Origin of the sequence: Fluviicola taffensis DSM 16823 (genome assembly GCF_943372375.1) — a bacterium.
Lineage (GTDB): Bacteria > Bacteroidota > Bacteroidia > Flavobacteriales_D > Crocinitomicaceae > Fluviicola > Fluviicola taffensis_A.
On the sequence record NZ_CALRYJ010000005.1, the window covers coordinates 1 to 57,671 of the forward strand.

Annotated in this window: 52 protein-coding genes and 1 pseudogene (1 of these 53 running past the window's edge); 39 read left to right on the forward strand and 14 right to left on the reverse strand. The window is 39.7% G+C overall.

The genetic code is table 11. From position 1 onward, the window contains the following. A pseudogene (locus tag AAG807_RS08815) lies at positions 1–313 on the reverse strand (hypothetical protein); the annotation flags it as partial. A 273-nt stretch (positions 314–586) separates the two neighbouring features. Then, entirely contained in the window at positions 587–1,867 is a 1,281-nt protein-coding gene (gene metK / locus AAG807_RS08820) for a methionine adenosyltransferase (protein ID WP_341902532.1), read from the reverse strand. Positions 1,868–2,192: 325 nt separating this feature from the next. Between metK and AAG807_RS08825 the strand changes: the two genes are divergently transcribed. The 6 genes from AAG807_RS08825 (at position 2,193) to AAG807_RS08850 (ending at position 11,007) form a co-directional block, all read left to right on the forward strand. Beyond that, complete coding sequence (locus tag AAG807_RS08825) at positions 2,193–5,165, forward strand: N-6 DNA methylase (RefSeq protein WP_341902534.1); 2,973 nt, start codon at positions 2,193–2,195, stop codon at positions 5,163–5,165. Beyond that, entirely contained in the window at positions 5,165–5,851 is a 687-nt protein-coding gene (locus AAG807_RS08830; RefSeq protein ID WP_341902535.1) for a hypothetical protein, read from the forward strand. Before AAG807_RS08825 ends, AAG807_RS08830 begins: the two co-directional genes overlap by 1 nt. Before the next feature lie 161 nt (positions 5,852–6,012). Further along, positions 6,013–7,146, forward strand: coding sequence for a lactonase family protein (locus AAG807_RS08835; RefSeq protein WP_341902537.1), 1,134 nt, complete (start codon positions 6,013–6,015; stop codon positions 7,144–7,146). Between the two features lie 40 nt (positions 7,147–7,186). Beyond that, positions 7,187–7,912 (forward strand): histidine kinase, encoded by a 726-nt coding sequence (locus AAG807_RS08840; protein WP_341902540.1) that lies wholly within the window; start codon positions 7,187–7,189, stop codon positions 7,910–7,912. Then, positions 7,905–8,627, forward strand: a complete 723-nt coding sequence (locus AAG807_RS08845) for a response regulator transcription factor (RefSeq protein WP_341902544.1) — start codon at positions 7,905–7,907, stop codon at positions 8,625–8,627. Before AAG807_RS08840 ends, AAG807_RS08845 begins: the two co-directional genes overlap by 8 nt. A 100-nt stretch (positions 8,628–8,727) precedes the next feature. Continuing rightward, on the forward strand, positions 8,728–11,007 hold the full coding sequence (locus AAG807_RS08850) for a cation:proton antiporter (RefSeq protein ID WP_341902547.1): 2,280 nt from the start codon (positions 8,728–8,730) through the stop codon (positions 11,005–11,007). Between the two features lie 231 nt (positions 11,008–11,238). On the opposite strand, the gene AAG807_RS08855 is transcribed toward AAG807_RS08850, so the two are convergent. Further along, complete coding sequence (locus AAG807_RS08855; RefSeq protein ID WP_341902550.1) at positions 11,239–12,210, reverse strand: DUF4476 domain-containing protein; 972 nt, start codon at positions 12,208–12,210, stop codon at positions 11,239–11,241. Positions 12,211–12,447: 237 nt separating this feature from the next. Between AAG807_RS08855 and AAG807_RS08860 the strand changes: the two genes are divergently transcribed. Next, on the forward strand, positions 12,448–14,628 hold the full coding sequence (locus tag AAG807_RS08860) for a cation:proton antiporter (RefSeq protein ID WP_341902552.1): 2,181 nt from the start codon (positions 12,448–12,450) through the stop codon (positions 14,626–14,628). Positions 14,629–14,635: 7 nt separating this feature from the next. Here AAG807_RS08860 and AAG807_RS08865 read toward each other — a convergent pair whose 3' ends face one another. After that, positions 14,636–14,974 (reverse strand): MmcQ/YjbR family DNA-binding protein, encoded by a 339-nt coding sequence (locus AAG807_RS08865; protein ID WP_341902555.1) that lies wholly within the window; start codon positions 14,972–14,974, stop codon positions 14,636–14,638. A gap of 71 nt (positions 14,975–15,045) precedes the next feature. On the opposite strand from AAG807_RS08865, the gene AAG807_RS08870 reads away from it, so the two are divergent. Together AAG807_RS08870 and AAG807_RS08875 are read left to right on the forward strand one after the other, a co-directional pair. After that, positions 15,046–15,414: a hypothetical protein gene (locus AAG807_RS08870; protein ID WP_341902558.1), complete on the forward strand. Its 369-nt coding sequence runs from the start codon at positions 15,046–15,048 to the stop codon at positions 15,412–15,414. 76 nt (positions 15,415–15,490) lie between these two features. Then, a complete protein-coding gene (locus tag AAG807_RS08875) occupies positions 15,491–16,207 on the forward strand; it encodes a hypothetical protein (RefSeq protein ID WP_341902561.1) in 717 nt (238 codons plus the stop codon). Positions 16,208–16,451: 244 nt separating this feature from the next. Here AAG807_RS08875 and AAG807_RS08880 read toward each other — a convergent pair whose 3' ends face one another. Genes AAG807_RS08880 through AAG807_RS08890 form a run of 3 tightly spaced genes read right to left on the reverse strand, consistent with a single transcriptional unit; the run spans position 16,452 to position 19,543 of the window. After that, positions 16,452–16,802, reverse strand: coding sequence for a heavy-metal-associated domain-containing protein (locus tag AAG807_RS08880; protein WP_341902564.1), 351 nt, complete (start codon positions 16,800–16,802; stop codon positions 16,452–16,454). Between the two features lie 32 nt (positions 16,803–16,834). Continuing rightward, positions 16,835–19,051 carry a TonB-dependent receptor gene (locus tag AAG807_RS08885; protein WP_341902566.1) on the reverse strand — a complete coding sequence of 739 codons (2,217 nt, stop codon included), beginning with the start codon at positions 19,049–19,051 and terminating at the stop codon, positions 16,835–16,837. Positions 19,052–19,099: 48 nt separating this feature from the next. After that, on the reverse strand, positions 19,100–19,543 hold the full coding sequence (locus tag AAG807_RS08890) for a hypothetical protein (RefSeq protein ID WP_341902568.1): 444 nt from the start codon (positions 19,541–19,543) through the stop codon (positions 19,100–19,102). A gap of 106 nt (positions 19,544–19,649) precedes the next feature. Between AAG807_RS08890 and AAG807_RS08895 the strand changes: the two genes are divergently transcribed. The 4 genes from AAG807_RS08895 to AAG807_RS08910 all read left to right on the forward strand — a co-directional run bounded on the left by AAG807_RS08895 (position 19,650) and on the right by AAG807_RS08910 (position 22,577). Then, positions 19,650–20,045 carry a transcriptional repressor gene (locus AAG807_RS08895; RefSeq protein WP_341902571.1) on the forward strand — a complete coding sequence of 132 codons (396 nt, stop codon included), beginning with the start codon at positions 19,650–19,652 and terminating at the stop codon, positions 20,043–20,045. Then, on the forward strand, positions 20,042–20,944 hold the full coding sequence (locus tag AAG807_RS08900) for a cation diffusion facilitator family transporter (protein WP_341902576.1): 903 nt from the start codon (positions 20,042–20,044) through the stop codon (positions 20,942–20,944). The genes AAG807_RS08895 and AAG807_RS08900 overlap by 4 nt, the downstream gene beginning before the upstream one ends. Positions 20,945–21,059: 115 nt before the next feature. Further along, complete coding sequence (locus AAG807_RS08905) at positions 21,060–21,665, forward strand: NifU family protein (protein ID WP_341902581.1); 606 nt, start codon at positions 21,060–21,062, stop codon at positions 21,663–21,665. Between the two features lie 204 nt (positions 21,666–21,869). Beyond that, entirely contained in the window at positions 21,870–22,577 is a 708-nt protein-coding gene (locus AAG807_RS08910; protein WP_341902584.1) for a carboxypeptidase-like regulatory domain-containing protein, read from the forward strand. A 68-nt stretch (positions 22,578–22,645) separates the two neighbouring features. On the opposite strand, the gene AAG807_RS08915 is transcribed toward AAG807_RS08910, so the two are convergent. After that, a complete protein-coding gene (locus AAG807_RS08915) occupies positions 22,646–23,734 on the reverse strand; it encodes a mannose-1-phosphate guanylyltransferase (protein WP_341902588.1) in 1,089 nt (362 codons plus the stop codon). Then, positions 23,724–24,371, reverse strand: coding sequence for a sprT domain-containing protein (locus tag AAG807_RS08920; protein ID WP_341902591.1), 648 nt, complete (start codon positions 24,369–24,371; stop codon positions 23,724–23,726). The genes AAG807_RS08915 and AAG807_RS08920 overlap by 11 nt, the downstream gene beginning before the upstream one ends. Positions 24,372–24,566: 195 nt before the next feature. On the opposite strand from AAG807_RS08920, the gene AAG807_RS08925 reads away from it, so the two are divergent. Beyond that, positions 24,567–25,307 (forward strand): ABC transporter permease, encoded by a 741-nt coding sequence (locus AAG807_RS08925; protein WP_341902594.1) that lies wholly within the window; start codon positions 24,567–24,569, stop codon positions 25,305–25,307. Further along, positions 25,307–26,068: an ATP-binding cassette domain-containing protein gene (locus AAG807_RS08930; protein ID WP_341902597.1), complete on the forward strand. Its 762-nt coding sequence runs from the start codon at positions 25,307–25,309 to the stop codon at positions 26,066–26,068. Before AAG807_RS08925 ends, AAG807_RS08930 begins: the two co-directional genes overlap by 1 nt. A gap of 156 nt (positions 26,069–26,224) precedes the next feature. On the opposite strand, the gene AAG807_RS08935 is transcribed toward AAG807_RS08930, so the two are convergent. Continuing rightward, positions 26,225–26,869: a murein L,D-transpeptidase catalytic domain family protein gene (locus tag AAG807_RS08935; protein ID WP_341902600.1), complete on the reverse strand. Its 645-nt coding sequence runs from the start codon at positions 26,867–26,869 to the stop codon at positions 26,225–26,227. A 291-nt stretch (positions 26,870–27,160) separates the two neighbouring features. Between AAG807_RS08935 and AAG807_RS08940 the strand changes: the two genes are divergently transcribed. The 22 genes from AAG807_RS08940 (at position 27,161) to AAG807_RS09045 (ending at position 53,154) form a co-directional block, all read left to right on the forward strand. Beyond that, positions 27,161–27,577, forward strand: a complete 417-nt coding sequence (locus tag AAG807_RS08940; protein WP_341902603.1) for a hypothetical protein — start codon at positions 27,161–27,163, stop codon at positions 27,575–27,577. Then, a complete protein-coding gene (locus AAG807_RS08945) occupies positions 27,564–28,178 on the forward strand; it encodes a YdeI/OmpD-associated family protein (RefSeq protein WP_341902605.1) in 615 nt (204 codons plus the stop codon). The genes AAG807_RS08940 and AAG807_RS08945 overlap by 14 nt, the downstream gene beginning before the upstream one ends. A gap of 83 nt (positions 28,179–28,261) precedes the next feature. Beyond that, positions 28,262–29,071: a LiaF domain-containing protein gene (locus AAG807_RS08950; protein WP_341902607.1), complete on the forward strand. Its 810-nt coding sequence runs from the start codon at positions 28,262–28,264 to the stop codon at positions 29,069–29,071. Between the two features lie 6 nt (positions 29,072–29,077). Continuing rightward, the gene (locus AAG807_RS08955) at positions 29,078–30,103 is read left to right on the forward strand and encodes a histidine kinase (protein ID WP_341902610.1); all 1,026 of its coding nucleotides are present in this window, start codon (positions 29,078–29,080) and stop codon (positions 30,101–30,103) included. Next, the gene (locus AAG807_RS08960; protein WP_341902613.1) at positions 30,100–30,825 is read left to right on the forward strand and encodes a LytTR family transcriptional regulator DNA-binding domain-containing protein; all 726 of its coding nucleotides are present in this window, start codon (positions 30,100–30,102) and stop codon (positions 30,823–30,825) included. Before AAG807_RS08955 ends, AAG807_RS08960 begins: the two co-directional genes overlap by 4 nt. A gap of 336 nt (positions 30,826–31,161) precedes the next feature. Next, on the forward strand, positions 31,162–36,024 hold the full coding sequence (locus AAG807_RS08965; RefSeq protein WP_341902616.1) for an Ig-like domain-containing protein: 4,863 nt from the start codon (positions 31,162–31,164) through the stop codon (positions 36,022–36,024). A 154-nt stretch (positions 36,025–36,178) separates the two neighbouring features. After that, positions 36,179–36,589: a hypothetical protein gene (locus AAG807_RS08970; RefSeq protein ID WP_341902619.1), complete on the forward strand. Its 411-nt coding sequence runs from the start codon at positions 36,179–36,181 to the stop codon at positions 36,587–36,589. Positions 36,590–36,592: 3 nt separating this feature from the next. Then, positions 36,593–41,119 (forward strand): gliding motility-associated C-terminal domain-containing protein, encoded by a 4,527-nt coding sequence (locus AAG807_RS08975; RefSeq protein WP_341902621.1) that lies wholly within the window; start codon positions 36,593–36,595, stop codon positions 41,117–41,119. A gap of 285 nt (positions 41,120–41,404) precedes the next feature. Next, entirely contained in the window at positions 41,405–42,463 is a 1,059-nt protein-coding gene (locus tag AAG807_RS08980; RefSeq protein WP_341902624.1) for a hypothetical protein, read from the forward strand. A 5-nt stretch (positions 42,464–42,468) separates the two neighbouring features. Next, positions 42,469–43,029 (forward strand): hypothetical protein, encoded by a 561-nt coding sequence (locus tag AAG807_RS08985; protein WP_341902627.1) that lies wholly within the window; start codon positions 42,469–42,471, stop codon positions 43,027–43,029. 167 nt (positions 43,030–43,196) lie between these two features. Continuing rightward, on the forward strand, positions 43,197–45,047 hold the full coding sequence (locus tag AAG807_RS08990) for a hypothetical protein (RefSeq protein WP_341902629.1): 1,851 nt from the start codon (positions 43,197–43,199) through the stop codon (positions 45,045–45,047). A 24-nt stretch (positions 45,048–45,071) separates the two neighbouring features. Continuing rightward, positions 45,072–45,536 (forward strand): hypothetical protein, encoded by a 465-nt coding sequence (locus AAG807_RS08995; RefSeq protein ID WP_341902631.1) that lies wholly within the window; start codon positions 45,072–45,074, stop codon positions 45,534–45,536. Positions 45,537–45,565: 29 nt separating this feature from the next. Continuing rightward, on the forward strand, positions 45,566–46,435 hold the full coding sequence (locus AAG807_RS09000) for a hypothetical protein (RefSeq protein ID WP_341902632.1): 870 nt from the start codon (positions 45,566–45,568) through the stop codon (positions 46,433–46,435). A gap of 64 nt (positions 46,436–46,499) precedes the next feature. After that, on the forward strand, positions 46,500–47,036 hold the full coding sequence (locus tag AAG807_RS09005; protein WP_341902635.1) for a hypothetical protein: 537 nt from the start codon (positions 46,500–46,502) through the stop codon (positions 47,034–47,036). A gap of 41 nt (positions 47,037–47,077) precedes the next feature. Beyond that, positions 47,078–48,157: a hypothetical protein gene (locus tag AAG807_RS09010; RefSeq protein ID WP_341902637.1), complete on the forward strand. Its 1,080-nt coding sequence runs from the start codon at positions 47,078–47,080 to the stop codon at positions 48,155–48,157. A gap of 2 nt (positions 48,158–48,159) precedes the next feature. Further along, positions 48,160–48,831, forward strand: coding sequence for a hypothetical protein (locus tag AAG807_RS09015; RefSeq protein WP_341902640.1), 672 nt, complete (start codon positions 48,160–48,162; stop codon positions 48,829–48,831). Continuing rightward, positions 48,828–49,748, forward strand: coding sequence for a PASTA domain-containing protein (locus tag AAG807_RS09020; protein ID WP_341902642.1), 921 nt, complete (start codon positions 48,828–48,830; stop codon positions 49,746–49,748). The genes AAG807_RS09015 and AAG807_RS09020 overlap by 4 nt, the downstream gene beginning before the upstream one ends. Next, positions 49,741–50,628, forward strand: a complete 888-nt coding sequence (locus AAG807_RS09025) for a hypothetical protein (protein WP_341902645.1) — start codon at positions 49,741–49,743, stop codon at positions 50,626–50,628. Before AAG807_RS09020 ends, AAG807_RS09025 begins: the two co-directional genes overlap by 8 nt. A 59-nt stretch (positions 50,629–50,687) precedes the next feature. Continuing rightward, complete coding sequence (locus tag AAG807_RS09030) at positions 50,688–51,704, forward strand: hypothetical protein (protein ID WP_341902648.1); 1,017 nt, start codon at positions 50,688–50,690, stop codon at positions 51,702–51,704. Then, positions 51,688–52,167, forward strand: coding sequence for a hypothetical protein (locus AAG807_RS09035; RefSeq protein WP_341902650.1), 480 nt, complete (start codon positions 51,688–51,690; stop codon positions 52,165–52,167). Before AAG807_RS09030 ends, AAG807_RS09035 begins: the two co-directional genes overlap by 17 nt. 79 nt (positions 52,168–52,246) lie before the next feature. Next, the gene (locus AAG807_RS09040; protein ID WP_341902653.1) at positions 52,247–52,441 is read left to right on the forward strand and encodes a hypothetical protein; all 195 of its coding nucleotides are present in this window, start codon (positions 52,247–52,249) and stop codon (positions 52,439–52,441) included. Between the two features lie 8 nt (positions 52,442–52,449). Then, a complete protein-coding gene (locus tag AAG807_RS09045) occupies positions 52,450–53,154 on the forward strand; it encodes a hypothetical protein (RefSeq protein WP_341902656.1) in 705 nt (234 codons plus the stop codon). A 36-nt stretch (positions 53,155–53,190) separates the two neighbouring features. Here AAG807_RS09045 and AAG807_RS09050 read toward each other — a convergent pair whose 3' ends face one another. The 4 genes from AAG807_RS09050 to panC all read right to left on the reverse strand — a co-directional run bounded on the left by AAG807_RS09050 (position 53,191) and on the right by panC (position 55,948). Beyond that, on the reverse strand, positions 53,191–53,706 hold the full coding sequence (locus AAG807_RS09050; RefSeq protein WP_341902657.1) for an adenylyltransferase/cytidyltransferase family protein: 516 nt from the start codon (positions 53,704–53,706) through the stop codon (positions 53,191–53,193). Next, the gene (locus AAG807_RS09055) at positions 53,678–54,694 is read right to left on the reverse strand and encodes a lysylphosphatidylglycerol synthase transmembrane domain-containing protein (protein ID WP_341902659.1); all 1,017 of its coding nucleotides are present in this window, start codon (positions 54,692–54,694) and stop codon (positions 53,678–53,680) included. Before AAG807_RS09055 ends, AAG807_RS09050 begins: the two co-directional genes overlap by 29 nt. After that, on the reverse strand, positions 54,694–55,044 hold the full coding sequence (gene panD, locus AAG807_RS09060; protein ID WP_341902660.1) for an aspartate 1-decarboxylase: 351 nt from the start codon (positions 55,042–55,044) through the stop codon (positions 54,694–54,696). The genes AAG807_RS09055 and panD overlap by 1 nt, the downstream gene beginning before the upstream one ends. A gap of 64 nt (positions 55,045–55,108) precedes the next feature. Further along, a complete protein-coding gene (gene panC / locus AAG807_RS09065; RefSeq protein ID WP_341902662.1) occupies positions 55,109–55,948 on the reverse strand; it encodes a pantoate--beta-alanine ligase in 840 nt (279 codons plus the stop codon). 115 nt (positions 55,949–56,063) lie between these two features. Between panC and AAG807_RS09070 the strand changes: the two genes are divergently transcribed. Together AAG807_RS09070 and AAG807_RS09075 are read left to right on the forward strand one after the other, a co-directional pair. Further along, entirely contained in the window at positions 56,064–56,894 is an 831-nt protein-coding gene (locus tag AAG807_RS09070) for a glycogen/starch synthase (RefSeq protein ID WP_341902664.1), read from the forward strand. Further along, on the forward strand, positions 56,891–57,671 hold the 5' portion of the coding sequence (locus tag AAG807_RS09075; protein WP_341902667.1) for a DUF4270 family protein. Its footprint extends 557 nt past the window's final position; the window shows 781 of its 1,338 coding nt (coding positions 1–781); the start codon lies at positions 56,891–56,893; its stop codon lies beyond the right edge, outside the window. Before AAG807_RS09070 ends, AAG807_RS09075 begins: the two co-directional genes overlap by 4 nt.

Consider the following 57,671-nt stretch of genomic DNA (forward strand, 5'->3'; position numbering starts at 1 on the left):
TACAAGCATACGCAATCAAATACCCAGCAACTCCTTTATATTTCCCATTGCTTCCCCAATTAGAAGGTGCTACTTCCAAATAATCCATGAACGGGCCAAAAGTTTCATGAATCGAGAAAATCATACATCCTTCAATAATGCTTGGAGAATTTTCTTTTACCAGGATAAATGCTCGTTTCCCTTTTACTAAACTATGTTTACTGAAATTGAACGACCAACCATCAGCTAACGAAGGTATTTCCTTTTTATCTCCTTCTCTAATTTCTCCGCTAACAAGCTGACCCGAATCAACTTCTAAAATCCTTACTTTCATTCATGCTAATAGTTTCAGGTTATCAGTAATTCGAAAGACACAAAAATATCGTCTGATTTGTACGATTATTTTATCAAATCGTCAAAATTGTACGAAAAAAATCACACCCGCAAAAACAGATGTGATTTCACCAAACTACCAAAGCTACTCGTCATTCAACCAACTGAAATGACTTTGTTAACCATAGAACACAATAACTTCAAAAAGTAACAAAAAACCCCGAAGCAAATTACATCGCTTCGGGGTTCCTAATTATTATTCGGTTGCTACTTCTTACAAAGAAAAAGCTGCTTTTACTTGATCTACGAAATCCAATTTTTCCCAAGTGAACAATTCAACTTCTTTCACCACTTGTGTTCCGTCCGGTGCAGTGAATGTTTTCTTAACCACTTCGTTTTTACGTCCCATATGTCCGTAAGCAGCAGTTTCAGAATAAATCGGGTTTCTCAATTTCAAACGTTGTTCGATAGCGTATGGACGCATGTCGAAGATCTCAGCACATTTCTTAGCGATATCTCCATCAGACATTGTCACTTTAGAAGTCCCGTAAGTATTGATGAACAAACCACAAGGTTTAGCAACACCAATCGCATAAGAAACCTGAACCAACACCTCATCACACAATCCAGCTGCAACCAGGTTTTTAGCGATGTGACGTGTAGCGTATGCTGCAGAACGGTCTACTTTTGAAGGATCTTTTCCGGAGAAAGCACCACCACCGTGAGCACCTTTTCCACCATACGTATCCACGATGATCTTACGTCCCGTCAATCCCGTATCTCCGTGAGGTCCTCCGATTACGAATTTCCCTGTTGGGTTGATATGGTAAGTGATCTGGTCGTTGAACAACGCTTGCAATTCCGGTTTCAATTTCGCTTTCACACGAGGAATTACGATGTTCACGATATCGTCGTTGATTTTTTTCAACATCTCCGCTTCAGCAGCGAAATCATCGTGCTGTGTAGAAACTACGATCGTATCAATACGTTGAGGAACATTGTCATCAGAGTACTCGATCGTTACCTGAGATTTTGCATCCGGACGCAAATACCCGATGATATGAGATTCGTTGTTACGGATTTTAGACAATTCCTGTAAGATATTGTGCGCCAAATCCAAAGCCAACGGCATGTAATTCTCCGTTTCTTTCGTTGCGTAACCAAACATCATTCCTTGGTCACCAGCACCTTGAGCTTCTGCTTTCGCTTCGAAATCATCGTTTGAAACTTTACGGTCAACTCCCTGATTGATATCGGAAGACTGATCGTGAATTGCAGAAAGAATCCCACAAGAATTTGCTTCGAACATGTATTCGGACTTCGTGTAACCGATTTTACGGATCACTTCGCGGGCAATTGCCTGAACATCCAAATACGTATTTGTTTTTACCTCACCAGCCAAGACAACTTGCCCTGTTGTTACTAAGGTTTCGCAAGCGACTTTCGATGTTGGGTCGAAAGCCATAAAGTTATCGATTAGCGCATCTGAAATTTGATCCGCTACTTTATCCGGGTGACCTTCAGAAACAGATTCTGAGGTAAACAAGTATGACATAGTCCGTGAGTATAAAATTTATGGTCGCGAAATTAGTGAAAAAAAAGAAATTGATTCGCGAATGTTGAAAAAACAGATATTAATATTCTATTAAATTAATAGATTAATCAAGTGGAATAGTCCTTGATTTTAATCAGTCTTGCTCAAAATGACTCAAAATCAATCTGTTTTTGTTGTATTTGAGCTGTAATTGATATTTTATAGTTGTTATCCCGAAAAACCAGTATTTACCTGAAAATAAAGACGGTAAACGAAAAAGGTATATTTCCTTCTCAAATTCTATTATATTATTTGCATTTTTGTATCTTCAATAAAAAGCATTTAAATGGATGTAAAATCAAAAGAATATATTAGTGGATTATCTCAACTTGAGTTAATGAATGCTAATGGAGATTCTTTTGGATTAATACATATTTCTGAGTTAGAAAATCCTAGCATCGATTTCTACCAAAAACTCTCCCTTGAAAAAGCTAAAAAAGTTGGGGCCAACGCAGTTTATTTTAGGAATTTTCCCGAATCACAAAGACCTTCTAAACCCCAATTATACATTTTTGATTTCACTTCATCTGAAAGAGACATAGTTGAAATTCATAAAAACATATGGAGCAGTACGGAAGTTCGATTATACATTGTCATTAATAAATCTGAAATAAAATTCTTTAATTCATCTAAGCCAGTCGAACATTTCAAAGGAGGCGATTTATATGTATCTCCATTTGAGACTTTAAAAATTGCAGGAGAAGCCATAAAAAAATACAAAGAATATTCTGGAAAAAAATTTGACAACGGCTCTTTTTGGGAGGAAACCAAGTATGATTTTGGTTATAGTGAAACTGCATATGAAAAACTTATTTCTCAGCTTAAAATCACAAGAAATCAATTTCTTGAAGTAATAAAACTCGACAGGGTTATCGCAAGTAAGCTCCTTGTTTTAGGGATTCTAGTTAAATACTTAGAAGAAAGAATTGATATTGATGAAAATGGAAACGAAACCAGAGTTTTTACTTCTGATTTTTTCAATCAAGAAAAATTTGGATGGTCGAATGACTTCACGGAAACCATAAGAAAAGGAAACGAATTCACCCTTAACCTATTTGAATATCTTAGTAATCATTTTAATGGTCGGATTTTTTATTTATCGGAGGAATATAAAGAACAAATAAAAGAAATAGATTTATCTCCATTAGCTGATTTTCTATCAGGAATGTTGGATAATAATCAATTTGTTTTTTGGAGATTATATTCATTTAATTATCTCCCTATTGAATTAATCAGTAGCATTTACGAAATGTTCTTAGAGGCTGACAATACTACAGGAGTTGCATACACACCTTCTTACCTAGTTAGTTTTATGATAGATGAGTGTATGCCTATCAATCAACCAAAAGAGAATTTTAAGATCTTAGATCCAGCCTGTGGCTCCGGAATTTTTTTAGTCTCTGCTTATAAACGAATTATTGATTGGTGGAGAGTTTCAAATTATAAACAAACAGGAGAGTGGATTTTACCTGGAAAAGAAAATCTAGACGAATTAAAAAGTCTACTAAAAGAAAGTATCTATGGCATTGACATTGCCAATGAAGCTGTTGATTTAGCCATTTTTAGTTTGAGTTTGACTTTGTGCGACATTTTATCTCCAAAAGTTATTTGGGAAAACTTGCGATTTGATAATTTGAGTGAAAATGTAGTAGCCTCAGATTTCTTTGATTGGTATCCAGTGAATAAAAATAAAAAGTTTGATTTAGTTATAGGGAATCCGCCTTTTATAGAATATGGATTAAGAGAAACTAAGATTAATAGTTTGGTTTCTGAATTGAATTTGATAGAACAAGTCCCCAATAATCAAAGTGCATTATTATTTACTATTCTAGGGATGAACCTCGTGAAAAAAGAGCAAGGCTTACTTTCATTTATTTTACCCTCTGGTCCTTTATTATATAATAATTCACCTAAACCAATAAATTTTAGAAGGTGGTTATTTAGTGAGTACAATATCCCACAAATAATAGATTTTACATATTTAAGTAATACTCTTTTCAAAAATAAAGGAAATGAAAAAAATGTTGCTGTTTCCGCATTTTTTCTAGAGAATAAAGTCCCAGATAAAAATCCAATTTATCATATTACGGTTAAAAAATTAAAGACGGCTAAAGAACGTCAGTATTTTGAAATTGATCATTATGATTTCCACAAAGTTGGTAAATCTGATGCTATAGATAATCCCTTCGTTTGGAAATCCAATTTACTCGGAGGAGGAAGATTAGTGCCCTTTATTAGTAGATTAACTAGTTTTCAAAGTTTAAAAGATTTTCTTGACAAGAAAAGGAAGAACGGATGGATTTATGGAGACGGGTTTATTAAAGGAAAAAATGATGATGAATTAGTTGCATCAGACTTTGAAAAGAAAAAAGGAGGATATTCAGAAGCTTCTTTTCTTACGAATTTGGATTATGTAGAACCTGAAGATTTTTCTGAAAATGGAATCCAGAACACAAGAAAAAACACTTCGAAATATTTTCAGTGGCCTAGAAATGAAAATATTTTCAAACCTTCTTTATTATTAATAAAGAAAAACATTGGTTCAACCTCAATTCCTGTTTTTTTTAGTGATGCAGCATTAGGATATAAAAATGAAATAATAGGCATTCACTCTCCCGAAATTGAAAAGGAAGAACTCAAAAAAGTGTTTAATCGAATAAAAGGTAATTCCATTTATCGATTTTATATTTTATCAACAAGTGCTAGAAGTGGAGTAAGTCGATCAACCAAAACAACATTGCAGAAAGATATTTTAGGCATCCCCTTTCCAGAAAATGAAAAAGATATTGAATTGACAAAATTCGATGAAATTTTGGTTAGCGACACTTTAAAATATGGTTTGGAATTTTTAGGAAAAGACACTAATGTAAAAGTATTAAAAATAACCTCTGAACAAGAGCTAATTAGTTTCGGAAAAATCTTTTGTGAGGTTTTAAATTCATTATTTGAAATAGAATCAAAAAAATATTCTTTAAAAAACATTTATAAAACAGATTCCTTCATTTGTACTGTATTTGAATATGATAATCGAAACAGTACTTCCATAATGTTGGAAACCGAAATTGATGTTGAAAATCATATTGCAGAACTTGTATATAATAACCTAGGAACGAATTATAGAATAAATAGAGTTGTCAAAATTTATGATGGAGACTTAATTTATTTAATTAAACCTAAAGAATTAAGGTATTGGCTTCAATCTATTGCGTTAAGGGATGCTGATGAAACTATTGTTGATCTTTATAATGCTGGATACTAATGCTAAAAGATAACCATAACTCAGTATCTAACATCCCTAATCCTTCTATAAAGAAGGGTACAATTAAAGAAAATCTAATTACTTTTTTAGAAGAGACTTTATCCAAATTTCAAGAGCATTTTAAAGGTAAAGTAAATGAATCTGAAGAAAATCTAAATGAACAACTAGGCAAAACACTAAGTTATTTTTCAAAAGATCAAACTTTTATTTTTCAAGCAGAAACCAAACAAAAGCAACCAAAGGGGATTGATAGACGAGTAGATATAGGTGTGTTTAGACATTTTTCGGATCCCAATCCTTTCTTCACAATTGAAGCAAAAAGGTTGTCAACTTCAATCCCAAATAACAGAAAGAAGGAATATGTTTTAGGCAACGACCCAACCAAATATACTGGAGGTATTGAAAGATTTAAATATAATATCCATGGTGTAAATTTAGATCATTGTGCCTTAATTGGGTATGTTCAAAATGAAGACTTGAAGTTTTGGCACAAATCTATTAACAATTGGATTCAAGAACTAATTGACAGCAAAATAACATCCTCTTTAAAATGGATTTCAAATGACTTATTGAAGAATACTTGTGGTTTTAAAGACCTGAGATATGCAAAATTCGTTTCAGAAAATGAGAAAATCAACAATACTAAAATCAACTTGAATCATTACTTTGTGAATTTGTGCATATAACATTACGAATGTTACTATTTTTTAGTGCAATATATTATTATCTTAAATGACCAGAATCTTTCAAACAATGATTCCTTTGAGTCAACTGACCCAGATTTTGGACAACCTGTCAGATAAGTTCATAAGTATTCTTTATAAGAAAGCATCTTCAACCCAAAATGATGAACAAAACGCTAGCATTCCTCTTTTTCGCACTCGTGAATTTTGCCTTTTCCCAATCCACCAAAACAGTTCTGTTTGTTGGCACCTTCACAGGCGACAAACCAGACAGCGGAATTTACATTTATGAATTCAATGCTTCAACAGGCAATTTAACTCCTGTAAGCCATGGAAGCAACATCACCAATCCGTCTTTCCTGACTATTTCTCCAAACGGAAACTACATCTATGCGTGTACCGACACCAAAATGCCCGATGCGGGAAGTGTGAGTGCTTTCCGGTTTGATTCCATTTCCGGTTCATTGACTTTTTTGAACAAACAACCAAGTGGCGGCGAAAATCCGGTTTATGTTACAACTAGCAAAAACAACGAGTTTGTCATCAATGCGAATTACACAGCCGGAAGTGTTTCTGTCTTTTCCACCAATACAGATGGAAGTTTAAATCCATTCAGCCAGTTGATTCCGTTTAAAGGAAGCAGCATCAACACCCGCCGACAAGAAAAAGCGCATATTCATGCCACCGTTTTCTCACCCGATTTCAACTACCTCTTCTTTCCCGATTTAGGTTCCGACAAGATTCACGTCTTCGAATTCGATCCGACTAAAAAACAGCCCTTAAAAGCAAGCGAACAATTGGATTTCGTTGCAATTCCCGGAAGTGGGCCTAGGCATTTCACTTTCCACCCAACCAAACCAGTTGCCTATTGCATGGAAGAATTAAGCGGAATGGTTTCGGCTTTCCAGGTTGAAAATGGGAAATTGGACTCAATTCAACGCATCTTTTCCTACTCCAAATTGCAGGAAGATTACAATAGCGCGGACATTCACATTTCCCCTGACGGCCTATTCCTCTATGCTTCCAACAGATGGGACCACGAAAACACACTTTCCATTTTTTCAATCGACCAGAGAAACGGAACGCTGACACTCGTTGGTCATCAATCCACTTTAGGCGACAATCCGAGAAACTTTGTAATCGACCCAACGGGCAATTTTCTCATTGTTGCCAATCAGGTTTCCAATAACCTCATCGTCTTTAAACGCGATTTAAAAACGGGGCTTTTGACCAAAACCCAAACTGAAATAACGGTCAAGAATCCATCTTGCTTACAGATGAGGATATACGGGCAATAAATATTTCAAATTACAAAAATCGTATCTTCGACCCAGATTTATGATTCTGGTTTTATTTTTTGTGGTCTCCGTCATTGCATTAGCACTCTTGGTCTATTGCCGGATTCTTTATTTGAAATTAAAGGAAGCACGGAAAACCAATACCGACCTTTCGACCAGGAACCAGGAACTGAATACCATGGCGCACTCCAGCGAATTGAGTATGATTCGTTACAAACTGAATCCGCACCTGTTTAAGAATGCGCTGAACTCCATTCAATCTCACGCATACCAAACCTATTACTCCATGGACAAGCTTTCCGGAGTATTGGATTACATTTTATATGAAAGTGATCAGCCTTTGGTGAGCTTACAGGAAGAAATGGATTTCGCTGCGAATTTCATTGAGATCAACCGATTGAAGTTGAGTCCGCTCTTTGACTTGCGCATTCGGAATACGATCAATCTGAACGATGAAAAAATCAGTGGTCTGAAGATTCTACCGCTCATAACAGTCGATTTGATTGAGAATGCATTCAAGCATACGGATTTTCAAAAAAGTGAATCGTTCATCTCCATTCATTTGGAGATTGTGAACAACGAATTTTTATTGGAAGTCAGCAACCGCATTTCCGAAAGCGTCCCGATGAAAAAAGAGCGCAGCGGATTAGGAATCAAAAACCTGGAGGAGCGTTTGAAAATTGCTTACCCGAATGCCTATGAACTCACGTTTAAAAATGAGAAACCGCTTTTTCACGCACGTCTCAAACTGAAATTAAATGGCTAAATCTATCCTTAGAGTCGTTTTATTGGATGATGAGCTGCTTGCACTGGGCTATTTGAGAACGTTGTGCGAAGGAATTCCAAACCTGGAAGTTGTCAAGGCATTTGATAATCCGGTTATTTTTCTAGCGGAAGTCCCAAATCTTTCATTCGATTTTTGTATCTCGGATATCGTGATGCCGAATCTCAGCGGATTGGAAGTGGCTGAAAAACTGCATTCCAAACCAATCATTTTCACGACTGCCCATAACGAATATGCAGCTGATGCATTTGATATCGAAGCCATTGATTACCTGAGAAAACCGGTTCAACGTGAGCGTTTGGAACGTGCCATTGAAAAAGTACGAACCCGCATCAACCAAGCCAAAAAACAAGCTACCTGGACAGTCAATACGAATAAAGGGAAATTCACCATCCAATTGTCAACCATTGTCAGTTTCTCAACCGACACTTACGACCGAAGAGACAAATTGATGCTTTTGGAAAATGGCGATGAACTGGTGGTCAAAAACAAATCCTTCGATCAACTCCTACAGGAACTGGATCTGCAATCATTCATCCGTATTTCAAAATCAGAATTGCTTTCCAGGGAATTCATTCAGGGTTATCAAGGCGATGTGGTATGGAGTAAAATCCGGAATAAGGACGGAAAATACGTCGAATTCACCTTGAGTGAAAACTACAAAAAAGCATTTGTTGAAGCATTCAATTTGCGGTGAAAACGCACTTGGTACAATTAAAACATCTTTCAGTACATTCTTAAAAAGGTCGTAATTACTTTACTAGCTACAAGCTTACTTTTGCTCCAAAATTTAAGCTATGCGTAATCTCAGAAATCTCTTGTTTTACATTCTAACGATTGGTGGTTTTGCCGCTATCATTTTTGGTGTGATCCTTTCGGGGAAACCTTTGGAAACAGGAAAAGTAACGACTTTCAAACCGGAGGCTACGGCATCTACCTGGCAACAATTCACTGAAACGTATTACCATAACCTGACGCATCCTTTGGCAATTCTGCTTCTCCAAATCGTAACGATTATTGTCGTTGCGCGCATCTTCGGATTTTTCTGTAAGAAAATCGGTCAGCCTTCCGTCATTGGTGAAATCATTGCTGGTATTTTCCTGGGACCATCTTTTATCGGAATGTATTTCCCTGAATTCTCTCATTTTGTTTTCCCTGAAAAATCGCTAGATAACCTCAAGTTCCTAAGTCAGATCGGATTGATCCTGTTCATGTTTGTCGTAGGGATGGAATTGGAATTGAAAACCTTGAAAAACAAAGCGAATGATGCGGTAGTGATTAGTCACGCGAGCATTATCTTCCCATTCACTCTGGGTGTTAGCTTGGCCTACTTTATCTATACGGAATTCGCTCCTGCAAATGTCAACTTCCTGTCTTTCGCTTTATTTATTGGAATCTCAATGAGTATCACCGCCTTCCCTGTTCTGGCGCGTATTGTTCAGGAACGAGGCTTAAGTAAAACCAAATTGGGATCCATTGTCATTACCTGTGCGGCGGCAGACGATATTACCGCCTGGTGTATCCTAGCTGGAGTGATAGCTATCGTTAAGGCAGGTTCTGTCCTGAGTGCGATCTATATCATTATCATGGCGATTGCTTATGTATTCCTGATGTTGAAGATCGTTCAACCTTTCTTGAAACGATTGGGAGATAAGCATTCGAACAAGGAAAGTTTGAGTAAACCGGTTGTTGCCATTTTCTTCATCACCTTATTGATTTCTGCTTTTGCAACGGAAGTAATCGGAATTCACGCATTATTCGGAGCATTTCTAGCTGGTGTGATCATGCCTTCAAATATTAATTTCAGAAAGATCTTTATTGAAAAAATTGAAGATGTTTCCGTCCTCTTATTGCTTCCATTATTCTTTGTTTTCACAGGACTACGAACTCAAATAGGTTTGCTGAATGATTGGCACTTGTGGTTAATCGCCTTCATCATCATTGCAGTGGCGGTAACCGGAAAATTTCTGGGTTCAGCGCTCGCAGCAAAATTTGTGGGACAATCCTGGAGAGACAGTCTGATCATTGGAGCCTTGATGAATACACGTGGTTTGATGGAATTGATCGTTCTGAATATCGGATATGATCTGGGAGTTCTTTCCGATGAGATTTTCGCCATGTTGGTGATCATGGCATTGATTACCACATTCATGACCGGACCAATGCTAGACCTGATCAACTGGATCATGCCTGAAAAGAAATCTGACGAAGAAATCCAGGACAGTCAAAAACTGTCAACGAAATATTCGATCCTACTTTCGTTCGGGAGTCCGGAAAGAGGAAGAACCCTCTTGAGGCTAGCAAACAGCTTTATCCGGAAATCGCCTGAAAATGCAAACGTAACCGCTTTACACGTTTCTTTGAGTACTGATCTGAACCAGTTCAAGGCAGAAGCATACGAGCGGGAAAGCTTTGCTCCGATCACAGAAGAATCGCAGAAATTGCATATGCCGGTAGTCACTTTGTTCAAACCAACGGTGGATATTGACAAAGAGATTACGGACACGTCCAATGCAGGAAACTTTGATTTGTTGCTGATCGGGATCGGAAGCTCTGTTTTTGAAGGATCCCTTCTTGGAAGAATTCTTGGATTTACAACGAAATTGATCAATCCGGAACGCTTATACGAAACCATTACAGGTAAAGAACCCTTGTTTGAAAACACCGTTTTTGATGAACGAACACGTCAATTGATCAAAAATGCCAAATTGCCAATTGGTATCGTAATCGATAAGGACCTGGAAAAAGTAGAAAATGTGTTCTTGCCTATTTTCTCCATTCACGACAGCTTCTTATTGGTTTATGCTCAAAAACTGATTCATCATAGCAATGCGCGGGTAACGATTATCGATTCTTCCGGAATTGTAAAAACACATCCGGAATTGAAAGAATCTATTCGCATGATTGAACAAGTGGCCCCGAATCACATTTCCCTGCAAACAGAACCTCGTTTGGACAAGGAATTCATGAGTCAACAAGACTTGATGTTGATCAGTCACGACAGTTGGCGAAAAGCAGTTGAAACACAAAGCCTATGGCTAACAAATACCCCTTCAGTACTTATTCTAAAACCATAATTGTTGATTAAAAAGCATGGAATATTAGAGGAGAGTCCGCCGTGGCGGACGAAGACTGAGGTTCCGTCTGAAAAGACGGGAAAGCTCAGAGATAAGACTTTTTAAACATCAAATCGAATAGGTCTGAAGGGTATTTTCCTCAACTTTGATCTTCACACATCCAGTAAACCGAATAAAAAAATCCCATCCGTCAGCTGACAGATGGGATTTTAAATTTCCTCCAAGTGATTCTTATCTTCTGAAACCGCTTGTATAGGTATTCAATTCTTCAATGCTGGATTCGAATGTGAATGCATCATTCAATTGATAATAATTTCCGATATCGTGTGTATAACCGTATGCATATTTCGCCAAGTCCAAACGTGTATCTTCAAAACTGAACAACAACATCAAACGCTTTACCTGATTGCTTGTCATACAGTTTGTATTAATCACTTGCTTCGCCATTGTTAATTTGGAATCATCAAAACTTTTAGCTTCGATTGACTGAACCACTTCATTGAAACGAGATTCGCTCATTGGATATCCGTTACAACCAACATTCCCGTTGTAACCAGGCATCACATAACCTGATTGTTGCACAGTTCCAACCGTTCCGACATTCCCGGAAGTTGTCGTTGTGGAAGAATACGTCGTTGTTGTAGTACTCTGAGTTTGGGTGTTCATTCCCGTTTCATTCACATTGATGTTCATGTTAATGTTTGCTCCACCGGTCATTGGATCATTCACATTGATTCCCACATTCATCTGATCCGAATTCGTTGGATTTGTAGTGGTATTCGAAATAACCGTTGTCTGAGTAACTGTGGTTGCCAGAGGTGTATCGTGATAAACGATTACATTCTGACCTCCCATAGGTCTTGGAGCCTCAGCAATTGGAACTTCACTCATCCATCTCAAAACAGTCTCTCCTTTATTGCTGCTTTTGATAGTATAAGTAGTTTCTGTTCCCGGGTTGAAGTTCAATGTCTTATCAATATCCGGAGTAATTCCATCCGTAAATTTCACTTTTACTTTGTAATAAGGTTGAATCAGATTTGTAACTCTCACATTCGTTTCAGGATTCACATTTTGCTGAATTCCATTCAATATGACATAAAATTGTTGACCCTGCTCAGAGAAGAAAACCAGATTGGTATTCTGTTGCGCATTGGACAACTGTGAAATAAATAATAAGATAAATAGTGTAAATAACTGTTTCATAGTAACGATTTTTAAATTTTTCAAGTGCATTTCAAAAACGATGCCAAAGCCTTTTACAGGATTAAAAATGGTTTCTGAATCAATACAAACGTAAAAATAAGAAGCATTTTGGTATCCAACAACTCTAACCCGGAATTACTTTAAAGCGTTAAAAAAACAAGTTTTTTTAATTCAAACCGACAAATCACAAAAATTCGTGAAAAATGCGATTACTTTTGTTGCGATTATTCCAATTAAATGAACGGGTTATTCGAGCAATTTTCTAAAGAATTTCAAAACTTAATTGGTGAGTTTAAACTTCCTTTGGAAAATCCGATTCTTACCTTTTCCCTTCTCCTATTGATTATCCTTTTTTCTCCGATTATTTTGCGGAGATTCAAAATTCCCGGGTTAATCGGATTGATCATTTCCGGAGTCATTATTGGTCCGAATGGATTTCAATTAATTTCGGAAGCCAACATGAAAACGGGATTCGTGAACATGTTTTCCAAAATTGGCTTATTGTACATCATGTTCATGGCCGGTCTGGAATTGGACATGCAGGATTTCAAGCGCTACCGGAACAAATCAATCACTTTCGGGGCATTGACCTTTTTCATTCCGCTTCTTTTGGGATATCCAACCTGCAGATATGCACTTGGTTTAAGCGAAATTGCGAGTTTGCTGACTGCCAGTATGTTTGCTACGCATACCCTGGTTGCCTATCCGATTGTTTCCAAATTTGGTATTTCCAAAATGGAAGCGGTTGCAATTGCAGTTGGAGGAACAATTCTTACAGACACTGCGGTACTGATTATCCTGGCGGTTATTTCCGGTTCAGATAATGGAGTAATTAATACCAACGTTTTAATTCACTTGGCAATCACCCTTTCCATTTTCAGTTTGATCATGTTTTGGGGAGTTCCAAAAATTTCGCGCTGGTTCTTTCGAAAACTGGAATCGGAGAAATCCTCCCAATTCATTTATGTATTATCCATCCTTTTCTTCTCTGCATTCCTTGCGGAAGTTGCGGGAATAGAAGCCATTATCGGGGCATTCGTTGCGGGATTGGTCATGAACCGGTTGATTCCTCATTCTTCCACCTTGATGAATCGGGTTGAGTTCATTGGAAATGCCTTATTCATTCCGTTCTTCCTGATTTCTATCGGGATGGTTGTGAACGTGAAGGCGCTGGCAAACGAACCTTGGGCCTGGGCAGTTGCCGGAATCCTGAGTGCTTTTGCCATATTCAGCAAATTCCTTGCAGCTCTGATCACCCAACTTATTTTCAAACTGAAAGGTGCGGAAAGACAACTCATCTTTGGTCTAAGTACCGCACACGCAGCTGCAACATTGGCCGTGATCAATGTGGGATACACGATGGGAATTCTGGATATTGAAATTGTCAACGGAACCGTTATCCTCATTTTGATCACCAGCATGACCGCCTCTTTTGTAACCGAAAATGCAGGAAAAAAATTACTCATTGCGCAAACCAAGAATGAACCATTGGAAGGACCTTCCATGCGCAGTCAACATGTATTGGTTGCAGCAAATGAACTGAAAGGAAATGAACAATTGCTCGACTTTTCGGTTCTGATTACAGACAAAACAGTCATGAACCCGATTTCGGTAGTGAGCGTTCTCGAAAACGATGAAGAAGCTGAAATGCGAATCCGTCGTTCCAGAAAACACATGGATGATTTCATCACACATTACAACAGCGGTGAGATCAATGTCCATGCCATGGCGACAATCGACCACAACCTATCCAGCGGAATTTCGCGAGTTTCCAAAGAATTGGTGGCGGATATCGTATTGATCAACGATAACTCAAAAGCCAACTTGTTTCAGAGACTCATCGGCGATGACCGGGATCACTTATTGAACGTGTGTGAGAAAACCGTTTTCTTCTGTCATTTCAATCATTCTTTTTCCAGTTACCGCAAAATTTCGGTAGTCTGTCCCGTTTATGCCGAATTGGAGCAGGATTGTAATCAATGGCTGGAACGTGTGATGCGTATTTCCAAAGAATTGAACCTGGATATTGATGTATACAGCACCCGCGAAACTTTCGAGAAATTCAAGGCGTATCGCACCTACCGGAAATTCAACGCTGATCTGACACATTTTCCTATTGAGTCGCCGGAAGAAATCGTGGAGAAATTGCCTCGTTTTGGTGAAAACCAATTGTTTGTATCCGTTTTTGCACGCTCCGGATCCGTTTCTGCTTTTACCGGAATGGAATCTTTGCCGCAGCGCATGGAGAAGGAGAATCCGAACCTGGATCACCTATTCATTTATCCGTCCCAAAGCCCTGCTGATCTATCCTACGCAGCTTACGACGACATGAGCGGAAGTCCGCTTGCCGCAGGTGTGGAAACCATTCAGCGTTTGTCCAAAGAAGTTGGGGGAATGTTTAAGAAGACGGAAGAGTAATTGATTTTCAATCCGAGATCAAATCCACCAATTTCTTAGGTGCCACATTCGAATAGGAAGTCTTCACAATATCTTTCAAAAAATCTTCATCCACCTTCCCGAAATAAACCTGTGTCCAACCTTGTAATCCCCATTTATTAGGAATTGGGTGACACGCACTTTCATCCCAACTGCAAAACACGGATTGTTGGATCGGTGTCAGTTTCACGACAAAAAAATCCGCTTCTGTTCCGACAGTTGCAAATATTTTCTTTTTCACCCGGTAAGATTTTTTCTCGAAATGAGGTTCTTCACTGGCTTCCGGCAACGACATGGCGTAATGATGTAATGTGGAAAAATTTATCATCAATTAGTAACTTATTTGCGAATATATCGTTTCCAATTTACACTATTGAATTTAATTAGTTAAAAACAACCATGGCTATTATACTGAATCTCATTGCATTTACAGCTTGTATTATTTGGTTTCACCGTTTGATTGGCAAACCGGGAAATAAACTGATTCTCCCGGTTATCCTGGTTTATCTGGCAAGTACCATTATCAGCTTCATGCTCTCTTTTGCTTTTCAAAGTGACTATTTGGACGGACTTCTTCACATCATTATAAGCGGGGTTTCCATCCTCCTATTTTGGCTATGGACAACCATTGCACTTATCGTGAAGCATCTCAAAAATGATCAATTCAAACACCTGTTAATTGATCTGGCACAAACGAGTTCATTGCTAATAGTACCCTTATTTATTGTACTAATGCTTAGCAATGCCTCCTTCAAGATCGGAGGTTAAATTCGTGGAAGAAAACCTGACTCAATAATTTAAATATCCCTACGTTATATTAAAAACCAGTAAATACATCCTTTTAATGAACATCCTTCAAAAACTAGCTCGAAAAGTCATTAAGAAATCGTTCAATTTATCCGTTTGGACCATTCAGCAATTTTATGATATGTCAGAATATAACGAAAAAATGATTCGTTTAAGAAAACTTCCGGAAGGAACTTTGGGGTACGATATAGCAAAATGTCTGGATCAAAATCAATTGACCCTTGTCCCTAAATATGAAAGCCATGATATGAAACATGTTTTACTGGGTTATGAGATGACACCCTTAGATGAAATTCGAATGCAGGCATTCATGCTCGGAAACGGAAATTATAGTTTCCCTTGTTTTGCTATTTTAGCTTTCGGCATCATCCTCCTTCCTGATAAATGGACTTCATTTTACAAGGATTTTAAAAAAGGTAGAACAAGTGAAAAAATCAAAACCTGGACAATTGAAGCATATGCAGATCTCAATACAACAGAACTAAAAGAACTGATTGTAAAAAATGAGAGCTGTCAAAAGAAAGCAGAACTATCATTAAAAGTGATTGTAAAATATGGGGCGATTAGTGCTGTTACAGCTGGTATCTTTGGTATGTTATTCTGCCTTCCTTTCCTATTTTCTTCAAACATTGCTGATTTGATAGGAGCAGGTTTTCCATTTGTTGGTGGGGCAGTCTTAACTGTCGGTGGTCTTTTGACACTTTCCAATATTTCCAAGCATCAGTTCATTCATCAAAATACCGCTAAAAACTAAAAACCTCGTGCTCTTCGCATACCTCGTGGTTATTACCACAAAGAGCACGAAGCACAAAAGGAATATTTTTTATTGGAGATGATTGAAAAAAAAATCGTACGGATATTGTTGAAACCATGACTCCTACAAATAAAAACCTCGTGTTCCTCGTGTACTTTGTGGTTAATATAAACCACTAGGATCACGAAGTACACGAGGAATATCCTTTAATGCAACTGTTAATCAATAACCGCCGCGTTCTTACTTAGTGTTTCTCCATTCCATTCGGTTTACAACAAGCAGGCAATTTTTCAAATGCTGTGGGATCGGCCAAAACCTCATCCGCATTGTAACCCAATAGGGAAACCTGTTTTTTGATCTCAGCTAATGAAATTACATCGTTCTTGAACTTTACAGTCAATTTTCGCGAGGGTACATCTAATTCTGCGAATTTAACTCCTTTCGTATAATTCAATGCTCCTTCAATACGCTCTTTACACTCATCGCATTCCGCACTTGTTGCAATGACAACTGTTTCTACCTTGGCGGCTGTTTTTTGACTAAATCCGAAGCTGCTTACAAACAAAAGAGCTAATACTAACAAACTATTTTTCATAGGGTTCTATTTTAAAATTTAAATTTTATCAATCACTTTTTTTCTACTTTCCGTTTAATCTCATATCTAAATCCAGCGTAAACGACCGTTCCCATAACCGACGCCCAAACACGGGTCGCATCGAAGGTTGGGTCGTAAGGATTATTTGCGCTGATAATCGGATTTTTTTGCTTGAAGTTAAACAAGTTCTCTCCTCCGACATATACATCCCAACGTTTGAAATGACGTGTAATCTGTGCCAAGCCAACAGGTACAACATTACTCTTCTCGTTCGTTAAACGCGAACCATCCGGTAAAGTCACATCCGGCAAACGCATCGGACTATATACAGAAATCGTACCGTCCAATTCCCACTTCTTGTTTCTGCTCGCAAATGCCACATTGAACAATCCTCTGTGCTGAGGAATCATCACCTGTTGTCTGAGACTTCCAGCGTAATCCGCTTTCACCTCCAGGAACTTATAAGCCAAACGGAAAGTGATCGTTTTCCATGGCATGAAGCTCAACTCTGTCTGAAAAGTACTGCTTCTGGAAACATTCCGCTGAAAACCAAAGAAGATCGAATCTGTTGATTGCTCCCGATCGATAATCAATTGCTTCGTGAAGCGGGCATGATAAAAATCGGCTGAAATACTTGCCGCACGATTCCACCACCTCATGGTTCGTATAACTGAAATTCCGGAGTTCCAAACTTCTTCCTGTTCGTTACTGCCGTTTACGATCCATGCTTTCGAAGTTGCCAATAAGGAGGAATTATCCATCACTATTGTTGGCAATCTCCAGGATTTTCCTGTTGTAACGCGAATGTCTGTAAATTCATCCAAAGTATATTTTGCATGCACTCGTGGTGAAAACTGGAATTTTTCTTTCTGGTCACTGAATGCGGTTTGGTAATCTGCACGCATACCTGCCACCAAAACCAAACGGGTTCCTGTGTAAGTATATTCGAAGAAAGCACCCGGTGTAATGACATTCCGATTGAAATTCACAGAGTCCACATGTTGCTGCAAATCCTGACCTACGGCTGAAATCCCAACTTTGTATTTGTGGGAGGTGGATCCGATGATTCCATCGAAAATCGCGTTGACATAACCACGGAGTTCCCTTCCTCCAAAATCACGTAAACCATACAACCCATCCGATTGGTGGTATTTGAATTGGTAAACAATCCCTAAACTCTGGTAGCGTTTTTTCGGGAACAGGAAGCCTGTCTTAGCAAAAAACTCTGCGTGTTGATTGGTTGTTTCAGCTTTGTATCGATTGGCAGTTCCAAATAATTGTCCTCCTAATCGTTGATCATAATACCCATTTACACCAAATCGGGTCTCAAACTTTTTACCGGTATATTCCCAGCGATTCATAAAAGAACCCGATTTACTTAAAGGTGCATCGCGAAAACCGTCCTTGTTCCCATCCCATTCGCTTTGAAGCGTTGAAACATGTGCGAACGTTCCCGTGCTCCATTTGTCGTTGATGATCTGTCCTCCGTGCACATTCAATTCTGCTCTTCCCAAACTGGAACCATATCCATTCACGAAAAGGCGTTGCATGGTGGTTGGTTTCCGAAATTCGACATTGATCAATCCTGCCATGGATTCATACCCATTCACTACGGAACCTGTTCCTTTCGTTATCTGGATCGATTCAACCCAGGTTCCCGGAACCGAATTCAATCCGAAACTACTTTCCAAACCGGTTAGAAACGGAATGTTTTCCATTTGCAATTGCGTATAAACACCGTCCAATCCCAACAATTGGATTTTCTTTGCTCCGGAAACTGCATCTGTGAAATTCACATCAACTGTTGCGTTGGTTTCAAAAGACTCCGATAAATTACAGCAGGCTGCTTTTTTCAATTCACCCTCCCCCAGATTTTCAACCTGAAGCGGTTTTAAACGGGAAAAGGTTTTGGAATCCTGTTTGAACTCAATGATCACCTCATCCAATTCATCGATTTCAAAAAGGAATACTTCCAATCCGGAAAAACGATCCTCTTTTGTGACAATGACAGAATCACTCTCATATCCGGGGGCAGAAATCACCAGAAGATCAGGTAAATCCTTAGGTAAGACCATCTCAAAACGACCATTTTCTTCTGTGTAGACTTGGGTTTGAGCTTTTCTTAAAATTACTTTTGCTTGTTTAAGCGGGATTTTTCCACCATTTTTTATTCCAAATACAATCCCTTGAAGTTGGGCCTGACTATTAGAAAGAAAAAACAGGAAAAAACCGATTAATATATATCTCATTGTTTTTAACGTTTGATTCTACTTCACTTTTGTAACAAAAGGAAGGAATCACAGACGCCAAATACACAAATGAGTTAATCTTTCGAGACTTGAAAGTATGGTGGGAGGATCGGAACCGGAAAAAAGTTCGTTGTCATCAGTTCCCCAAAGCACTTCAAAATGTGAGAAGAACGACAAAATGGAAATCTCTTCTACCGCTTCGGAAAAGATCGGATGTACATTTTGAAAGAAGAAAAAAGAGAATTGCCAGTTGGAAACCTCATCCAAACAACAATTATCGGAAATGGTCTCCTGATCAGAAACGATTACTTCCTTATCGGAACAGCAAGCTGGTTTTTCAACCGTCAGATGCTCTTCCGAACATTCACCGGAAGGAACAAAAACAGAATTCGAAACGCTGTTATCGTGTAAACAGGTATGCTGATAAAAAGGAATCCCAATCGTGCCCATCAGCACAACTACGATCATTCCTATTTGAAGCATTCGTTTCATCGAAATCAAAAGTACAAAAAAAGAAGTAGGGATAAATTCATAAAAAACTTTTAACTTGAAATGCCAACGGATTAAACTTCGTACTTTTGTTATCCTGAAAATCAAGATGAAGACAACACGAAACACAGCAGCGAGAAGCGCTATTTTAGAACTCATTAATGACTCGAATGTAGCCTTGTCTCAGCCTGCTATTCAACACAAATTGAATGGATTGTGCGATCGTGTCACTATTTACCGTGTCTTGGAACGTTTACTGGATGACGGATTGATTCACAAAATCGTGAATGTAAACGGTGTTGTCAACTATGCTGCTTGCAATTCCTGCGATCACAATCATCAGCATGATCACGAACATATTCATTTCAGTTGCAGGGTTTGCGGTGAATTGACTTGCCTGGATCAGGTAATTCCGTCTTTTTCACTTCCTGAAGGATTTCAGGCAGAAGAAACCTTCTTCACCATTTCCGGGATCTGTAAAAACTGCAAAAGTTCGGAGGAATGAGTGTCAACCATGAAAAAGCAGAAAAAACTGCCTGGTTCAGTTTAGTAGGCAATTTCCTGATGGCCATTGTGAAAGCCTTGGTCGGATATTTCGGAAACTCCTATGCATTGATTGCCGACGCAATTGAATCTACCGGTGACGTTTTTGCTTCTGCACTAGTCATTATTGGCTTTCGATATGCAAAAAGGCCACCTGATGAAAATCATCCTTATGGGCATGGAAAAGTAGAACCTTTAATCACCTTTGTAGTTGTTGGATTTTTAGTTGCCTCAGCCACATTAATCATCATCGAAAGCATTTACAACATTCAAACTCCGCACAAAGCTCCTAAGGCTTATACGCTTTGGTTTATAGGAGGAATCATTATCGTCAAGGAACTCTTTTTTCGTTTTGTCTCCAAATCAGGAGATGAAACAGGAAGCACTTCGTTGAAAGCAGATGCCTGGCATCATCGAAGTGATGCCATTACTTCTGCTTTTGCTTTTGTTGGAATTGCTATTGCAGTTTACATGGGTGATTCCTGGGCTCAGGCAGATGATTGGGCGGCACTCGTTGCTTCCTTGATCATTCTTTATAATGCATACAAAATATTCCGACCTGCTTTGGGAGAAATCATGGACGAACATGTACATGATGATTTTATCCTGATTATTCGTGATAAATCAACCGAAGTCGCAGGAATTATCGATACCGAAAAATGCATGGTTCGCAAATCGGGAATGCGTTACTGGGTAGATCTGCACATTCATGTGGACGGAAAACTAAGCGTTCATGAAGGGCACACCATTGCTCATAACCTGAAAAAGCATCTGATGGATGAAATTCCGGAGATTGAAGATATTTTAGTGCACGTGGAGCCATCGGATGATTTCAAAGGGCATTTCGACTACGCTAAATGACTTTTGAAATCTAGTTGACTGAGCGCAGTCGAAGGCAACATTTGAACATATTTTCAATTTTACATTTTCAATTTTCAATTTGCCGTATCTTTGCACAAATAAACAGACAAACATCATGACATCAGTTCCAGTTACAGTATATGTAGAAATGACTCCCAATCCAAACACGATGAAATTCGTTGCAAACAAATATTTGTTGATCAATGGAGAGTCGGTTGAATTTCATTCAGGTGCAGAAGCCAAAGGTTATTCACCATTAGCAGAAGAATTATTTCATTTCCCTTTTGTAAAAACAGTTTTCATCACGGCAAATTTTGTGACAATTGCTAAAAACGATACTATTTCCTGGGATTTCGTTACCATGGAATTACGTGAATTCGTTAAGAACTGGATTGCTGAAGGAAAAGATATCCTGATCCAAATGCCGGTTGCAAAATCAAAACCTGCAGGCAGCGACGATTCAAAACCAGCCAAAGAATATGCTCCATCCGAATACGATGACGCGATCCGTTCCTTATTGGATGAATATGTTCGTCCGGCAGTGGAAGGTGACGGCGGCGCAATTGATTTTGTCGGATTTGAAGAAGGAACCGTAACAGTGGCACTTCGTGGTGCTTGTTCAGGCTGCCCTTCCAGTACTGCAACATTGAAAGGCGGAATTGAAAACTTGTTGAAACAACATTTACCCGATGTAAAAGAAGTGGTTGCAGAATCTTTGTAAGATTTACTGAACAAAAAAATATCTGGTGGGGACGCGATGCATCGCGTCCCCACTTTTTTTCCCACATCGCGTCCCCACTTTTTTTAAATTGCTTCCCCACTTTTTCACACATTGCATCCCTTCTTATTTTAAAAAATGTTCATGTGCTTTTATGGAATTTCCGGATGTCTGACATCTCTATGGAAATCAATTAAAATTCAGATCATGAAAACAATCACATTTATCGCAACACTCTTCCTTACAGGAATGACTTTCGCACAAAACACATTTGGAGATATCATCGGAACCTTCACCACTCCGGATAAGAAAGAGGGAATCTATGGCGCCTATGCTGTAACCTTCAGAGGAGATCAAGTCTATAAAGCAGTAACTGATGAAGATGGAAGATTCCGTATTTCTGCCATTCCAGCAGGAAACTATAAAGTTTTCTTTATTTACGAAGGGGACACAACTTATTCTAAGGACATGGTGGAAGTTTCACCAGATGGTTTTGGAAACAATGGTTTGGTTGCCCAAACAAATCCAACGGAAATTGACGTTGTGACAATTGAAGCACCCATTTATAGACTTACAACTGGTGTTGCACCGGAAATCAAACTGACCAAAAAAGACATTCAGCACATGTCTGTGAAGTTTAATGCAAAACAAATGGTAGCATCCATGACTTCCGATGTGAAACTGACAGATGACGGACAATTGATCTTTAGAGGAGCTCGAAAAGGAGACGTAATCAATTACATCGATGGGGTGAAAATGACCGATGTTCAAAATGTGCCGAGTGCAGCTTTGGGATATGTCATGGTTTATTCCGGAGCAATTCCCGCAAAATATGGCGATACGACCGGTGGAGTTGTGGTTATGGAAACCTTGAGTTACTTTGATTTACTAAGAGAATACAATAACAGACCATAAACCAACCTTTACAAAAAACAAGTCGGGGCGTCCGTCAGCTGACGGATTCGCCCCGACTTGTTTTTAATCTATTTCGGAAAAAACTTCGGACTCGATTCTTGCATCGGAGTCATGTATTTTTTCAAATTCTGTTCGTCGTGCTGATTCAGGATCATCAACATATTGTCGGATTCCACGATAATGTAATTTTCCAAGCCCTGGATCAAAGCCAGTTTGTCGTTTGGTAAGTTTACAATGCAATTCTCAGAGTTGATCATATGCACATTGTCACCGATAACCGCATTTCCATTGTAATCTTTATCCAGGTGAGAATACAAACTACCCCAAGTTCCCAAATCAGACCAATCGAAGTTGGACAATACGACATCCACATTCTTCGCATTTTCCATTACTGCAAAGTCAATTGAAATATCTTCACAAGCAGCAAAGGAAGCATTCACATATGCCTGCTCTTCCGGTGTATTGTATTTATTGGATTGATCCGTAAACAAATGAAACAGCTCCGGCTTGAACTTCTCCAAGGCATTCAAAATTGTTTTTGCACGCCAGATAAAAATCCCGGAGTTCCAATAATAATTTCCGCTTCTCAAGAAAATTTCAGCCAGTTCCCTGTTTGGTTTTTCCGTAAAATGCTTCACATCTTTCACCTGACCTGGAAGAATATCTCCATCTTCAACGAATTCGATATAACCATAACCGGTATCAGGTCTTGTCGGTTTAATTCCCAAAGTGACCAAACGATCTTCCTTATTCGCTGTTGTAATTGCCGTATTTACAATCTCTGTAAATTTATCTTCTTTCAAAATCAAGTGATCTGAAGGAGCAACCACCAATGTCGCATTCGGATTGATTGCATGGATTTTAGCTGCAGCATAGGTGATACAAGGTGCCGTATTCTTTCTTTCAGGTTCCGTCAGGATCTGACTGTCTTTCAGTTCAGGAAGCTGTTCCTTCACCAAAGAGGCATAATTTGCATTGGTAACAATATAGATATTCTCGGCCGGTGCAATTTGCAGTAAGCGTTCAAATGTCATTCTCAGTAATGATTTTCCAATTCCGAGAACATCCAAAAATTGCTTTGGTCGTTGAACAGTTGACATTGGCCAGAATCGGCTTCCGATTCCACCAGCCATGATAACGCAGTAATTATCTTTCATTTGTGTTTTCTAAAAGTTGAACTGTAGCAAGAGAGTGAATCAAAAACTGACGCTTCGAAGGTACTTCGGTACATAAAAAACGCGTACGTCTCAACTCTCCCTTTACAAAGGTTTTTCCTTGCAAAACAAAAGTAGCATTTTTTGGAATCTCTTCAAGTATTATCTCCCCTCCTTCGCGCTTATCGTATTGTCTCAAAACGCGTGACAGTTGTGTGTCGGTGCAGGAAGAGGCTTTCATGTTGGTCAGGCTTGTCATCAGGGCAACTTCAATATCCTTTGGAAGCAAGCCCGTTTGAATAGCCGGCCACAAGAGCTTTCTGAATTCTGCTTTCCATTCTTCACCATGTGGTTTGATCCGAAATCCAAAACTGAGATAAACGCGCAAGTGAGCGAATTCGTGTAGGGTGGTGATTAAAAAATTATACGGATTCAAATTTCCATTTACAGATATTCGATGAAAAGTTTCTCCAGATTGCGGAGCCCGGTAATCGCCCAATTTGGTTGCCCGAGGATTGGTGATAGCAAAACGCACCGGGTGATTCAGCAATAAATCCGCCACCATCTCTTCAAAACCAGTTGGTAGATATGGCTTCAACTGTTGAATATATTTTTCCTTCTTTGTCAATTTTGCCTCCAATCATACAAAGTTAAGTTGATTTTCCAATCCGAAACTTCAAGAAGGCAACAAGTTATCAATCAAGAATGGTGAATAAGCATTTCTTTCAAATGCCAAACTCAAAATGCCCAAAATTGAAAGCCGTATCCTTTGTTTTGAATTTTGCATTCATCATTTTGAATTCCTCATTCATATTTTTTTAACTTTATATCCGAAATGGGGGTAATACAAAATATCGGCAAGTATTTCATGATGATGTGGATCGTGTTCTCAAAGCCAGAAAAATGGAGAATATTCCGTAGACGTTTTTTTGAAGAAATGGAATTGATCGGGATTAAATCCATTCCGATCGTTGCGTTGATGTCTGTGTTTATGGGAGCCGTAATTGCATTGCAGACTGCTTCGAATATGGATAACCCACTTCTGCCTACTTACACAGTTGGGTACATTACCCGTTCATCTACCATTCTGGAGTTTTCTCCAACGATTATTTCGTTGATCTTAGCCGGAAAAGTAGGTTCGAACATCGCCTCTGAGGTTGGGACCATGCGTGTTACCGAGCAAATTGACGCGTTGGAAATTATGGGTGTAAACTCCCTGAGCTACCTGGTTCTTCCAAAAGTGACTTCAGCAATGATCTTCTTCCCGGTATTGATTATCTTCTCTATCGGTTTAAGTTTGATCGGTGGTTGGTTGTCTTTAAAGCTTTCCGGACTTTCATCTACAGAAACATATATTTACGGAATCCGTTTCTTTTACAGGGATAGTGATATTGTTTATGCACTATCAAAAACGGTGGTTTTTGCGTTCCTAATTACTTCTATAGCATCTTTCAAAGGTTATTATACAAAGGGCGGATCGCTGGATGTGGGTAAATCTTCCACAGAAGCAGTAGTCAGTTCCAGTGTTGCCATTTTGATCGCGAATTTCTTCCTAACTCAAATGTTCTTATTGTAATGATAGAAGTTGTCAATATCAATAAAACTTTTGGTGATACTAAAATCCTGAAAGACGTTAGTGCATCCTTCGAAAAAGGAAAAGTAAACCTGATTATCGGTCAATCGGGATCCGGGAAATCAGTACTTGCAAAATGTATTGTTGGTCTGCACGAGGTCGATTCCGGTCAAGTCTTATATGACGGAAGGAATTTTACAGAAATGAGCCGTTTACAGCGCAAAGAAATCAGACAGGAAATTGGAATGTTATTCCAGGGATCAGCCCTGTTTGATTCGATGACGGTTGAGCAGAACATTATGTTTCCTTTGACGATGTTCACTAAAATGAGCCAAAAGGAAATGCAGGAACGTGTTGATTTCTGTTTGGAAAGAGTAAATCTTACAGGGAAGAACAAACTTTATCCGGCAGAATGTTCCGGAGGGATGCAGAAACGTATTGCCATTGCCCGCGCTATTTCCATGAACCCGAAATACCTGTTTTGTGATGAGCCTAATTCAGGACTTGATCCACAAACATCGATCCTGATTGATAACCTCATCCGGGAGATTACGCATGAATATGCTATCACCACCATTGTCATTACGCACGACATGAACTCAGTAATCGAGATCGGGGAAAGTGTGATTTTCATCAATCAAGGTCAGAATTGGTGGCAGGGAGATCGAAAATCGATCATTACTACTGACAATAAGGAAATCAATGATTTTGTGTTCGCTTCAGACTTTATGAAGGAGATCAAGGAGACGCTGAAGAAACACTAAGCTTATTGACGACATCCGTTTATCACAAAGGCGCTAAGGCACTATTTGATAAATATCTCGTGGTTTTTCCGTAATTTATTATCTTCAACACACACTAACACATAAAATACTCGTGCCCTTCTGCCTTCGTGGTAAATTTCTAAGTAGCATTGGCAGTTAATAGTAAATCTTCAAAATCATCGGTTTCGGTTCCTTGTCTATCATCGGAATCAACTCTTCGAAATAATTCTCCGACAACATGGCACAACCCAAACTAGTGCAAATCGGATAATATTGCTCTTCATCCGGAACACAGCTGTAACGATGTAACACAATTGCCCTTGCTGCAGCTTGATCATTCGATTTTTCGAGACCAGCCAATTTATACGATTTTCCAAAATTCCCCTGATATGAGCCGCCTATTTTGTACAAGCCCAACGAAGTCATGTATGAATTTGGAGTGTTGCTGAATCGGAGTGAGTCTGTTCCTTCAATTTCGGATCCCGACCCGTGTGCACAAAGTCCTTTGGAAAGGACTTTACCTGTTTTTAAATCCACTACAAACAATCGGAAATACTTGGATGGAATCCGCATGTCGATCAGAATGGCTTTCTGATTCGAATAAAATGTCCCTTTGCTTTTAATGTAATTCTTTACCGATTCAATCTGCTGAGGAAGCACCTTCAAAAAGCGTGTCGAGTCATAATCGGATTCCGATATGATTTCTTCCGAATCCCCCCTATTCAACTGGGATGTTTGCGCTTGATTATAGGTACATGCAGCAACAAATAAGATAAAAGCAATAAAATACAATTTGATCATGTTTCCCTTTTTTATTCTAACGCTAAAAATCAATTTCGGGTACAAAATAGCTAGTAATTACGAATTATCATCTACCTTAAAATGAAGATTGTCGATGAGTAATTCGGCATTTGCAATGATGCATGCCACTTTTTCCCAAATTACTTTCGCTCTGATCAGCCGTGGCTGATCATAATTTGGTCTTCAAAAGAGTGTTTTCTAAAATAAATCCCCTTTGTTGAACTGCACTAACGCTTGTTCAGTTATCAAAAGCTAACGCTTTTTCTTATATTTACTAGAAAGAAATATATCATGAAGAGAAGAACACTTGCAATTGTAGTAGGAATTATAATCGGAGGATTATTCATCGCGCTTGGTGATATTTTCTCAGCTTATATTTTCCCTTTGGAGTTCCCGATCCCAACAGACCGTGCGCTAATCCCTGACTTCTATGAAAACGAGGTTTCTTTTGGATTCAAATTTGTGATCGTACTGAATTGGGTGATTTCTGCTTTTGTCGCTGCAATTGCCAGCACGTTCATTTCAGGCCGAGACTCTTCCATTCCCATGCTTGCAGCAGTTGTCGTCTTAAATTTTCTGACTTTGCTCCAAGTCATTTTAACTCCATATCCAAAATGGATGTTAATCTCCAGTTTATTCATTTTCATTCCGATAGGATACATTGCCTATTTTTTAATCCGCAAAAAGAAAACGGATGAGGGGATTTGATGAAAGAATCACACATTACATTTCAAAATCAGCTGATTTTGCGCAACCCATATTGAATCAGCTACGAGAAACCGTTCATCTTTTTTGTCCTGAAGTGGAGGAAGGAATGAAATGGAGTATGCCATTTTTCATGTACCGTGGTAAAATCCTGTGCAATATGGCTTCATTCAAAAACCATTGTTCTTTCGGATTCTGGCTTCATTCCGAAATGAGCGATCCTCATGGACTATTCAAACGCACCGAAGATGGCGGAATGGGTAGTTTGGGAAAAATCACTTCGCTTACTGATTTACCAAAACCAGACCATTTGGGAGCTTGCATCCTGGAAGCAATGACATTGACAGATCAGGGAACAATGCCCCGGGAGTTAAATCCGAAAGTCAAAAAACCGGTTGTGGAACCACCTTTGGAATTGATCGAATTATTGGAAGCCAATCCAAAAGCAAAAGCCACATTCGACTCCTTTCCCCCTTCCCATCAAAGAGAGTATATCCATTGGATCAGGGAAGCAAAACGGGAAGAGACCAAACAACGCAGATTGCAGCAAACAATTGAAAACCTGTTGGAAGGAAAGTCAAAAGACTGGAAATACATGCGTTAACCGATTTTCGTCCACAGTTGACCGATTTTGACTAAACAACTCCTGATTAGTCTTATACCTTTGTCTTATAAATCTTTCAGATTATGGAAACAGATAACATTCGCACGGAAATAGAACACGAAATTTTAAAAGCACAGAAAAGTCATCGTCGCGGAAAAATAGCAGGTGGATTGGCCATTGTTTTCTTTGGAACAGTTTACTTATTGGAACAATTAGGTTACCACACTCCTTCCTATTTGCTTAGTTGGCAAATGATTCTAATAGTCATCGGGATCATTGTACTGGTCAAGCACAAATTCAGAAAATTTCACGGATATCTTCTCATCATTATTGGTAAACTATTTCTTTTGGCAGAATGGTATCCGAATCTCATTAATGGCAAGATCATATTCCCTATCGCATTAATTCTGGTTGGTCTGTGTGTTGTTTTTTCAAAAAACAAGCGATGTGGTCGAAATAGTAGAAGACACCGCTTTTCAAAGGAGAACTGGAAACACATCCATGAAGCACATAAAAGAGGTTACTCTGCATACAATTACAGCGAGAATGACTTTATTGACAGCGTCAGTTTTTTCGGAGGAATCACAAAAACGGTAGTTAGCAAGAACTTTAAAGGAGCAGATATTGTTTCTTTCTTCGGTGGAACAGATGTAAACCTTTCACAGGCAGATTTTCAGGATCGGATTGTAGTCGATGTCACGAATGTATTTGGAGGAACTACATTGACGATCCCTAATCACTGGGAAGTCATTTCGGAAGTTGCAAGCATCTTCGGATCATTTGAAGACAAACGTCCACAACATCAGCGGGATGCAGACGAAGAACGCAAAGTGCTTGTATTAAGAGGAACCTGTATGTTTGGAGGAATTGAAGTAAATAGTTTCAGTAAATAAAAAAGGATGTTTTTAAGGATCGGTACAAAAGTGCAATTACTCTTCATCGTTTGGACGGTGATTGCAAGTTTTGTACTTTTCTTTGCTTTGTTGGGGAATCATTTCCCATTTGACATTGCCTGGAAAGATGCCCTTTTTTCAGGTATAATCATTTCAGTTATTTCCCAGATTCTCTATTTCATCCAAACGTATTCTCACGCAAAAAGACCAGTTAATTTTTCCAATTTCGGTTTGGTATTGGTACTAACAGCAATCTACCAACTTTTAATAACCAGCGCATTCAAACTGGTCTTGGGAAATGAACGTTGGACCGAATACATCCGTCCGTTTGAAGGAGCGCGGGCTTGTATCGTTTTCTTCATTCTGATTTCCGTGAGTTTGTATTGGTGGATCAACAAGAATCAGCAGATACAATCACAGGTGCACCAGCAATTGATTGAACAGGAACGCGCTTTAACGAAAGCGGAATTAGACAACATCCACCAGCAATTGCAACCGCATTTCCTCTTCAACAGTTTGAATTCAATTGGAGCACTAACGGAAATCAATCCAAAGGAAGCCAATCGGATGATCTTATTATTGAGTGATTTCCTGCGTGGAACATTGCGCAAGGACATACAGACCTTAATTCCCATCTCTGAAGAAATTGAGCAGGTAAAACGCTACCTGGAAATTGAAAAGATCCGTTTCGGACACCGGTTAAAAACAGAATTCGACATTGATGAAGGCTGTTTGGAAACCTTGGTCCCTCCCCTTTTATTGCAACCGGTAATTGAAAATGCCATCAAGTTCGGCTTGTACGGCTCTACGGATGAAGTCATCATTTATGTGGGGGTTAAACACCAGGAAAACGGCTTGGAAATCGAAGTCAGAAATCCTTTTGATCCCGATTTCACTCAGTACAAAACAGGTAAAGGCTTCGGACTCACCAGTATCAAACGCAGGTTGATGCTTCTTTTCAACCAATACGATCTATTAACCACCGAGAAACAAGATAAACTATTCATCACTAAAATTTTGATTCCGAAATGATTAAGGCATTCATAGTAGACGACGAGCCATTGGCAAGAGAGGTTGTTAAAAAACACTTGCAAAAGTATACGGATATTGTTCTTGTTGGAGAAGCAAGCGACGGATTTGAAGCATTGAAGTTGATCCCTGAAGCAAAACCCGACTTACTGTTTTTGGATATTCAAATGCCGAAAATCAACGGGTTCGAATTATTGGAATTACTTTCCGAAAACCCTTCTGTCATTTTCACCACCGCATTTGACGAATTTGCTCTAAAAGCATTTGAAGTAAATGCTTTGGATTACCTCTTAAAACCTTTCTCTGAAGAACGTTTTGACTCAGCAGTCAGCAAAAAAAGAAATACAGAACTCAGTGGTGAGTTGAAAAAAGACATTCCACTTCAGATCATACATGAACAAAATCGAATCGTTGTAAAGGATGGAACCGAAATCAAGATCATTCCAATCAATGAGGTGGATTATATAGAAGCTTATGATGATTACGTAAAAATCTATCAAGGAAAAAAATACATCTTAAAAAAACAGACGATGAATCATTTTGAACAAGTTCTTCCAAAAGATCAATTTATTCGAATCCATCGTTCTTACATTCTAAATGTCAATCAGTTAACGAAAATCGAATCTTACGAAAAGAACAGCTATGTCGCCATTTTAAAGAGCGGAACAAGTATTCCAATCTCACGTTCTTCCTACGGTGAACTGAAATCCCGACTAGGTTTGTAGCAGGTTAATTTTGTCCTTTTTTTATTTGTTTCTGTTAAATAAAAAACAACAGGCATCCTTTTATATAAAGTCTTCGTTAATTTGGTGTACTTATTCTAAGACACTAATTAATGGCGTCTACTACTAAAATGCTTATTGCTATTGCAATTGGCTCTACTTCTGCATATAAACAGTTACAAAACGCTTTTGTAACCGAGTTTTCTTATGGCTGCTCTCCCCCCAGCGATTTCGAGAACAAATTTTTCGTGAAGTTTATTTTTTGGTATCCTAGATTAAGTTCATTCGGCAAATACATTTTACCGGATTATCACCAAATTATTTCCAAAAAATCCAAACATGAAAAAACTGCTATTACTAAGCTCTTTAGTTAGTTTATCTTATTTTAAAGGCTTTGCTCAATGCGACATAAACGCTTCAGCAAGTGCAACAACGATCACTTGTGGTCAGAGCGTGAATCTATCTGCTTTTGGTTCTTCTACAGGTCAAATGGTATTGAATGAAACTTTCAATACGGGTGGATTCGGCACAGGATGGGGAGCAACCCCAGGATCTACTAATTTTTCTAATCCATGTTCCCCTGCTGGAGTGGATGGAACACCACATGCGTGGATGGATAATAATACAAGTGTTCCCAGAACCTTGACTTCTGCTCCATACAATCTGACAGCAGCAACTGCAGGAGTTTCCATTTGCTTTGATTTACTCTTTGCTGAACAAGGAGACGCATCACCCTGTGAAGGTCCGGATGAACCAGACGAAGGCGTTTTTTTACAATACTCCATTGATGGCGGAGCAACCTGGATAGATATTCATTATTTCGATCCAAATGGTGGAAATGACCCACAGCTTACCAATTGGAATAACTGGTGCTTTGCCCTTCCTCCGGGAGCGATTACTGCTAACACCTTAATTCGTTGGCATCAAATTGCCGACTCAGGAGCAGATTATGACCACTGGGGAATTGACAATGTTCAAATCTTCCAAAATGATATCAACTCGGAAGTTGAATGGCTTCATGATGGGTATTCTTATGGAATAGGAAATCCAGGTGGTGTAAATCCAAATGCCGTTACTCCAACTACAACCACTACTTATACAGCCCAAATCACTACCGGTACAGGACAGGTATGTACAACTTCCATCACGATAAATGTCATTCCACCGGTTTATGATGTAACCGTTTCGGCAAGTCCAACAACCATTTGTTCGGGTGATTGCTCAACGATTACCGGTACAGGACAAGTTGTCATTGATCCGGGAGGACTAGAAACCTATGAAAACAACGAGTTTAATGTCGTGGCATCCGGAAGCGCTGAAGTAAACATCAATGTACAAGGAATCAATACCACCACTATCACCAATGGACTCATTCAAAACGTAACTATCAATGGATTCAATTTCTCCGGATCTTTCTTATGCACTTCTTTTGGAGGATGTAACTGCAACGGTTCTAATATTGGATTCGGATCCAATTGTAACTTAACAGCAAGCGGATTTACTGTAACACTTACTTCTCCGGGAGGTTGTGACATTATCCTTGCTCCAGCTGGCGTAGCTTCCGGAAACTATAACAATACCGTATTTGTTCCTGTAGGAGGAAGTGCTCTTGGAGGTACTTTTCCAGCATCGGGTGGACCTTGGAACCCAAACCAACCTTTTTCAGGTTTAAATGGTTGTGATCCAAATGGAGTTTGGACATTGTCATTCAATGCCCCTGGTCTTGGTCTTGGTTTCGGGACGCTACAAGGTTGGTCTATCACTTTTAACGACCCTCCAATCTATGCTCCGGTAAACTATTCCTGGTCACCGACTACCGGTCTTTCAAATCCAACAAGTATCAATACCCAAGCTTGTCCAACTAGCACCACGAATTATGTTCTTACAGTTAGTAATGGAACTCCAGGTTGCCCAACCCACACTGAAAATGTAAATATCATCGTTGATCCTTGTGGTGGATGTATTCCGCCGGTGGTGAATGTGAATCCATTAAACACCTGTGCGCCGGGAACTGTCAATCTAAGTACCGCTATTGCTGCCGGATCCGCTCCTGCAACGTTGACATACCACGCAACTCAAGCAGATGCTCAAAACGATGTCAATCCGATTTCAACAACTGTTGGCACGAGTGGAAGCTATTGGGTTCGGTATGAAGACCCAACGAATTCAACTTGTTTTGGTGTAACTCAAATTGTGGTCACAATTAATCCTGCTGATAACCCTGCATTTACACTTACAAACTTTTGCACTGGCAGTACAAATCAAGCTACGGGAATAGCAACTCCCGGTGGGACATTTAGTTTCAATCCACTACCAACAGATGGAGCGACAATCAATACTTCGACCGGTGCAATTTCAAATGCAACTACCGGAACAACTTACACCGTTCAATATACAACGAATGGAACTTGTCCGGCTTCAACTACTCATCCTGTAAGCGCATCTGGCTTCTCATACAGTGCATCCATTACCGATGAAACTTGTGGAAATGCGAATGGTGAAATAAATATTGCTCCAACCGGTGGAACTGCCCCATATTCCTTTAGTATAAACGGTGGTGCAACACAAAGTTCGGGAATCTTCACCGGACTAACTCTGGGAGTCTATTCCATCTTAATTACAGATAATGCAGGTTGTCAAAGTACCGGAACAGAAAATGTGGGTAGTATTGGCGGACCAACCATTGACAACTTACAAACTGTAAACCCAACCTGTGGTACCGGATGCAATGGATCAATAACAGCAACAGTATCTGGTGGAACAGCACCTTATACTTATGAATGGTTTGATGCCTCCAATAACCCAATTGGAACGAATTCAGCTACGATCTCAAATCTTTGTGGTGGAACTTATTCCCTCCAGGTAACAGATGCCGGTGGCGGAAGTACTCAATTATTTTACGACGATTTTGAAACAGGTATTGCAGGATGGAATTTCAACATGCCTCAAGGTCCGGAAGGCAGTGATCCTAATTTCTTTGAAGTAGATGACGACGAAGGTGGAGTTGCTCCCGGAGGTTGTGGAATTGCTGGAAATGGTGATGCAACACTTCATATTACCAGTGTATTCTTCCCTGGTGGAGGTGCAGCTTATGATGCAGGAGGATTATGTGGAATTCTTTTCTGTCCACAAACAGATCGTCAAGCTGAAAGTCCTGCTATCAATACGGTCGGTCAATCCAATTTAACACTCAACTTCGATTATATCGCCCAAGGAGATATCCCGAATGACCAAGCCACTGTTTGGTATAATGCAGGTGCAGGTTGGGTACAATTAGGTGCTGCATTATTCTCCGGAACAGGGGTTTGTTCTCCTCAAGGAATTTGGACAGCTTATTCAAGTCCTCTTCCAGCAGTTTGCGAAAACATTCCTAACTTGCGAATTGCGATTCGCTGGCAAAATAACGATGATGGAGTTGGAACTGATCCCTCAGTTGCCATAAACAATCTTGAAGTAATTACTGCTAGTGCAACAAGTTGTCCAAGTATCGGTTTTGCGACTCTTACTTCACCTGCCGGTGGAGATGACCCATCATTTACAGTAAGCAATTATTGCGAGGGTGCAACAAATAGCGCCACTGGAATTGTAACTGCAGGTGGAACGTTTGCTTTCAATCCAATTCCAACAGATGGAGCTACGATTAATGCTTCTACCGGTGCAATTGCAAATGGTATTGGCGGAACAACTTATACTGTTCAGTACACCACTAATGGCGCTTGCCCGGGAACACAAACTCACGTGGTAACCGTCTACCCTATCCCAACAATAACAGGAAGTGAAGTATGTGTTGGATCTACTGTTCAATTAACAGCAACCGGAACGCCGAATGCAACCAACCCTTGGGTTTCGTCTAATCCAACTATTGCTTCTATTGATAATACAGGATTGGTAACCGGTTTAACTGTTGGAACAGTTACTATCACTTTTACAAATTCCAATGGATGTTCTTCCACTTACTCATTAAATTCGGTGGATTCACCAACAATTAACGGAAACCTTACTATTTGTTTGGGAAATACAACTCAACTTACTGGTTCCGGAACTCCAAACTCAAGTAATCCGTGGGTAAGTTCCAATCCTGCGATTGCTACTGTAACAAACACCGGATTGGTTACCGGTATTTCGAATGGAGTGGTGACAATTACTTATACCAACTCAGGTTCTTGTGATAACAGTGTGCAGGTTACCGTAAATCCAGGTGCAGCAATCAATGGAACTACGAATGTTTGTAATGGTACAAACTCCATTCTGACCGGAGCTGGAATTCCGGATGCCATCACTCCATGGACCTCATCAAACACAGCTGTTGCAAGTATTGATAATTCCGGGAATGTCACTAGTATTTCTCCGGGAACAACAACCATAACTTATTTGAATAGTGGTGGATGCAGCAGCACTGTTCTCTTTACTGTATTCGACATTCCAATTGTTTCATTTACAAGTAATGCGTCCGAGGGTTGTGCCCCGCAAACTATTGTATTTACCAATACAGGTTCTGCCTCTACAAACTGTGTATGGACTTTTGAGGGGATTGGAACTCAGAATGGATGCGGTTCGGTAACTCAACTATTTAATCAGGAAGGAGTGTACGATATCACCCTAACAGTTACCAATGCAAACGGATGCATTAGTTCGTTGACAAACACAGATATGATCACTATTCATCCGGAAGTAGATGCAGACTTCACGGTTGATCATACTCAACAAACTGTTTTGAATACATTATTCCAATTCACCAATACCTCAACCGGAGCAACCAATTACACCTGGGATTTCGATGATGGGACGTATTCAAACTTGACAAATGCAGTTCATGCATACGATGAAGTTGCAGGAGTATATACCGTAATGCTAACAGCAAGTAATTCTTTTGGATGCAGAGATTCCGCAACAATGGTAATATCTGTGGTAGATGAATTATACTGGTTCGTACCAAACACCTTCACTCCGGATGGGGATGAAGTGAACAATTATTTCAAGCCGATTTTCAGTCCGGGATTTGATGTAAAGGATTACTCTTTCCTCATTTTTGATCGCTGGGGTGAAATCATTTTCGAATCAAAAGACATGAATGTCGGATGGGACGGAACCTATAACAATCTGATTTCTAAAGAAGGAATCTATACTTATAAAATAACCCTGAAAGAGAGAAACTTAGACAAGAGATACGAAATCATTGGACACGTTAATCTATTAAAATAAGAGAAAGCACTGCTTTCGATAAATATATCCGCGGTAGAGGATAATGAGAGAATGAGAGAATGAGAGAATTCATAATTAGAAACTAAACAAAGATTGGCATCGGCTGGACTAACTAATCCGACGAAGCTGATTAAACATAAACTAAAACCAAAAAATGAAAACAATTACATTATTATTTTTTGCAATTCTGTTTGCATCGAATGCAAAAGCACAAGAGTGGCAAACCTATTACGAAGGTCAGGGTATTACCATTCAATACAGACCTGCCGAGATTGATGATGCCCAACTGGGGATCAGTCATAAACGAATTGTGTTTCGCTATGAAAACAAAACGGATAAGGAGGTCCAATTGAATTTTAACCGGTTGATTACTTACTCAGATAGTGAAACAGCTGCTAAACCCCAGGAAAAAAAATACCATGTTTCAATTCCTGCAAATTCAAGTGTAGAATACAATCAGGCAAATTCAATGGACAAAACATTTTACCTGTTTGCCCAGGATAAAAAGAATACAATCAAACGCTCCTTGATAAACTTTGATATCAGGGACGTTACAACAAACTAGACCATGAAATACTTACTACTACTAATTGCCCCGATTTTCATCGTGGGTGGTCACTTATTGGCTCAATGTGACATTAATGCGAGTGCAAGTGCAACAACCATTACCTGTGGTCAGAGTGTGAATCTATCTGCTTTTGGTTCTTCTACAGGACAAATGGTATTGAATGAAACCTTCAATACGGGATCCTTTGGTCCGGGATGGGGAGCTACACCAGGATCCACTAATTTTAACAACCCTTGTTCACCCGGAGGAGTTGACGGAACACCACATGCATGGATGGGAAGTACAACGAGTGTTCCCAGAACGTTAACCTCATCTCCATACAATTTAACGGCAGCAACTGCCGGAGTCTCCATTTGCTTCGATTTACTTTTTGCCGAACAAGGTAATGCTGCTCCTTGTGAAGGACCGGACGAACCGGACGAAGGTGTATTCTTGCAATACTCCATTGATGGCGGAGCAACCTGGATAGATATCCATTATTTCGATCCGAATGGTGGGAATGATCCGCAATTGACAAACTGGAACAACTGGTGTTTTGCACTTCCTCCCGGAGCGATTACCGCAAATACACTGATTCGCTGGCATCAAACAGCAGATTCAGGAGCGGATTATGATCACTGGGGAATTGACAATGTTCAAATCTTCCAAAATGATATCAATGCCGAAGTTGAATGGCTCCACGACGGATACTCTTATGGCGTAGGAAACCCGGGAGGTGTGAATCCAAATGCCGTTACTCCAACTACAACAACAACTTATACGGCTCAAATCACAACCGGTACAGGACAGGTATGTACAACAACTGTCACGGTAACCGTACTTGATCCGGTTTATGATATAACCGTTTCGGCAAATCCCACTACCATCTGTTCGGGTGATTGCTCAACAATTACAGGTACCGGACAAATTATAATTGATCCGGGAGGCATAGAAACCTATGAAAACAATGAATTCAATGTCGTTGCTTCAGGAAGTGCTTCTGTAAATATCAATGTACAGGGAATCAATACCACCAATATTACCAACGGACTCATTCAAAATGTAACCATCAACGGATTTAGTTTTTCCGGTTCTTTTTTCTGCACCTCTTTTGGTGGATGTAACTGCAATGGCACGAACATCGGTTTTGGATCAACTTGTAATCTGACTGCAGGCGGATTCACTGTAACGCTTACTTCGCCTGGTGGGTGTGATATCATTCTTGCTCCAGCTGGTGTTGCAAATGGAAACTACAACAACACCGTTTTCGTTCCTGTTGGTGGAAGTGCAATGGGCGGAACTTTCCCCGCATCTGGCGGACCATGGAATCCGAATGAACCATTTTCAGGACTTAACGGATGTGATCCAAATGGTGTTTGGACACTTACTTTCAATGCACCTGGTCTGGGACTTGGTTTTGGAACATTGCAAGGTTGGTCTATCACCTTTAACGATCCTCCGATTTATGCACCGGTAAATTATTCCTGGTCACCGACAACAGGACTTTCCAATCCTACGAGTATCAATACACAGGCCTGCCCTACTTCCACTACGAATTATGTATTGACAGTCAGCAATGGAACTCCCGGATGTGCCACTCATACTGAAAACGTAAATATCATAGTAGATCCTTGTGGTGGATGCGTTCCACCGGTCGTGAATGTGAATCCCTTGAATACTTGTGCTCCCGGAACTGTCAATCTAAGCACAGCTATTGCTGCCGGATCTGCTCCTGCAACTTTGACTTATCATGCCACCCAGACTGATGCACAAAATGATGTCAATCCGATTTCCACAACCGTTGGGACTAGTGGAACTTATTGGCTTCGTTACGAAGACCCTTTGAATCCGACTTGTTTTGGTACCGCCCAAATTGTAGTAACGATAACTCCTGCCGCAAACCCCGCATTTACCTTGACAAACTTCTGTCCCGGAGGAACCAATCAGGCAACAGGAATCGCTACTCCCGGCGGAACATTCAGTTTCAATCCGGTGCCGGCTGATGGGGCAACTATCAATTCTTCAACTGGCTCCATTTCAAATGCAACAACCGGAACAACTTATACGGTTCAGTACACAACCGGTGGTGCATGTCCTTCATCAATGACCCATACCGTTACCGCAACCGGATTTACTTATACCGCTGCTATCGTAAATGAAAATTGTGGCAATTCCAATGGAGAAATCAATATCACTCCAAATGGTGGAACTCCAAATTACACTTACAGTTTAAATGGTGGACCAACTCAAGGTTCAGGCTCATTTACCGGATTGAATGCAGGATCTTACACAGTTGTTATTGCTGATAATTCCGGATGTCAAGCTACAGGAACTGAAAACGTGGGAAGTATCGGCGGACCTTCTATTGACAACCTTCAAACTATCAACCCAACTTGTGGAGGAGGATGTAATGGTTCGATAACTGCGACAGTATCTGGCGGAAGTACTCCTTACACTTATCAATGGTTTGACGCTTCGAATAATCCGATTGGTACGAATTCAGCCACTATCTCAAATCTTTGCGGAGGAACCTATTCCCTTCAGGTAACGGATGCGAATGGCTCAAGTAATCTGTTGTTCTTTGAAGATTTTGAAAGTGGAGCAACCACCTGGACATTCAATGTTCCCACAGGTGCGGAAGGTGCCGATCCCAACTTCTTTACTGTCAGCGATGATGAAGGAGGCGTTGCACCGGGAGGTTGTGGTGTTGCCGGAAATGGTGATGCTACCCTTCATATCACCAGTGTGTTCTTCCCCGGAGGAGGTGCAGCATATGATGCAGGAGGATTATGTGGGTTGTTATTCTGTCCACAAACAAACCGGCAAGCAGAAAGCCCGGCAATCAATACCGTTGGGCAATCGAACCTGACATTGAAATTCAACTTCATTGCGCAAGGAGACATACCAAACGATCAAGCGACGGTCTGGTACAACACAGGTTCCGGATGGACACAACTTGGAGCTCCATTATTCTCTGGAACAGGGGCTTGCTCTCCTCAGGGAGTCTGGACAGCCTATTCCAATGCTCTTCCGGCTTCATGTGAGAATATTCCGAACCTTCGAATTGCTATTCGTTGGCAAAACAATGACGATGGTGTTGGAACAGATCCTTCCGTTGCAATAAATAACTTCGAAATTATCACAGCAAGTGCGGCAAGTTGCCCGGCAATTGATTTTGCAACACTTACGGCTCCTGGCGGAGGTGGAGATCCATCATTCGCAGTAACCAATTTCTGTGAAGGCTCTGCAAATAGTGCAACTGGAATTGTAACCGCAGGAGGAACTTTTGCATTCAATCCTGTTCCGGTAGACGGTGCAAGTATCAATGCTACAACAGGTACAATTACAAATGGTGTCGGTGGAACAACTTACACCGTTCAATACACCACGCCGGGAGCTTGTTCAAGCTCTCAGACACATACAGTAACTGTCTATGATTTGCCGACTCCGGTAATCTCAGGTAATTTAACCTATTGTGCGGGTGGACAAACCACTTTAAGTGCGGGTGGACCTTACTCTTCTTATTCTTGGAGCACCGGGCCGGCAACTCAAACAATCAATGTAACCGCACAAAATGGAATCAGCGTCACGGTTACTGATAACAATGGTTGTCAGGGAACAAGTCCGGCTGTAAATGTTACATCCGTAGCACAAATTGTTACCAATTCGAATCTTACCATTTGTCAGGGACAGACTATTACAATCCATGGGAACCTGCAATCAACTGCCGGAGTTTACAGTCAGACATTCCAATCCTCCGGAGGTTGCGATAGCATCTCCAATGTAACCTTGCTTGTAAATCCGAGTCCTACGCCAATAATTACAGGAAACTTATGGTATTGCGAAGGAAATCAGGCAACGCTTGATGCAGGAGGTCCCTATTCAAGTTATTCGTGGAGCACAGGTGGAAATCAACAAACCATTCAAACAACAAGTTCAGCTCCAATTACAGTAACTGTAACAGATGCCAACGGTTGTTCCGGAACAAGCGCTCCAGTTAGTCTGGTAGCTCCTCCGATAGCAAGTGTTGGTGCAACTCCTTCAACGGGAATCGCTCCCCTGATTGTTACGTTAACGAATGGAAGTCAACATGCAAATGCATATCATTGGTACTTTGGAAACGGAATTGACTTGATTACCGGAAACACCAATAGTCAAAACCAAACATATGATAGTGTAGGTCAATATACTGTTGTTTTGGTTGCCACATCTCAAAATGGTTGTTCAGATACGACATATGTGACTATTGTCGTTGTAGAGCCCACGCAACCAATGATTATTGACTTCCCGAACATTTTCACTCCGAATGGTGATCAGAACAATGATTTCTTCGAATTTGCCAGCTCGAATGTGGCAAGTTTGGAGGTGGTCGTTACCAATCGTTGGGGGAACCTGATGTTCAAATCTACCGATGTTCACTTTAAGTGGGACGGGACAATGCCAAATGGAAATCAAGCTTCAGAAGGCGTTTATTTTTACCAGTATAAAGTTACCGGGATGCTCGGAGAATATTTGGAAGGACAAAAATTTGTACATCTGATGAAATAACTTTTTCAATCAAAAAACAACCCAGGCAGTTCTTTTCAAGAGCTGCCTTTTTTCTTTCCAAAAAACTCTTTTAAAATGGACTATTTTTCATTTTGATTAAAATATAATCATTCCGTAATTCTTATTTTTACTAGTAAAAATAAGAAAATAACGAAAAAAAGATTAATTTTTAATCAAAAAAATTTGTTTTATCGAATAAGATTACTTATCTTTGTATTGTAGCAAGTCCGGATAAAGAATTGCTCAAAAACAACCTTATTATTAACCATTATTATAAATCGAATCGTGAAACGAATTATCATCCTTTCCGTTGGTACGGCAACCCCTAAAGTTATCAAAGCACTTTCTGAAGCTTTTGAAATCAACAAGGAGTTATTATTTAAAATTCTTTACAACGCACCTGCTGTCTTTTTAGACCATGCAGATGAAGCCCTGGCAGAAAAGGCATTTACTATTTTAACAGAACTCGGGCTGGAAGTTCTGATCCAAAATGTAGATGAACAAGCTCCGGTACAAAAAGAATCTCTTGATATAGCCGTCCATATCAATGATCCGGTGAAATTAAGCACCGTCAACAAACAGCTCTCAGAATTTCTGGGCTGCACTGAAAACGAATCTCTGCAACTCCTGCTTAGCGAACCATGTGTGGTTTTAGGCGGAGTATCAATGGCCACAGCAGAGAGCTTGCAAAAACGAATAGATGCCGAAGTGATTGCAAGTAACCCGAAAATGGATTTATACACCATTGAATTCACTGCAGAATCAGAAAATGAACGCTTAAAGTTGATTAACCTCATCAAAAACAAGGAAATCACTATTCCTGAAGGAGAAACAAAATGGGTTCGCAACCTGAACTACAACCAAATGAACCAGTTTCTCACGCGCTATCGTTCGCAAAATGATGTTAAGATCTACAATCAAAGTTATTCCAGGTATCGTATTCTCCTGGAGAATTTTGACCTGACGAATACTTCCCAAACCAACTTTTTGGTGAACGAAATCGGCATGCCGACGGAAGTACTCTCAGAAATCCACGCCAATCTTCCGGTTTTATTGGATGAATCAGTTAACTACGGAATCCTTGAGGAAAAACTAGCCTTGTACAAGCAAGCGGGTTTAACCTGTTCCGAAGAACAAATTCCATTTGGAAAGTATGTCCTCTCAGTGAGTAATATTAGTGACTCCGACAAAGCAAGGGAAATCCTGAGCAAATTTTACGAAGATGTCAAGTTAGACAAGATCACAAATGTCTGGAAAGCCCCTATGCCACTCGGCGGCACTTTGAGTCGATTACTTGAAAAACAATTGGAATATATTGGATGTGAAATCGAATACGAATACTAACCACTATGAACGAAAACAAACCGAACCTCCATCTCCAAATCGCTGAAAACGGAAAAGTACTCGCTTTACGAGGAGACCACAAAGAAGCATTACGCCATTACAAAGAGGCTATGCGCATGTGTCAATCGACCGAAAATTCAGAAGTTTTTCTGCAGCATTACAGTTTGTGTGCAATGGAATCACTGGAATTGATGGGGGCTCACGAAGAAATCATCACTTATTGCGATAAAAGCATTGATTTCCTGACACCAAAAAAAGCCGATCGGACCGATGATTGGTTCAGGAAAAACCTCGCATCACTCTGGGAACGGAAAGGAATCCAGTGCATCTACCTGGATGAAAAAACAGAGGCGATCGAAGCTTTAGATTCAGCTCTTAAAGAAGCAAAGGATTCATCAGCCTTGCCGCTTAGTAAAGAATTACTGAACTGGCTTCGAAGAGGCTATGCGATTAGTCACAAGCAAGTGCGTGATTTACAAAACAGACATCGCTACTTTACGGTTCGTAAGGAAAATGTCAACGAAAAAATAGCAGTACAACTGCCGGAAATGATCAATCCGTTCTAAACCAACGTTTATACGAAATCGCAGGCGGTTTTAGTTGCGCGCGAAACTAAGAATATCCACCTGTCTCCTCATCCCTGAAAAGAACGGGGTCAGGATTGTTACGCCAAAAAATTTGGCAGGCAAGAGTGATCCACCTGCATTTCGTAAAACATTAAAACAATTAATTTATGAGTGATTTAACCAAATTCAGTGAAGGAGCTTCCATTCTGCAGCAGGTTGATGTCAGCGACATCTTTACAAACCTTGCCATGGGAATTGCGGAAGCTCAACAGAAACTAGATGACAATTCGATAGCACAGGCTATTAAATTGGCAGAAACCAACATCGACGGTGAATCCTTGTTGTCTTTAGGATTCGCTCCGGTCTTTTACGCATTCCAATATGCAGACATCAGTGCCAGTATCAATTTGAGAATGGGTCTGAAAGAAGCATTGGAATTCGGATTCGGATTGGATGTCCAATTGTCCAACCAAAAAGGATACACCACAGCTAACCGAACGTTTTTGAGTTCAAACAGTTATTCCGAAACTACGGAAGAATACAAATCTGTGAGACAATTAAACTTTCGTGCAAAAGAAAACAAGGCGATCAAGATCAACAACAAATTCATCAGCCAAAGTGAGTCTCTTGTTTCGAAAAGTCGTTTGGAAGATTTCAAACAAAGGATCAAAACTGATGCATCTGTGGACCAGGTCTATGAAGAAGTAGAGTCCAAAATACTTACCGAAAATAAAAGTGTCGGAGTAGATGTCTGGATGGACGGAGGATTCCTTCGAGTTGAAGAAGGCTTACATTTCAACAAACTAGGTGTTGGGGTCTTTAAAATTAAAAACTTTGCCACCGCAACTACTATTGATGTTGATGGAGGAGATGGTACAAATGCAAGTTTTGCAATGCCTGTTGACTTTTTGGATGCTTCTTTAACTGCTACTCTTGGTTCGGCAGGAGCAGGAGCCACCTTATATGCTTTAACAAAAGAAGGAGATTTACATGCTAAATTCGGCTCCGATTGGGTCAAATTGTCAAGCAAGCTTTACTTCCCTTACAACAGCGACGAGATTACAATAGGTCAGAATTTGAATAACGGACCAAATGATGCGTCCAGCTTAACATTCACCTATCCGAATCCGATTGTAGATGCAGATAACCAAAACCACAATCAGCATCCGTTAATTCACAAAGTGCTTCGTTTGATCCAAAGCCACGATTCAGATGTGTCCATTACCATTACCGGTATGACAGATCCGAAAGGCGGAGATAATCCGAAAAACAAAAGTTTGGCAAAAAGACGTGCTGAAAAGTTGCGTAATCATATCTTCGGATCAGCTGCACCTGTCAATGTAGAGATTGATACTATAACGAATACGGCTGGAGCCAGCGACTTGTTAAAACGTCATGCTTCAATTAAGTTGAATTCTGATTACCTGATCTTTATTGACGGTAAAGTAACACAAGATGCAACACCTGCTAAAACAAGTACCGGAGTAAACAAATTCGTTTATGCGGATGACAAAGGTGCGGAGACTGCCAGTACTTTCACTGTATTGGATGTTATGTACGGTTCAACTGCCCTTCAGGCTTCAGCATCGTCCTTTGCTTCAATTTGGGAAAGTGTTCAGGAAAGTTTGGAGACGCATTCACACGAAGAGATTTCGAATACCTATTACTATTCCCTGGACGACGAGGCGATTGTCAAATTACATTTGCTTTCCAATAAGTCGGATGAGATTTCTATTGCAGAAAACTCAGAAAGCGAAAGTCAGGGATCTGAAAACCAAAGTTCTTACTTGTGGGCGAAAACCAAAAATGAAAGTGCTGCTGAAAGCGAAAGTTCAAATAACAGTAATCAGAGTTCGTCATTTGCTATGTCAGCAAGCGTGGATTTCAGAATGTCTCGCCAGTTTGAAATGTCGATGGAAGGAAACTCTGCCATGTCCGCAAGATTGATTTCACTTCCTGCTCCGGATGCATTCCGTGCTTTTCTGGATAGAAAATACGGAAGCTCTACAGAAGGATAATATTCACTATTAAACTTCTAGCAAATGGCAGCAATTGAAACAATTACAAACACGCTTACGAATTCTCCGCTTTCATCAATGATTGAAAACATGGGAATTTCCGTAGCAAAAGCGCAGGCAGCGTTGGACAGTAACTCCATCGAAATGCTCAAAAGTCTCGCTTCCAGCACCGTAGAAATCGGAGAAGATAAAATCAGCTTATTAAACCTAGGCTTTGTTCCCAGTTTCTATGCTTTTACGGAAGCAACTTTCGATGCAAAAATGGACTTTTCTCTAGCAGAATCGACTTCCTTTAACGCAGACGCGACGGTTTCAGTGCAAACACAAGTAGTTTCGGCTACTGTTAGTGCAGGTTTTGCCCGCAAATTCGATCAATCAGCTTCGGCTTCTTCGAGTATTGCAGCCCGCATGGTTTCACTGCCTCCACCTGAAAATTTAGTGACCCTTCTGAAAAATTTAAATCCGGTAGGACTCACGACAACAACGTAATCTTTTAATCAACAAAAAAACAACAAAGTATGTTTGAAAACACCAAACCACGCATTGGTCAGGAACTTCTTGACGTGCCTATGGGCGACATGATTCGCCAAATGGCTTTTGCAATCGCAGAAGCACAAATCGTTCTAGATCAGAACTCCATTGATGTAGCTGAAATGATGGGCGGTTTAACAACCGTTACAGATGACAACGGAAACGTTACTTTCGAAGACAGCCGTGTATATTTCGGTCGGGAAAAAATGACGAAAGGTCAAGCTATTGCCCGTCACAATGCTACGAGTAACCAACAGGAAAAAGCTGAAATCCGTGATTTATTAGGGCCGGCAGCATATAAACCGGCTTTACAAATAGTCCATACGCCTTACGCCGGACAAGACATCGCGGTAGATACCTATGGAGAATTCAACGGATCCTTTTACATTGGAACAGGAACCTCAACGGATGCAATAATTGTAACGAAGGGAGATTTTCAAATTTCATCTGCTGTTGAATCAACAGACGATTCTACAATTTTAAGTCTTCCACGCAGAATTTCCATGTTGGAATGCGGTTTCACACCCACTTTCTACCAATTCGTGGATACAATCATCGAGGTTAAAATCTCCATCAAGTATACACAAGAAGGGAATGCAAACAGCAGTGTTTCTATTGCCAACCAATCTCCTGCAAGACGTATTGGATCAGGACTTAAAAAACTGAAGTCCGGAAAAACCGTGCAAATTTCACAGGTGAATGCTTCTTATTCTCAAAAGTATAGCTATTCTGCTGAAGGGTCGAGTTTGCTTCGCACCAAATTGGTTCCACTTCCACCACCAGCAGCTTTGGAGGAGCGCATCCAACGATTGATGGATGAAGAGTTTAATAATGTAATCGTTACTCCGGTTCCGTAAACCAATAAATCCCGGGCAGCTGTCAAAGCGGCAGCTGCTCTTTTAACCCTTAATCTATAAGCATATGGCAAATGTTGGAAAAGAGTTATTGAATGCTCCGTTTCCCGAATTAGTTCGCACGCTTGGTGTAGGGATTGCTGAAGCTCAATATGCACTCGATCGTGTTTCCATTAAGATCGCGCAGTTAATGGCGGGATTCAAGGTGAATGACGACGGAACGCTGGAAAGGGACGAAACAGCATTGATCGTTCTTAGAGAAGGAGACGAAGGAGTCAGTTTATTGGCTCTGGGCTTTACCCCTACGTTCTATCAATTTGTAGAAACCTACATCGAACTCAAACTGGCTATTTCAATGAAAACTGAGACCGAAGCTTCTGTAAGCTCAAAAGTTGCGGGAGTTGCCTGGTCGCCATTTGGTGTCGTTGCAGCCTCCGTAAATGCCAGTTATTCGCAGAAATATCAATATGAGGCAAACGGAAGTTCCGAAATGCGCACCAAATTGGTCACAGTTCCTTCGCCAGCAATGTTCGAAAGTCGTTTGAAAGAACTGATGACAGAATCACAAATAGCGCAAATTCAACCTTCTCTCGAAGCGGAATAGAACAAATGGAAATTAAAGACTAACCATTCTAAAACAAGATTATGACAAAAAGCTGGAAAAAACTCGTCAAAACCACTGATTCCGATTCAAACAACGGAAGCGAAAACTCTTTTAGTAAGATCCAATCAACGCTGGATGAAATTGCAGCGCAAAATGAAGAATTGGATGATTTGTTGAAGGAACGGCAGTCTTTGGAAAAGGAGATGGGAAATTTACTTCAATCGAATAATCCTGTAGCAGAAGATCCTCGGTTCTCCAGTACTATCGACTCGTTTAAAAATAAACGTGAGAAAGAAAAAAAAAGAGCCGTTCAGAAGAGAAAACTCGAAGAACGGCTCTTACAAAAAAACAAAGAATTGGAGAAGTGGGAGCAGAACCTGAAACGTCTGAAAAATAAACTCACCCTCCAAAAAAAATCCGCCCTGGCGGAAAAAAAAGAAGCCAAGCAAGATCCTTCAACCAGCCTAAAAGCACCCAAATCAACTAAAAAAAGTTCCGAGAAACGGCTATTTGACACCGATACAATCCGGAAAAAGAAAGATGAAATAGAAAGAAAGAAGAAAGTGCTAACCGAAAAGGTCAAGAAGTTGGAAAAACTCCCTGAGAAAATCAGGGAGCTAAAATCCACACTTGATTCATTCGGACAGAAGGATCTTGCGAAGTTTCAACAAAAACTGGACCCCGAGAAAAAAACTGTAGAAATTCCAACGCGAATTCGCAGGATGAAAGATGACTGGGATGAAAAACGTGAAAACCAAAAAGAAAAACTGCGGGAAAAAGTAAACGTCAAAAAACTTTCGGAAAAACTGGAGGAAACCAGACGTTTCGGTCAATCTGTAAAATCTGAAATCAAAAATTCTTTGGATTCCCTGGAAGAAAAAGTTCCTGAAATCAGAGAGCTAACGGATAATCTAGAAAAAGACTTGTCCTTGGATGATCGTCAGAACAAGGTTTCCGAAAATATTTCCTCTAAAAAATCAGAGGAAAAAGAAATGGAACAGAAAGAGACCAATCGCAGAGAAAAACTGAAAGAACAATTTCTAACCAGAAAAAAGGCCGAACGAAAAGAAGAAGAACGGTCAAGTAGAAAAAAAGAACGCAAAAACGAAAAATACACTTAAAAATGAGTTCAACAACAACCACTAATTCGCTGGCCCTGCATGAAATAGTTCTCAGCATCGCGGACAGTTTGAATGAAGCGCAGGAAACCCTGCGCAGCGTGTCTCCGTACGATGAATACGGAAGACCAAACACACTCTATCAACTTCCCTATTTAGATTTTAATCTGGAAGTTATCTCCCAGTTTGAAACAAGTCAAACGGGAAGCTCTACCGGCGGAAACGGTATTCGTTTCATACCATTTCGCAGCACCGAAACAACGACCAAAAACCAGGGAGTAATTACCAGCAATATTTCCGGACGCTTTGTTGCTGTTATGCCGAATGAAGGATTACCGCAAATCGCACTCAGCGCAATTACTAAATTCAATGAAACCAACAGCGAATATGCCATCTATTCAATCGCTGTAAAAGCAGTTCAACCAAACAATGAATTTGTGATCGGTCAGAGAATAGAGATCAATTTCGATGAAGCCACTTCAATGGATCTCAATTCTAAAATGTCGGTTTCGGCACCTGTTTTTATTGGTGCGAAAGATGGATATACCAGAGCCGACGATGGAAATGTATATGTACAGGTTAAACTGAAAATCGCAGAATACAACGCAGGAAGGACCTTCGTTTTTAAAGCCAATAGTGGAACACAATTTATCTCAATCGCAATTAGTAAGCCATGATAGAATTTGATCAATTAATCTTAAAGCTGAAGCTTTATAACTCGCTAAATGAACCAGTCGACGGTATGGTTCTAAACGTGCAATATTACAGTTTTCCAGCCTCGCAATGGGTGAATGCTTTTAGCGACATGGTCGAAACTGGCGAGATGCTCATTGTGGGAGAAACCGCCACGACAGGAAATGTGGCAGAGATGGATCTATATGCACTAATCGAGTCCGGAAAATTACCTCCGATGCGTGTTGTTCCAAGAGACAAGATCGGTGGTCGTGAAGTATTTGATAAACAACCGGTAATCGGAAGTTCATTTGTCTTTAACCTGGAAGTAGTCGATGGAGAAACACAATTCGTCATTGATTTCGGTACGCTATATATGGTACCCAATGAATTGATTGTTGATTCAAGCAGTACCTTTGCTGATATTCTTCCAGTTACCAATTATTTCCCGGTAAACATCGAACAACCAGCGGTTCCCCCGGTTCCAATTCAGGATTTGTATACAAACATTGTTTCTGAAATCGCTTCAGCGAGCGAAACATCCATAGATTCTCCGTTTAAGTTGTCTAATATTTCATTGAAACTGAAAGCACTAATTCATGAAGACGGCGGTTCAATGAGTGCTTCATTACTGAACTTTGAGAATTCCGAAAATGTAAATGGGGACGCGATCAGCGAGTTGGTTTTTGACATCACTCCTGCTCAAAACAGGCAGAATGGTGGAATAGGTATTCCAAACCTGATCGGATTAACAGAAACCGCAGTTCGAAAAGTCTTGAAAAAACAGGGATTAAAACTAAATCCGGTTTATCAGAAAAAAGATTCTGTCGTTAACGGAGATTCTTTTAAACAATTCCCTCAACAAGGAGTAAGCGCCCAACCAAATCAATTAGTAACCGTAATTTTTAGTAAACATGAGTGAACCAACTAACCCCGTACAATTATTCAGCGAATTGCTTGGCAGTCCGCTGGGTGAATTAATCAGTTCCGTCGGACAAGGAGTCGGCGATGCACAAGCTGCCCTTGACCAGGGAGCACTTGAACAAACTTTGGAGATCTATGATCTGAGTAAAGATGGAACAAGACCGGAAGACGAATTAAAATTACTTACGCTGATTCGAGAAATCGGGTATCAGCCTACTTTTTACACCATTCCGGAAACAGAAGTAGAAGCACAAATTTCATTGTCTTTGGATCTGAAATCTCAGCAAACAAGCCCGATAGGCGGAACTCCGCTTTCCAAATTCAAAGTGAATGCAACGCCGTTAAATGCAGGAAATGTCAATCGTTTTGGCTTACAGGCAAATGCAATGGCCAAACTGAAATTCAAAATCGTTCCCGTTCCACCTCCGCAAAACGCTGCAGAAATCCGGAATGTTCCTGATTTAAGTACCAGAACCTGGAATGAAGAAACAAAAGAACTCCTTGATAATCTTGGATTTACTTATGAACTAAGAACTCCTGCAGGTGAACTGATCACCACTGAAGATTTGACATCTTCTATTTCGTTACAAAGTCCAGACGCGGGAACAATCGCTAACATCTCAAAAACACCTCTGGTAATTACTTTAGGAGAAATCTGCAAAGTACCGGAATTGGTTGCGGAAGAGTGGAGTGCCGAAACAAAACAACTGATCCAGGATCTTGGAATTAGTTATGAATTAAGAACTCCTGATGGAATCTTGATTACAGATGAAGAAACAGCAGAAGGATTACCGATCACAGGTCAAATTCCTGAAGCTGGAACTTTCGTGAACACAACAAGTACTTTGCTAGTACTTACTGTTACCATCTCATTCTAAGACAGGAGCCTGAAAAAGTTTGGGATGCAGACAATGTTCTGCATTCCAAACTTGAATAATTGAAAACCAATCACTCAACCACCACCATGCTTAACCAAAAAAATACGACCACTATTTTCGATCATGTTGCGGAGATAAACAGCCAAAAAGAATACTGGTACTTCCGTACAGATGGAGGAGACCATTACACAGACTTTATTCAAAAAGGATATATCGGGATCAGTTGGAATTTCATTTCAGCTTCGGATATTCGCGAAGAGAACTTGGAATATCTCCGAAAATCGGTAATCACAAACAGTTACAAATACCGAAATGTTCCTTATGACTGGCTGGGATCCGGAGAAAAATCATCCGTCACCAAAACCATCAATAAACTGTTCACATTCAAAAACATGAAAAAAGGAGATGTGATCCTTATCCCTTCTGAAGAAGCAGATTGTTTCAGCATCGGTGAAATTGCAGATGATGAAATCTATAACGCATCGGAAGATGATTTACCGACAGGCGGATATCACAAAAGAAGAAAAGTGAACTGGCTGAAAACATCTGTCAAACACCATTATTACAATTCGCTGTTCTATTTGCTAAAACATTCACACACCATTGTTTCCATTAAAAAACACGCCGATTTCATTGATTCGTTGATGGAGGAACTATATATCAAAGACGGTGATTGTTTCCTGTCCCTGAGAATCAATAAGGAATCTGAAATCAGCCTGAAAGACCTGAAAGATCTGTTCGATAATTACCTGGAACTTATCTCTAAGGTAAATTCCGATTTCAATTTCGGAGAAAAAATCGATACCACAACGGTCAAACTGAGTTTGAATTCTCCTGGATTCATAAATATCAAACTACCGGATGGAAAATCATTGATCATAACCAGTTTAATCTTGTCCATGTTCTTAAATGGGTGCTCCAATGATGAAATCAGTATGAAGATAAACCGGGAAAACATTCCCACCGAGTATATTCCTTACATGGATTCCATTCAAAACATCCGGAAAAACCTGGAAGTGGAGAACGACACTATTTTTTACCGCTTAACAAATATCACTGATGGAAACAGCAAGTAGTTTTTTGGCTTCGGGAGATAACGTATTCAAATTCCTGTTGACCATGTGCATCGGAACCATTCTCTTCAATATCATCTATCCAACCGATAAAATCCGGGAGGTCGAAATACGCAGAAGTGAATTGAATTACAAGTTGAACGTCATAAACAATGAATCCAGGACACTTTTTGACGAAGTAAAAAAATTAAAGCGCTTGGAAGATAAACTTTCAGACCTGTCCTCTTCGGTTAATGCCGGTTTCCTGAAAAAATTGGAATCATTCGACTTGAAATACGAATTGCTCACGAAGAAAGATTATGAAATCGAACACTTGCGAAAACTGATCGATATTTCCGAAGACGAACTGGATTTCTATTCCAGTTTCCGATTCTGGAGTTATTATCCTTCCATGGTTATTGGGTTGTTATCGTTGGTTTTTTGGATTAAATTTTATGTGAGGAGCCAAGAAACAGAAGATCACTAAAAACCCTTCATTTACAAGCTAAATAAAATTTTGACATACTCTTTTTTTTATTTAAATTTGATAATATAACTTTACTGTCATGAGTGCAATTGTAAGTAATAGTGATGAAGTAATTCAATCTACAAAAGAAGGAAGATTATATATTCGTACACAAGATTTTTTCAGACAACAAAAGGTTCAAAAGATCATTTTTGAGCTACTCGAATCAGATCTGATCAAGGACATTGAAGAATATCAAAAAAATCGCGAGAAGGAAAAAGAAAACAAAAAATGACGTTTTAAATGCCTTGGAACCTACTATTGCTGCCCCTTGTTGCGGGATACTACATATTCACAAAATCATATCTTTTTAAATTCAAACAACAAAGGCTCGATCAACAAAGATTAATCTTTGAGAGTATTATTTTGGCTGTCATGGCTTCCGTAATAACTTATCTACTAAGGCTACTTTACGAATCTGTAACCTCGTTTGAATTTCAGCAAATTATTTATAAAGCTATCCCAATAAAATCACCTTACACAGGAACCTCTTTATGTGTATTACTTCTTTCAATCGGTACTACTGAAATAAGTAATTTGTTTTTGGATGAAAAGAAATATATTACAAAGGCTATCAAATCAATTGGAAACGAATTTGAATTATTACTAAAATCATCATTTACAGATAATAAACTTCTATTATTCACTTTAGATAATGAGAAAATTTATATCGCTTGGGTAAAGGAACTCCCAATACCTTCTGTATCCAAATATGTTAGAATAATACCAATAATTAGTGGATACAGAGATGATCAAAAAAATGTCGTGTTTACTACGCATTATCTTTCCGTTTATGCAGAATACATTAGTGAAGGTAAAGTAAGATCAATTGAAGAACTTGATACAGATTTAATTCTGAACTCAGATAATATTGTAACTGTTAGCTTTTTTGATATCGATATGTACACTGTTTTCAACACAGTGGGAAAAGTAGGGTCTAAATCTTAATCAAAGGATTATTCGGATTATGACTTCTAATCTCTCCTAAACCTTCAGTCTCTTCACAATATTCGTGGTGCTAAAACCTTCAACCAAGGCAACAGTTTTGACTTCTCCACCATTCGCCAGGATGACATCTCTGCCGACAATGTACTTTTTGCTTTTTGGGTCTTCTTCAGCTGCATCGTAATCCGCACCTTTCACCAAAACACTTGGTTTCAACAATTCGATAACTGAAACAGGGGTATCCTCATCAAAAAAAACAACGCCGTCCACAAATTCCAGGGATGCCAAAATCAAGGCTCTGGAAGATTCGGGATTGATTGGTCGCTCCTCCCCTTTTCCTTGTCTTCTTACGGAAGCATCCGTATTGATTGCAATAATCAGTTTGGAACCGAAATCTGCAGCTTTTGCCAGGTAAGTGACATGTCCTTCATGCAAAATATCGAAACAGCCATTGGTAAACACCACCTTTTCACCTGCATTTTTCCATTCCCGAATGCATTGAACCATTTCATCCAACGAAGTAACTTTACTCTTGATCTGTTCGAATTTCCCCATCTTTTGAATAGTTTTTTGGTAAGAGAAAAAAGGATATTACTCCTAGAACAATGATTAGGATGGTTTGCGAAGACCAGATGATCATTCCCAAAGCATATCCGATTCCTTTTGCATCGCTGCCATATTGATCTTGGAGATAGTACTCAATGACCAATCCTACAACTATCGGAAAAATTCCGAGCCCTCCATTGGTTAACGTGATACCTAATGAACCGGCCAAAAAAGCAAGCAGCATTCCTTTCGTCGGAACATCGGTTGTTTCGTCCAATGCAAAAAAGCAGATGGAGAAGTAAACGATATAGAGTACCCAAATAAATAAGGTGTGTCCAATAAATGCTCCCGGATTTTTGGTTTTAAAAACAGAAAGAGCACCTGCAAATAAGCCTTTTATGAAACCAATCACTTTTTGACGGATGGATTTTATCAGGAACACAATTGCAAATCCGAGTAAGAAAACTCCTGCAATGATCCATTTGACCAATTGAACTTTAGATGCAGATTCCGGATTACTGTTCTCTATCAATTCCTTGATTTTCCAAAAGTCTCCCGCTCCAACTACAGAAGCAACCAGCGCAACGGAAAAAAGCATGATGAGGTCAAAAACACGTTCTCCTAAAATAGTTCCGAAAGATTTGGAAAAAGGGACACCATCCGACCGATACAGCATAGCAGCACGTGAAGCTTCTCCAGCCCTTGGAATGGTAAGATTCACAATGTAACCGATCATGATTGCATGATATCTGTTCCAAAAAGAGGTCTTGTATCCAAGAGGTTCCAGCAGATACTTCCAACGATAAGCTCTTGAAAGCAAAGCAAAGAAGCTCAATAGTAATGACAGGAAAATCCAGAAATAATTGGCTTCGTGAAGTGCCTTGTAAAAAGCAGCTTTCACCACGGGGTCCATAGAAGTGAAAAGGTACCAGATCAGATAAACGCCTAATACCAGTGGTAAAACTGTCTTTAGAAGGATACCTGCTACTCTTTTCATCAGACTATCAAATTAGTCAATTCATTCGGAAAAACCAAAGACGGTTTAAATGATCTTGCTTCTTCCATGGTCATGTACCCATAACCGATAATGATTATCATATCTCCAACGGCAACTTTTCTGGCTGCAGGACCATTCAGACAAATTGTCCCACTTCCTTTGTCACCTTTTATAACGTACGTTTCCAATCGTTCACCGTTATTGATATTAACAACTTGAACACGCTCACCTTCAACCAGATTAGAAGCTTCCATCAATGCTTCATCAATGGTAATACTTCCTACATAATTCAATTCAGCTTGAGTAACACGTACGCGGTGAATTTTTGATTTGACTACTTGTATCAACATGTTTGTAAAAATCGAAGTGCAAAGATAGCACTATAATTACGAATTATGAATTCAAAATTACGAATTAGACCAGTGTTAAATTATCAATCAATCGGACCTCTCCGCAAAAGCAGGCGATGCACATGCTTGCTCCCGGAACCCAATCAGTTGTCAGATCTTTCAAAGTAACCGGATCTACAATATTCAGATATTCAAGTTTAAGTGAACCCGTTTCAAAAAAGGCAATCGCCTTAGTCCTTGTTTCTTCAGGTGAAAATCGGTTCGCATCTGTCTTTGCCTGAGACAAAGTCCTGTAAATAATCAATGCTTCTTCTTTCTGCGATTCGGATAAGCGACTGTTTCTGCTGCTCATTGCCAACCCTTTTTCAGTTCTGGAAGTCTCGCATGCAATAATCTGAACGGGTAAGCTCAACTGTTCGACCATTTTCTTTATCACGGCCACTTGCTGAAAATCCTTCAATCCGAAGAATGCTTTTCCAGGAAGAACCAATTCGAACAAACGGGAAACCACTTCAACCACCCCTTTAAAATGTCCGGGTCTGAATTTACCTTCCATTACTTGATCCAATCCTTCTAAATCTACCCGGGGAGATACCCAATTTTCGGGATAAATTTCTGTTATTGAAGGAAAAAAAGCAAGATCACACCCGAATTTTTTCAACAATTCCGCATCCGCTTCGGGAGTTCTTGGATAATGTTCCAGATCGGATGAATTATTGAACTGTGTCGGGTTTACGAAAACGCTCACCACAACAACGTCACATTCAGCATTGGCGCGACTTACCAAGTCCATATGACCATGGTGCAAAGCTCCCATAGTTGGTACAAAACCAATGCTTTTACCTTCTTTTCGGAGTGCATTCAGAGCCTGCTTTAGCCGCTCAACCGTGTTGATTATTTCCACTTTTCTACCCTTTCATTCAAAACAAGCTGGCAAAACTATATTAATATCTTGAAGATTCCGTCTTTTTTTCTTAATTTTGCACTTATAATATTCAAAAATTCCCCTATCGAATTCTATGGAAAAAAAAAGGATTCTCTTTGTTTCTCAAGAAATATTCCCATTTCTTGCTAAAACAGAAATTTCTCACAACGCTCGTAAGCTTCCGCAAGGAACACAAGAGAACGGTAAAGAAATCCGTGTTTTCACACCTCGCTTCGGCAGTATTAACGAAAGAAGACATCAACTTCATGAAGTAATCCGCCTTTCGGGAATGAATATCATCATTGACGATAACGATCATCCGTTGATTATTAAAGTGGCGTCAATTCCTACTGCTCGTTTGCAAGTCTATTTCATCGATAACGATGAGTTTTTTAAACGCAAAACAAATGTAGCAGATGATAAAGGTGCTGATTTCTCTGACAATGACGAGAGAAGCATGTTCTTCTGTCGCGGTGTTTTGGAAACAGTGAAGAAATTGGGCTGGAAACCGGACGTGATTCATTGTCATGGCTGGATGACTTCCCTAATGCCGTTGTACATCAAAAAAATCTACAATAAAGATCCGCATTTCGCTGATACAAAAGTAGTTTATAGTATTTACGACCACAAGGAAGGATTCGAATCAGCATGGGACGAACGCTTCCATGAGAAGTTGAAATTTGATGGATTTGATGAGGATGTCACAAATTTAGTTAAATCACCAACTTTGGATGCAATAACTAAAGCCGCTGTAACGTTCTCTGACGGGGTTATTCAAAGTAGCGAAGTCATTCAACCTGAATTGCAAAAAGTCTACGATGAAGCAACTTGCTTGAAATTGAATTATTTACCAGAAGAACATTTAACAAAAGGACTATCAGAGTTCTTTGATAAAGTTATAGAAGAAGGCATTTTGATACAATGATGAATTTAAAAAACCTACATAACAACTGGCGGAAAGTAATTTTACTTTCCGCTTGTTTTGTATTAACACTTTCCGTTTTACCCAGCTGTAAGAAAACATCTTCCAAGTTTGGATCAGAAGCGTTGGACATCAATGACTTATTGGCATCCGGCGGTGTGGATACTTTCGACCTGAAAACCTATTCGGTTTTAGAAGATTCATTAACCAGCGACAATCAAATTTTTGGAATGGTAGGAGCTTATCACGATCCGAAATTCGGGTTAGTAAATGCTTCTTTGTATGCTCAGTTTACAATTGACGGGCTGACGCAATTTAGTAGTGGAGAAACTTTAAACACCATTGATTCCGTAGTACTTAGTCTAAACTACGGTGGCTATTACGGAAAACTAGGTCCTCAAACATTTGAAGTTTATCAACTTACAGACACATTAGACCTTGATACCGATTATTATAGAAACAGCACCAAAACGACAACGGGTATAAACCTGGTTGATCCGGGATCTGCTACACAAACTCCAAAGACGGATGGCGATAAATTTGTTCTTAGTAATGGTGACTCAGTAAACCCTCAACTTCGCTTAAGATTGGATAATTCATTGGGGCTACAATTCATTAACGATATCCTTGCCGGAAATACCGCATTTCAAAGTAGCGATCTGTTTTTGAGTGAACAATACTTCAAGGGATTGAAAATCAATGTAGCAAACACAACACCTGCAAGCGGACAAGGTGCCATTATCTATTTCAATCTGCTAAATAGTCAGACAAAAATGACCA

Coding starts and splice junctions, on each gene's coding strand:
- metK (WP_341902532.1), bottom strand. CDS start 1,867: ATGTCATACTTGTTTACCTCAGAATCTGTTTCTGAAGGTCACCCGGAT.
- AAG807_RS08825 (WP_341902534.1), top strand. CDS start 2,193: ATGGATGTAAAATCAAAAGAATATATTAGTGGATTATCTCAACTTGAG.
- AAG807_RS08830 (WP_341902535.1), top strand. CDS start 5,165: ATGCTAAAAGATAACCATAACTCAGTATCTAACATCCCTAATCCTTCT.
- AAG807_RS08835 (WP_341902537.1), top strand. CDS start 6,013: ATGAACAAAACGCTAGCATTCCTCTTTTTCGCACTCGTGAATTTTGCC.
- AAG807_RS08840 (WP_341902540.1), top strand. CDS start 7,187: ATGATTCTGGTTTTATTTTTTGTGGTCTCCGTCATTGCATTAGCACTC.
- AAG807_RS08845 (WP_341902544.1), top strand. CDS start 7,905: ATGGCTAAATCTATCCTTAGAGTCGTTTTATTGGATGATGAGCTGCTT.
- AAG807_RS08850 (WP_341902547.1), top strand. CDS start 8,728: ATGCGTAATCTCAGAAATCTCTTGTTTTACATTCTAACGATTGGTGGT.
- AAG807_RS08855 (WP_341902550.1), bottom strand. CDS start 12,210: ATGAAACAGTTATTTACACTATTTATCTTATTATTTATTTCACAGTTG.
- AAG807_RS08860 (WP_341902552.1), top strand. CDS start 12,448: ATGAACGGGTTATTCGAGCAATTTTCTAAAGAATTTCAAAACTTAATT.
- AAG807_RS08865 (WP_341902555.1), bottom strand. CDS start 14,974: ATGATAAATTTTTCCACATTACATCATTACGCCATGTCGTTGCCGGAA.
- AAG807_RS08870 (WP_341902558.1), top strand. CDS start 15,046: ATGGCTATTATACTGAATCTCATTGCATTTACAGCTTGTATTATTTGG.
- AAG807_RS08875 (WP_341902561.1), top strand. CDS start 15,491: ATGAACATCCTTCAAAAACTAGCTCGAAAAGTCATTAAGAAATCGTTC.
- AAG807_RS08880 (WP_341902564.1), bottom strand. CDS start 16,802: ATGAAAAATAGTTTGTTAGTATTAGCTCTTTTGTTTGTAAGCAGCTTC.
- AAG807_RS08885 (WP_341902566.1), bottom strand. CDS start 19,051: ATGAGATATATATTAATCGGTTTTTTCCTGTTTTTTCTTTCTAATAGT.
- AAG807_RS08890 (WP_341902568.1), bottom strand. CDS start 19,543: ATGAAACGAATGCTTCAAATAGGAATGATCGTAGTTGTGCTGATGGGC.
- AAG807_RS08895 (WP_341902571.1), top strand. CDS start 19,650: ATGAAGACAACACGAAACACAGCAGCGAGAAGCGCTATTTTAGAACTC.
- AAG807_RS08900 (WP_341902576.1), top strand. CDS start 20,042: ATGAGTGTCAACCATGAAAAAGCAGAAAAAACTGCCTGGTTCAGTTTA.
- AAG807_RS08905 (WP_341902581.1), top strand. CDS start 21,060: ATGACATCAGTTCCAGTTACAGTATATGTAGAAATGACTCCCAATCCA.
- AAG807_RS08910 (WP_341902584.1), top strand. CDS start 21,870: ATGAAAACAATCACATTTATCGCAACACTCTTCCTTACAGGAATGACT.
- AAG807_RS08915 (WP_341902588.1), bottom strand. CDS start 23,734: ATGAAAGATAATTACTGCGTTATCATGGCTGGTGGAATCGGAAGCCGA.
- AAG807_RS08925 (WP_341902594.1), top strand. CDS start 24,567: ATGGGGGTAATACAAAATATCGGCAAGTATTTCATGATGATGTGGATC.
- AAG807_RS08930 (WP_341902597.1), top strand. CDS start 25,307: ATGATAGAAGTTGTCAATATCAATAAAACTTTTGGTGATACTAAAATC.
- AAG807_RS08935 (WP_341902600.1), bottom strand. CDS start 26,869: ATGATCAAATTGTATTTTATTGCTTTTATCTTATTTGTTGCTGCATGT.
- AAG807_RS08940 (WP_341902603.1), top strand. CDS start 27,161: ATGAAGAGAAGAACACTTGCAATTGTAGTAGGAATTATAATCGGAGGA.
- AAG807_RS08945 (WP_341902605.1), top strand. CDS start 27,564: ATGAGGGGATTTGATGAAAGAATCACACATTACATTTCAAAATCAGCT.
- AAG807_RS08950 (WP_341902607.1), top strand. CDS start 28,262: ATGGAAACAGATAACATTCGCACGGAAATAGAACACGAAATTTTAAAA.
- AAG807_RS08955 (WP_341902610.1), top strand. CDS start 29,078: ATGTTTTTAAGGATCGGTACAAAAGTGCAATTACTCTTCATCGTTTGG.
- AAG807_RS08960 (WP_341902613.1), top strand. CDS start 30,100: ATGATTAAGGCATTCATAGTAGACGACGAGCCATTGGCAAGAGAGGTT.
- AAG807_RS08965 (WP_341902616.1), top strand. CDS start 31,162: ATGAAAAAACTGCTATTACTAAGCTCTTTAGTTAGTTTATCTTATTTT.
- AAG807_RS08970 (WP_341902619.1), top strand. CDS start 36,179: ATGAAAACAATTACATTATTATTTTTTGCAATTCTGTTTGCATCGAAT.
- AAG807_RS08975 (WP_341902621.1), top strand. CDS start 36,593: ATGAAATACTTACTACTACTAATTGCCCCGATTTTCATCGTGGGTGGT.
- AAG807_RS08985 (WP_341902627.1), top strand. CDS start 42,469: ATGAACGAAAACAAACCGAACCTCCATCTCCAAATCGCTGAAAACGGA.
- AAG807_RS08990 (WP_341902629.1), top strand. CDS start 43,197: ATGAGTGATTTAACCAAATTCAGTGAAGGAGCTTCCATTCTGCAGCAG.
- AAG807_RS08995 (WP_341902631.1), top strand. CDS start 45,072: ATGGCAGCAATTGAAACAATTACAAACACGCTTACGAATTCTCCGCTT.
- AAG807_RS09000 (WP_341902632.1), top strand. CDS start 45,566: ATGTTTGAAAACACCAAACCACGCATTGGTCAGGAACTTCTTGACGTG.
- AAG807_RS09005 (WP_341902635.1), top strand. CDS start 46,500: ATGGCAAATGTTGGAAAAGAGTTATTGAATGCTCCGTTTCCCGAATTA.
- AAG807_RS09010 (WP_341902637.1), top strand. CDS start 47,078: ATGACAAAAAGCTGGAAAAAACTCGTCAAAACCACTGATTCCGATTCA.
- AAG807_RS09015 (WP_341902640.1), top strand. CDS start 48,160: ATGAGTTCAACAACAACCACTAATTCGCTGGCCCTGCATGAAATAGTT.
- AAG807_RS09020 (WP_341902642.1), top strand. CDS start 48,828: ATGATAGAATTTGATCAATTAATCTTAAAGCTGAAGCTTTATAACTCG.
- AAG807_RS09025 (WP_341902645.1), top strand. CDS start 49,741: ATGAGTGAACCAACTAACCCCGTACAATTATTCAGCGAATTGCTTGGC.
- AAG807_RS09035 (WP_341902650.1), top strand. CDS start 51,688: ATGGAAACAGCAAGTAGTTTTTTGGCTTCGGGAGATAACGTATTCAAA.
- AAG807_RS09040 (WP_341902653.1), top strand. CDS start 52,247: ATGAGTGCAATTGTAAGTAATAGTGATGAAGTAATTCAATCTACAAAA.
- AAG807_RS09045 (WP_341902656.1), top strand. CDS start 52,450: ATGCCTTGGAACCTACTATTGCTGCCCCTTGTTGCGGGATACTACATA.
- AAG807_RS09050 (WP_341902657.1), bottom strand. CDS start 53,706: ATGGGGAAATTCGAACAGATCAAGAGTAAAGTTACTTCGTTGGATGAA.
- AAG807_RS09055 (WP_341902659.1), bottom strand. CDS start 54,694: ATGAAAAGAGTAGCAGGTATCCTTCTAAAGACAGTTTTACCACTGGTA.
- panD (WP_341902660.1), bottom strand. CDS start 55,044: ATGTTGATACAAGTAGTCAAATCAAAAATTCACCGCGTACGTGTTACT.
- AAG807_RS09070 (WP_341902664.1), top strand. CDS start 56,064: ATGGAAAAAAAAAGGATTCTCTTTGTTTCTCAAGAAATATTCCCATTT.